The following is a 56,937-nucleotide window of genomic DNA, read 5'->3' as shown; positions in this document are numbered from 1 at the left end:
TACGCAAGCCCTATGCCATCCAGGCAGGCATCCCGCGCAGAAAACACATTATTGCAAATAAACTGCCCGCTTGGCTGGAACTTAACGTCTTTTCCATTCTGCCGGAAAAGCCATTTATAAAGCTTTCCGTAGGTTGGCAGCCTAACACCAATACAATTGTGCTCAGTCAGATTATTGGGCTTTTTGGGGGCCGGATGTTCCCTGAAGTAGCTGGGGGCTCCAATAACTACAAACTCAATGGCGGGGGAAACAGGCACGGACATCATACCCTGTGCAACCATCTCACCCAGCCTGATCCCTGCATCAAAGGATTCATCAACAATATCGACAAGTTTCATGTCAGTTGAAACTTCTATGGCAATATCAGGGTATTTTTTAAGAAATTTGGCTAGTTTTGGGCGTAGAAAATACGTCAGAGCTTCATCTGTGGCGGTAATTCTCAGTTCACCTCTCGGTGCGCTACGAAATTCATCCAGGCTGGCAATTTTATTTTCAATTTCGTCAAATAACGGCTGAATGTTGCTCAGCAGGTATTCCCCTGCACTTGTGGGAACAACCCGCCGGGTTGTTCTGGTCAGCAGTGTAACTCCCAGCCTTTCCTCCAGCAGCCGCATGGTGTGGCTTAAGGCCGAGGGCGTTACGCCGCGCCGTGCAGCAGCACGTGTAAAGCTTCTTTCCTGAGCAACCGCAAGAAAGGAAAGAAGTTCATTAAAATTCTCACGGGACATTCTAAAACCCTGACACTTGCGGTTGTCTTTTAACATACAACATATTTTTGCAGCGCATCAGGGTTTGGCCATGCAAAATGTTCTGTGCGGCAGAATACTGTTTTTACAGGCTCAGGCACGCGCCATTCGCACCCCGTCACGAAAGTTGATGCCAAGAAGTGCAAGGTTTACGGCTCCTGCCAGAAGTTCAAGTAATTGCACACCATAAAACAGTCCGTCGAATGTTTGTGCAGATGCGCGCAAGGCGAGGAAAAACGCGCAGGGAACCAGCACACAAAGACCATTGGCCCCAATGACCCGCATGCGCCTGAATTTGGCCAGTGCCAGCCCGCGCGGTGCCCCGCCTGCCATCTGGTAGCCAGAAAAACCAGTGAGTGCGAGGCAGGGAGCCAGAACCAGCAGCCCCCACAGAATGGCATGTTTGGTGATGATAATGGTTTGTGGGTCACCATGGAGTTCTGCAACAAGGGTGCTGCCCATAAAAGTGGCTATGCACAGAATGGCCAATCCCCCCGCCAGAGGGTGGATGTGGCGGAGAACCGTCTGCATGCTATCGTCCTTGCATGAATGAAGCTGAGAGATCAAATATAGATAGCAAGCCATATAAATGGCAGCCCCGGGAACAGTCCCTTGGTTATATGATCAATTGGGCCGCACGGCTTTTTGCGCGGGAGATGGATGATGCTCTGCGGCCGTTCGGGCTTATGTCGGGGCAGTTGCCGGTATTTTTTGCTCTGGCGGATGGCAAACCACTGGCACAGCGCGACCTGGCACAGCTTGCCGCAGTAGAGCAGTCCACCATGGCCAAGACCCTCGCCCGTATGGAACGGGATGGGCTGATCCAACGCACACCGGACCCGAATGACCGGCGCAGTGCGTTTATATCGTTATCGCCTTTGGCGGAAGAAAGACTGCCAGATATTGCGGCGGCCGTTGCGGCAATCAATGCCAGAAGTCACGCGGCTCTGGCGGGGGAAGACAGCGCACATCTGCTGGAACTGCTACGCCGCGTGATTAATGGGCTAACAGATGCCGCATGAGTCATGCGGGCAAGGGTAAAAGCAGCCCGCCCGGCGTTGATGCCTTAATTTTTTGTGGTGTATTGGCTCTGCCCCCGGGCTGCCTACGCAAAAGGCGGGGGCAGAGTGGTCTGACTTAAGTGGTCTTGTTGCTTTTTCTGTAGTGTGCACGGCGGGATTTGGCCCATGCCGTCATTAATGGCAGGCAAAGGCGCAGGAAGCCGGGCGACCAGAGGAAAAGACTGCAAAACAGCCTGTCAAAGCTGGATGGAAAGTTCTCAACATGTTTGCGCACATGGGGGGAAAGAATCCAGGCCGCAATGGCTTCTGGCTCCTGCGGGGCAGACATGAAGTTGAGGACCGACCCGCCACGCTCCATTTCCGTCGCCAGCATGGACGTATTGACGCTGCCGGGGAATACGGAGGACACCCGGATATGGCGTGGCTTGAGCTCCTGCTCCAGTGCCAGTGCAAAACCGCGCAGGCCAAATTTGGAGGCCGTATAGGCGCTGCTGCCCGCCAGAGGAAAAATGCCCGCCATGGAGTTGGCGTAAATAATGTGGGAGTCTTTTGCCATTATTGGCAGAATGGCATTGGTCAGCAGCATAACGCCGAGCAGATTGGTCTGGATCTGCTCAATAACCGGAGCATGCTCCAAGGTTGCCACGGACTGTGGGGAAATAACGCCGGCACAGAATATAAAGAGATCAACGCTGGCACTGGTCTGCCCGATTGTGCGGGCAGTTTCATTGATGGAGTGTGAATCGGTCAGGTCGCATGCCAGCATGCAGTCAACATAAGCTGTATCGGCTGCCGGAGCGTTCTGGCGTGACAGGCCAATGACCCGGTACCCACGCTGGCGCAACTGAAGGCACAAAGCACGCCCAATGCCGCCGGATGCACCGCTGACGACAGCTACTTTCTGAGGAGTTTCCTTGTTTTTTCTAAACAAAACAATTGCCTATCTCAACAATTCCCAATCCGACTTACATGCGGCAGGCCATGATGATGCCGCCAGCAATTGTGTTTTTCGTCTAACATACCTTATCAGCCTTGTCTTGCATGATCGCACGTCGCGCTAATCCAACATAGATTAGAATAACGCATGATTTATGCCCTCATAAGCGTGACAAAGTTAAGGCTAAAGGGCTTTTATCTTCAATACTGCAAAGCGTTCTGGCGCAAAGCGGAAATTATTTTTTAATTCTTTAACATTTAATCGCCATTGCGGCGGATGTCATCACCTACGCCTGAGCAGGGTTTGGAGGCATGACGAGTGCCAAAGGCGGAAGGCGGCTCCCGTGTTAGGGGAGGAGGGCGTGAGTAAGCACTATAAGAACACGCGCCCCCGTGGTGGAGGGCGCGCGTAACTGTGTAATCTGTATGGCTTAAAAGCCGATCACTGCGTCACCACCAAAGGTGAACATGCCGTTGTTGCGGCCACCGTTAAAGGGTGAGGTGCTGTTGAGCGCGCGGTCAAACCGGATTTCAGGACGCAGCTGGAAAACGCGGATATGGTGGCCCAGATCAGGGCGATAGGCAACGTTAAGCGACAGGTCGCCGTAGGTGGTGCCATGCCCGCTTGCGCCGGTCATGGTGGTGTAGGAGCGCCCTGCAATGGCATTCATGTAAGAGTTGTTGCCGGTAAAGGTTGCCACCATCGAGTTGTTGTTGTCGCGGTAGATTTCGCCACGATAGTTGAAGGTGAAGTCCTTGTTGATCTTGTAGCTGAGGAAGCTGACAAAGCTTTCGGCATCCGTGCCGGCAAACTGCCCGCGCGCACCAATACCGCGTATGCCCTCGTCATGCAGGTAGTTGAATTCGGCTGTCAGGCTTAGCTTGTCGTTAACCTGATAGGTCGCGTTAATATCGTTCCAGAAGCGCTGTGCGTGGTCTGCCTCGTAATGCCCGACACTCTGCCAGACATTCTCCGGCCCTACGCGGCTGAGTTCCACAATACGGAGTTTACCACCCAGCAGGTTGTTCAGGTTAAAGCCAAAATACCCGGCGGGACGGCTGTTGTTGTCCGATGCGCCAAAGGTGGTCTGGTTACCCGTATCAATCCCGAATGTTACGTCCAGAATAGGCGTAACATGCCAGTTGAACATGGCGCCCACATGCTGGAACGGCACGGAATATTCAGATGTATAGGCCAGCGTGTAGAATGCGCGGGAGGCGGGGTCCAGCCCTTCCACACCCATGGGGGCCTGTAGAATACCGGCCTGCATGTCCAGCCCGCCAGAGGTCAGCCAGGGCAGATGTACATCCACATGGGCCTGTGCGGGAATAAGCTGGTAGCGGGCCTTCCATTCCTGATCGGAGATGCCGACCAGATGGTAGTAACGGGCATCCGAGCCATAAAGACCTTCCAGCGTAAAGCCGACCTGATAGGTGTTTTTGCTGGGGTCGATAGCTTTGGAGAGGGTAAACTCCGCCTGATTCAACTGGACCTGGTTGGCATGGTCGGCCAGAAAGTCGCCAAAGTTGTAACCGGGGTTGGGGCGGGCCGGGTTGGCCATGATGCCGCCTTCAATCTGACCGATCAGGGTAACGTCCGACAGCCAGTGTGACAGGTCGGAACTACCACTGGAAAAAGCTGAAAAAGGGTGAACCTGCGCCTTTGCCGATTTAAGGGGAACAGCTGCCAGAACCGATGCGACACTTAGGGCAACGGCAAGACCTGTTTTTTTTCCGGACAGATTCATTACTCAGATTCCCGCACTTTAAGTATTATATTTATATGTGCTGCTAAGGTGATTGACTACTCCGATAGGTAACATTCCGGTTTCATAATGAAACTGGAAAAACGACAAGCGGGTATCACTCTTCCGTGATACCCGCTGACCATGCGGCAGTTTTATTTATCTTTTTTAAGAATAGACTGCCTGTGCACAACTTTGTGCCGCATGAATGGGTTTTTCATGCAAATTGTTCTGTAATTTCGGCAATGCGCGCACCAAATGCTGCGGCTGTGTCCAGCCCACCTTGGGGGATTTCGTCCACGCTGGCATCAGACGGGCTTTGGACGAGCAGGCCAGTGGAACCGCCCAGAGCGTTCAGGTCCGTGTTCTTGGCGGCTTTTGTGTTGGAAGGCAGCATGCCAAGGCTGATCCATATGCCGCCGTGCTGGCCTGCAAGGGTTTGCAGCCATGCCAGTGTCAGCCCTTTGTCCCCCACAGGGCTTGCGCTGTTGGTAAAGCCCGCAAACAGCTTGTTCTGCCAGCCGCGCATGAACCAGATTTTGGATGTGGCATCGGCGAATTTTTTAAACTGCCAGCTTGCGTTGCCCATATAGGTCGGTGCGCCAAAGACAATGGTTTTGGCTTCGGCCAGCTTGTCCCATGCGCTTTCGGGCAGCTCCCCATTGTCATCAATGGCAATCAGTTCGGCCTTGGCGCCGCGCGCAAGGTATTCGGCCACTTTGCGGGTGTGGCCATAACCTGAGTGATAAACAACAACAATTCCCGACATATCAGCAACTCCCTGTGGGTTGGGCCGGGCTGGAGCAGACCGGCTTTGAGCAAGCCGAGCATGGCGCAGTCCGCTATGGCTGATAAGTTGCTTTTGGGCAAAAGCATCTCACACTATGGGTGTGAGGCCTGCCGGGGTATAGCCCGGTAAAAACCCCGCCAGACACAGGCTGGCGGGGGAGAAGGTCAGATCTGTTCTATGGTGGAAAAGTCGAAACTTTCCCCCTTGGGGTTTTCCCCCAGCCTGATCACGGTGGCGGAAGGCATGACATAAGGTGGCACGGGCAGGTTGTAAGGAGCGGGAGCGCCTTTTTGCACCCGCCCTGCCAGATCAAACTTGGAGCCATGGCAGGGGCAGCCGTACCCGCCAGATGCCTCCGGCCCGGAACCCTGTGGAGGAGTGTAGGCAGGTACGCAGCCCAGATGCGTGCAGATGCCCACATAAACCCCGTATTCGGGCACAATGGAGCGGTGCCAGTTGCGGGCATAGCCGGGCTGCTGGTTGGCCGTGGAGTTGGCATCCTTGAGCAGGGCGCTCAATTCCGCGTTCTGCAGGCTTGCCAGTTCTTCTGGTGTGCGGCGGATAATAAAGATGGGCTTGCCCTGCCATACAGCCACTATCTGCTGGCCGGGGGCCAGATGGGCAATATCCACATCAACCGGCAGGTGTGCGGCGGCGCTGTCTTGCGGTTGCAGGCTTTCCACAAACGGAATGGCGCAGGCCGCAATGCCTGTGACCGTGCCAGCCGTGGTGACCATGCCCAGAAAGTCACGGCGGCCGGGGGCCTGTTCGGGAGCTGGGGTGGTGTCAGTCTCGCGTGTCATGGTTCTTGCGTGCTTTCTGTTCTTCACTGTGTTTTCAGGCGTTTCCAGATTTTGCGCTTCCATGCAATGGCCAGCACAAGCAGCACGGCCAGATAGGCCATAACGGCCTTGCCAATGCTGTGGCGGTCATTGCGGTGCGGATCGGATGCCCAGACCAGAAAAGTGGTTATATCGCGGGCCTGCTGTTCCACCGTGGCAGGGGTGCCATCGGGGTACTGGATCATGCCGTTCATGAGCGGAGGGGGCATGCCAATCATGTGGCCTGCGGCCCAGTCATTATAAAACTTGCCGGGGACCATGGGCGCATCGGCTGGCGGGGGCATGCGGTAGCCGGTCAGGAACGCGTACAGCCAGTCCGGCCCGCCCGGATGGGTCATGGCAAGGCGGGACTGATCAGGCGGGGCTACGCCGCCCATCATGGCCGCAGCCGCCGCATCGCTGGGGAAGGGGGAGTTCAGGTGGTCATCGGGCAGCCCCGGGCGCGTGGTGGGCTGGCCCATGGCGTCCGGTGTGCCAGGCTGCGGTTTGGCTTTTGCGGTTTCTTCAATCTGCTGGCGGGTCAGGCCAATGCCTGCCAGATCGTTATAGGTCAGGTTGCGCATGCCGTGGCATGTGGAACACACGCGCTGGAATACCAGAAAGCCACGTTGCAGGCTGGGCTGGTCATACTGGCCCAATGGCCCTTCAAAGCTCCATGTCTGATGGGGTGGTGCTTTGTCTGGTTCGTGTGCCAGTGCAACACCGGACAGGCCGAGCGCCAGCAGCAGGCCAGCGGCAGGACGGGAAAAAGAACCCTGCATTACTGATCTCCTTCCGCAGCGGCTATGGAGGTGGGGAGGGGGCGTGTTTTTTCCTTGCGTGAGGCAAGGGGGAGCAGCACCACAAAGTAGCTGAAGTAATAAATACCCGCCAGACGCGCCACAATCAGCCAGCCGCCCTGTGCGTGGTGCTTGCCTGCAACCGCCAGCAGAATAAATGCGGCTACCAGCCCGAACAGGCCAATACGGCAGAGTGGACGGAAGCGCATGGAACGCACGGGGGAGCGGTCCAGCCATGGCAGGGCAAACAGGATCAGCAGCGATGCAGCGGAAGCCAGCAGGCCACCAAATTTGGAGGGCACAGACTGGAGCAGGCCGTAAAATGGCAGAAAATACCATTCCGGCTCAATATCAGCCGGTGTGTGCATGGGGTCGGCGGGGGTGTAGTTGTCCGCCTCGATCAGCAGATTGGGCCAGAAGAACATGAGCGCGGCAAACACCATGGCGAACACAATAAGCCCAACCAGATCCTTGCTGATATAGTAGGGGTAGAACGGTACGGTGTCGCGCGGGGTGCGCGGTTCAATGCCCAGCGGGTTGTTGGAACCATTGACGTGCACAATGGTCACATGCAGCCCCACAACCCCAACGACCAGAAAAGCAAGCAGGAAGTGCAGCACAAAAAAGCGGTGCACAAAAACATCGCCCAGATGGTCGCCCCCGGCCATAATATGTTCAAGGCTCGGACCAATGCCCGGTACGGCACCCACGGCCTTGGTAATCACGTCCGCACCCCAGTAGGACATCTGGCCCCATGGAAGCATGTAACCGGCAAAGGCCGTGGCCATGACCATAACCAGCAGCACAAGCCCGCTCAGCCACAGCAGTTCACGCGGGGCTTTGTAGGAGCCGTAATACAACCCACGGAAAAGATGCACATAGAGTGCGGCCAAAAACAGGTTGGCCCCGGTCATATGCATGGCCCGCAGCAGCCACCCGCCGGCAAGCTGGCGGTCTATTGCCTCGACCGACAAAAAAGCCCCCGCATTGGTCGGGGTGTAGTTCATGGCCAGAAAAATGCCGGTCGCCAGCATAAGCAGCAGAACAACGGTCAGGATGGCCCCAAAATTCCACAGCCCGTTCAGGTTACGGGGCAGGCGGAAGTCTATGTATTCTGCCCGGAAGGCAGAAATAACAGGCAGGCGTGCTTCTACCCATCCGGCAAGGCCGGTCATGGCTGCGGGAGGGGGCGTGGTCTGGGGTGCCGGGTCTGGCTGGGTCATGGCTGGTCCATGGGGGTTAAAAAAACTCCAATATACAGTGCATATGCACCCGCAGGGCAGGCACTACAGGGTGCGTAAGCGTGCACCAACTGCTCCCGCAGGTTGCAAAAAGCGACCCGGCTGGTCCGTGTCCGGGGCCAAGGCTGCCTGTCCTCTCTCATAACAGTAACGGAATGTTAGGCAAGGGGGGCGGCTTTTGGGGCCGGTCCGGAGCAAACATTAAGCAGATGTGAAAAGTTTTATCCTTGCAACACACGGGGGTTGGGGCCATCATATTAACAGAGCGCCCGTTTTGTGCGGGTGTGACGTTCTCAGGGCAGGGTGTAATTCCCTACCGGCGGTAAAGGGGTGGTGCGCTACCCCAAGCCCGCGAGCGCCTGCTTCGGCAGGGTCAGCAGATCCGGTGTAACTCCGGAGCCGACGGTCATAGTCCGGATGAAAGAGAACGAGAAAGAGAGACTCGTTTTTTGTCCGTTAAGCCGAAGTCCGGCTTGCGTGCATAAAACGTGTAACCCTTTTTGACGCCCTGGGTCCGTCTGTCATGAGCAGGTATGGACTAAAAGAGACACCAGGGTGAACAGTATTTCTCAACCTTTCCCCCACACTATGCCAGAGCATGTTGGTGCGGCCTTTGATATGGCTGTGTCCGAAGCATGGCGTTTTGTCGGGCAGACCGCGCCAAACCCCGCCGTGGGGTGTGTGCTGCTGGATGCGCGGGGGGAAGTGCTGGTTATTGCCGCCCATCACAAGGCAGGTGCATTGCATGCCGAGCGTCTGGCTGTGGAGCAGGCGCACGCACTGGGTGTGGTGGAGCGGATTCATACCGCTGTGGTTACGCTGGAGCCGTGCAATCACACCGGCCGCACTCCGCCATGCACGGAAGCGCTTTTATCCACGCCCGTACAGACGGTGTGGATTGGCTGCGCGGACCCCAACCCCCATGTGCCCGGTGGCGGTGCTGCATATTTGCAGGCCAAAGGGCTGGATGTGCGGTGGTTGGCCCATGCCGCCAACGGTGCTGCCTGTCTGGCGCGTTGCAAGGCTCTGCTGGCCCCGTTTGCATGGCGCATGGTGCATGGGCGGCCGTGGATTACGGTTAAACAGGCGGTTAATGCACAGGGCAACATGGTGCCCCCGGTTGGCAGCACAACATTTACAACCCGGCAATCGCTCGAGTTTGCCCACGCGTTGCGGCGCGTAACCGATGGTATTGTAACAGGCACAGGCACAATACAGGCCGACCTGCCCGCCTTTACCGTGCGGCATGTGCCAGACCACGCCAACAGGCGGCGGGTGCTGGTGGTGTGTGGTGCGCCCAACAAGGTGCCCGCACACTGGCAGGAGCAGGCACAGGCACGCTTTGATGTTCTGTTCTGCCCCGACTGCGCCGATCTGCCCGCAGTGCTGGCCAGCACGCCCGCCTTGTGGGTCATGGTCGAGGCTGGTCCCACCCTGCTGCGTGCGATCAGCGCGCAGGGGTTGTGGGATGACTGGCTGCATATCCGGCAGGATGCGCAGGGCTGCGACCACTTTTCTGTTTCAACCCGACACGACATCTCCCCCCTTTCCCTTTTTCCGCAATGGGCGCGATGCACGCAGGAGCAGGCATGTTTTCCGGTATTATAGAATCTCTCGGTCAGGTCCTTGCAGTCGAGCAGGGTGCGCGCTCCCTTATGCTGGAAGTGCAGACCGGCCTGACCGACGTGGCCGAGGGCGAGAGCATTGCCGTCAACGGTGTCTGCCTGACAGCCGTGGCCCCGGCGCAGAATATGCCCGTACGCTTTTTTGTCAGCAGTGAAACACTGGACCGCACCATGCTGGGCTCCCTTGCGGCCGGGTCCCGGGTTAATCTGGAGCGTGCGGTAACGCCGTCCACCCGCCTATCCGGCCATATTGTGCAGGGGCATGTGGATGGGCTGGGCAGTTTTGTCGGGGCTACACCGTCGGGCGATGCCCGGCGCGTGGAGTTTGATATTCCCGCCGAGCTGCGCCGCTACATGGTGGAAAAAGGCTCGGTCGCGCTGGACGGGATCAGCCTGACTCTGAACGAAGTGGGGCCGGTGCAGGACGGTAAGTTCCGCATCGCCCTCATGATCATTCCGCACACATGGGACCACACCACACTGGGTACGCTCAGGGTGGGGGATGCCGTGAATGTGGAAGTGGATATCATTGCAAAATATGTGGAGGCACAATGTCAGGCAAAATGACACAGGGGCAGACCGCACCGCTCCAGCCTTCCGAGCGTCTGCTGCGTGCGCTGGATGCCGTGCGGGCGGGCCGCATGGTTGTGATGGTGGATGATGAGGACCGCGAAAACGAGGGCGACCTTGTTATGGCGGCACAATTCATGACCCCGCAGGCCATGAACTTCATGATCACCCATGCCCGTGGGCTGGTCTGCCTGCCCCTGACCGCCGAGCGCGTAGAGCAGCTTGAACTGCCCATGATGGTGCGGCAGAGCGACAACACCGCGCAGTATGGCACGGCGTTTACCGTGTCGATCGAGGCGCGTGAGGGGGTCAGTACCGGTATTTCCGCCGCCGATCGTGCCCAGACCGTGCTGGTTGCCACGGCAGATGAGGCTACGCCGGCAGATATTGCCTCTCCGGGGCATATCTTCCCCCTGCGGGCCGAACCCGGTGGCGTGCTGGCGCGTATTGGCCATACCGAAGGCTCGATTGACCTGCTGCGCCTTGCCGGGCTCAAGCCCGCTGCCGTGATCTGCGAAATTCTGAACGAGGACGGCACAATGGCCCGCCGCCCTCAGCTGGATGTGTTTGCCCGGCAGCATGACATGCCCATTATTTCCATTGCCGAACTGGTGGCATGGATTGGCGCGCATGGTCTGGCACCGCTGGAGCCACAGCCCGCACAGGCCGCAGCCCCTGCGGCGGAAGACGTTGTGCCCGATCTGGCCAAGGCCGCCCTGCCTAGCGTGTATGGTGGGAATGAGCTGGTTATCCACGCCTTCCGGGACGAAAAAGGTGTGGAGCATGTCGCGCTGGTCAAGGGGGATGTCCGCCCCAACGGCCCGGTGCCGCTGGTGCGCCTGCATTCCGAATGTGTGACCGGCGATGCGCTCGGCTCCCTGCGGTGCGATTGCGGGTCCCAGCTTCAGGCAGCGTTGCAGGCCATCGGGCAGGCCGAGTGCGGGGTGCTGGTTTACGTGCGTGGGCATGAAGGGCGCGGCATTGGCCTTGTAAACAAGATACGCGCCTACGAATTGCAAGATGCCGGGCTGGATACGGTTGAAGCCAACCACAGGCTCGGCTTTGCAACCGATGCGCGCGACTGGCGTGCAGCGGCAGGCATACTGCGCAGCCTTGGTGTGGGCCAGCTCGACCTGCTGACCAACAACCCCGAGAAGGTCCGGGCACTGGAAAGCCGGGGCTTTGTGGTGCGTAAAAGACTGGGGCTGGAAATTCCGGCCAACATGTTCAACCGTGCCTACCTGCATGCGAAACGCAAACGCATGGGCCACCACCTGAACTGCGATGCACCGTCCCCCGTTGTGCACAAGGTTCCTGCCTGAGCTGTCTGTATTCAAGACGCAGTGATTCAAAAGGATAATACGACTTATGGGTACACGTTCCCCCGTTACTCTGCCTGACCTCAAGGCCCTTTCCCCCGCACCCCGTCTGGCACTGGTTGTCAGCCGGTTTAATGAGACGGTGACAGGTGGCCTGCGGGATGGCGCCATTGCATGGCTGGGCGAACACGGCATTGCCGTGGCTGAAGGCGATGTGTTTGCAGCCCCCGGCGCGTTTGAAATGCCGCTGCTGGCACAGGCACTGGCCAAGACCGGGCGGTATGAAGGGGTGATCTGCCTTGGCTGTGTGGTCAAGGGCGATACCGCGCATTTTGAATTTATCAGCCTTGGGGCCACTCTGGGCATTGTGCAGGCCAGCCTTGCAACCGAGGTGCCGGTGGCATTTGGTATTCTCACAACCTACACTGAAGAACAGGCAACTGTGCGTTCTGCGGATGATGTGCATAATAAAGGGCGTGAAGCCGCCGCCGCCTGTGTGGAATCTCTTGCCCTCCTGCGTCAGATCAGGGAGGGATAAAAGGAGCGGCATGCCGGAGTAAGCGCCAGCTCTGGCATGAAATGGGGAGACTGCATGAAGCGCATCACTCTTGTGGCCGGCATTCTGGGGCTTGGCCTGACATTATGGATGCTCTCGCGCTTTGGCGCGCAGGCCATTTTTGCGCTTGTCATGACTGGCGGCTGGGGAATCCTTGCCGCCATTGTCTTTCATGCCGTTCAGGTGTCTCTCTCCGCTCAGGCATGGCGCATTATTGCGCGCCGTGACCTGCCGCCCCATCTGCCCCTGCGTGATTTTTTCATGCTCCGCTGTGTGCGTGAGGGGGTAAACAACCTGCTTCCCGTGGCGCAGGTTGGTGGGGAGGTGGTGGCCAGCCGCCTGTTATCCCGGCGGGGGCTGGGTTTGCGCCGCGCGGCAGCGGCGACAATCTGTGACCTTACGATTGAACTGCTCAGTCAGGTTCTGTTTACGGTAGCGGGGCTGCTTTTGCTGCTTGTTCTGGTCCAGCGCTCGGCTGTGACCGACAGGCTGCTTGAAAGTGCCCTTGTTCTTGCCGTTATTGGCATAGCCGTATTTGCCAGCCAGTGGCTTGGTGCCGTTGCTCTGGTGGAAAAACTGCTAGAGCGGATTGCCGCCCATCTGGGTTGGGGCGGGGTTGAGGGTATTCGCGGGATTCATCAGGAAGTGCTGGGCCTGTACAAGACCCGCAACAATGCCGTGAGCAGCCTGATCCTCCAGTTTGCTGCATGGGCGCTGGGGGCGGTGGAGGTCTGCCTGATCCTGCATTTTATGGGCCATGACTGCTCTTTGGCGACCGGCTTTGTTATTGAAGGTGTGGGGGAAGCCGCTAAATCCGCAGGGTTTGCCGTGCCCGGAGCACTGGGTGTGTCGGAAGGGGGCTATATGGTGGTCGGCGGGCTGTTTGGTATTGCCCCCCCCGTTGCCATTGCGCTCTCGCTGATCAAGCGCCTGCGTGAAATTGCCTGGGGCGTGCCTGCACTGGTGCTGTGGCAATGGCTGGAGCACACATGGTCGGACCACCGGAATGGCCCGGAAAAATCCCATTTTCCGCATTCCGGGCGGTAAAAGAAGAGTGGCTTGCGTAGATAGTCACTTGCATCGTGCGAAGCGGTTAGGCAAACCAAGGCGGTTTTGTGCCTGACGCCATGACTTTTCTAGGATCCTGTCGTTTATCATGCTCTTTGCACCCATAGGTCGTTTTATCACCCTTTGTGCGCGCCATGCGTGGCTGGTCGTGGCACTCTTTTGCGTGCTGTCAGGCGCTGGCGTTTATGCGGGCATGACCCAGCTTGGCGTGACCACGGATACGAGCAAAATGCTCTCCCCCCGTTTGCAGTGGAAGCAGCGCTCGGATGAAATGGCCCGCCTGTTCCCGCAAAAAGAGAATCTTCTGGTCGCGGTGGTGGAAGCCGACCTGCCAGAAGAAGGGCAGGAAACCGCACGCAAACTGGCCGAAGCGCTGGCAGCGGATCACAAACACTTTGCCTTTGCCAACCGGCCGGATGCCAACCCGTACCTTGAGCGCAACGGGCTTATGTTTCTGGAGCCCAAACCGCTTGCGGGCATCCTGAACGACACGATTGCCGCGCAGCCTTTCCTGTCCGCCCTTGCGCAGGACCCTTCCGCCCGTGGGCTTTTTGGTGCGCTCTCCCTGATTGCAGAAGGGGTCAAGACCGGACAGGCCAATCTGGCCGGTTTTCAGACACCGTTGACCGGCTTTGCCAATACGCTGGAAAAAGCGGTGGATGGTCAGGCATCTCCTCTCTCGTGGCAGCGTCTGCTCGGGGGGCAGTTGTCTGACCTCGCCGGGCGCTACCAGTTTGTCATGACCCAGCCCATTCTGGACTATGGCTCCTTCCAGCCCGGGGGCGAGGCCACGGACGCCATGCGTGCCGTAATCAAGGACCTAGAGTTCGTGCGCAGCGGCCACGCCAAGGTCCACCTGACCGGGCAGGTCCAGCTGGATGATGAAGAGTTCGCAACCGTGGCCGAGGGCATGGTGGCCGGGCTTGTGGGCTCTTTGCTGCTGGTAACGCTGTGGCTTACGCTTGCCGTGCGCTCCTGGCGTGTGGTGCTGCCTATTGTGGTTACGCTGGTTGTGGGGCTGCTGCTGACCACGGGCTTTGCCGCCGTGGCGGTTGGCACGCTTAACCTGATCTCGGTCGCATTCGCCATTCTGTTTGTGGGGATTGCGGTGGATTTTGCTATCCAGTTTTCTGTCCGTTTCCGTGCACAGATCCCCACCGCTACCGGCAAGGAAGGCATGTACGAAGCCCTGCGCATGACAGGGGAGGAAACGGGGCATCAGATTCTGGTTGCCTCTCTTGCGACCTCCGCAGGCTTTCTGGCGTTTACGCCCACCGCTTTTCTGGGTGTGGCCCAGTTGGGGCTTATTGCGGGTATTGGCATGCTGGTGGCTTTTGTCTGCACCACCACCTTGCTGCCTGCGCTGCTTTGCATCTGCCACCCTCCGCTTAACTGCCCCAGCATGGGGTATGTGTGGATGAAGCCGGTGGACACCAAAATCCGCCAGCATCGCAAATGGCTGCTGGCCTTTTTTGGTGTGGTGGCCGTTATCGGGTTGGCGCTGGTGCCGGCCCTGCAGTTTGATGGCGACCCGCTGCACACCAAAAACCCCAATTCCGAAGGGATGCGCGCCCTCAGCCTGCTGATTGATAACCCGCAGACATCCCCCTACAGCGCGGAACTGCTGGTGAAGTCTCTGGATGACGCCGCAAAACAGGCTGATCGTCTGGATGAACTGCCTGATGTGCATGATGTCATGTGGCTCGGCTCATATGTGCCTACGCAGCAGCCTGAAAAACTGGCCCTTATTCAGGATGCCGCGTCCCTGCTGCTGCCAACGCTGATTGTGCCAAACCCCAAACCTGCGCCAGATGCCGCCGCCCTGCGTGCAGCAGCGGCCAGTACTGCCAAAGCTCTGGCCGAAGTGCAGGACAAGCTGCCTGCCAACGACCCGCTGCGCAGGATTCAGGCAGCTCTGGCCCGTCTGGCGACAGCCCCCGATGCCACGGTGGAGGCCGCCAATACTGCTCTGGTACGGTTTTTGCCACCGGAGCTGGATCAGTTGCGGACCATGCTGCAGGCTGGGCCTGTTACCATGCATGATGTGCCCCCAAGCATTGCGAACGACTATCTGCTCCCCGATGGTCGCGCTCTTGTGGAAGTACACCCCAAAGGGGTGATGAGCAGCTCAGGCGCATTGCGCAAGTTTGTCGGGTCCTTGCAGAAGGTTGAGCCCGATATGGCCGGTACGGCGGTGGATATTGTGGAAAGCGCGCGCTCCATTGTGCGTGCGTTCGAACAGGCCGCCGGGGCCGCCGTGGTCATGATCGCCATTATCCTCATGATCGCTCTGCGCCGGATCAAGGATATGGCGCTTGTGCTGGCCCCGCTGCTGCTGTCTGCGCTGATGACGGTTATTCTGGTCGTGTTGCTTCCAGAAACGCTTAACTTCGCCAACATTATTGCATTGCCGTTGCTGCTTGGTGTGGGTGTATCCTTCAACATCTATTTTGTCATGAACTGGCGCGATGGGGTTAAATTCCCGCTGGCATCCCCCACCGCACGAGCCGTGCTGTTTTCTGCCCTGACCACGGGCACGGCCTTTGGCTCGCTTGCCCTCTCGCACCACCCGGGCACGGCCAGCATGGGGCGCTTGCTGCTGCTCTCTCTGGCCTGCACGCTTCTGGGGACTTTGGTGTTTGTGCCAGCTCTGCTCCCCAAACGCGCTATTGATAAGGAGTGAGCCGGAGGCATTTCGGCCACATATGGCAGTTGCCCCTAGGGCATAAAAAAACCTCCCCGTAACTGGGGAGGTTTTTTATGGGCTTATTCACACTCTCTGCCCCACGGGTTGGAACCCGGTGGGGCAGGGGGAGATAAGTATTCAGTCCTTGGACCATTCCGGGTGGTGCGGCATTTCAATGTCGCGGCCCTTGAGCATCATGTCCCAGTAAACATGGGGGAACACGGTGGTTTTGAGGAACCATGCAAACCGGCTGGGCTTGCGCTGGTCGTAGGGGAAGCTCGGAGCAGGTTTGCCACCGTACAGGAACTCGGCCAGCACGATCTTGCCGTAAGCCACGGTCAGCGGGCATGCGCCGTACCCGTCATATTGCCCGCTCAGTGGGCGACCATCCAGAGAAGCCAGAACGTTGCGGACGACCACAGGGGTCTGTGCACGTGCGGCTGCCATGGTTTTGGCGTTGGAGGTGTTCATGACATCCCCAATACCAAAGATGGTGGGGTATTTGGCGTGCTGGAGTGTTGTGGCGTTCACATCCAGCCAGCCGGCAGCATCGGCCAGCGGGCTTTTTTTAACGAAGTCAGGCGCGCTCTGGGGCGGGGTGACGTGGAGCATGTCAAACTCCCGCACCACTTTTGTCACCTTGCCATCGGGGCCGGTAACCGCAAAGGTTGCCTTGCGCTCGGGGCCGTTCACGGCAATCAGATTATGTTTGTATTGCAGGTTAATGCCGTAATAATCCACCGCCTGCTGCAGCGCGGGGCGGAAATAGGCCACGCCAAACAGCGCATCGCCCGCAAGGCAGAAGTCCACGTTGGTGCGGTTCAGTGTGCCCTGCTTGCGCCAGTGATCTGCGGCCAGATAGGCAATTTTCTGCGGAGCGCCAGCGCATTTGATCGGCATGGGGGGCTGGGTGAACAGGGCGGTGCCCCCGGCAAGGGACTGGATGCAGGTCCAAGTATATTCCACCGTGTCTTTGGAATAGTTGGAGCATACGCCATTGCGGCCCAGTGTTTCGCTCAGGCCTTCAATCTTGTCCCAGTCAAGCTGCAGGCCGGGGCAGACAACCAGACGGCCATAGGCAACGGTGCGGCCATCGGCCAGGGTCAGGGTGTTGCTCTCGGGCTCAAAGGTGCTTACGGCAGCACGCAGCCATGTGCAGCCTTTGGGAATAAGCCCGCCTTCCTGCTCCAGCGTGTCGCGCAGCTTCATGACCCCGGCACCAACCAGTGTCCAGCCGGGCTGGTAGGCGTGGGTTGTCGCTGGGTCAATAATGGCCACGTCCAGTGTGGGGCGCTCACGCAGCAGCTTGGCTGCAACGGCAATGCCAGCGGACCCGCCGCCAACAATAACAATGGTGTGCCGGAGATCGGCTTCCGTGCTGGGTGCTGTCTGGGTCATGGCATGGTGTTCCTTCTGGTCTGCCTTGAACTATGCGTGACACTATTCCAAACACTGACAATTAAATAAAGTATTTAATTGTCAGTGTGCCATGTGCTGGCGGAAGGTCAGTCCTTAAGCCAGACCTCAACCGGGCCATTCAGCTTCATGGTCAGGGCGTTGCCACGGCGGTCCACGGTTTTGCCAACGGCAACGCGTACCCAGCCTTCGCTCACGCAGTATTCTTCAACATTGGTTTTTTCCACGCCTTTGAACCGCACGCCAACGCCGCGCTCAAGCAGGGCTTCGTTATAGAACTCGCTGTTGGGGTTGACGGAAAGACGGTCAGGCATTGCATCGGACATAATGGACACTTCCTTGGTAAAACGGTTGTTCAAACGGTGTTTTAAAAGCTTTTGAGCAGAAAGGCCATGCAATGCCCGCCGTGTTATGGCGCAGTATTGGGGCGGGTGCCTGCCCAGCCAGCCAGTTTGCGCTGGAGCCATGTTGCGGCTCTGCGGGCAAAAGCTGCCAGCCGGTGCATGAGCAGATACACAACAGGGGTGGAATACAGGGTAAGCAACTGGCTGGTTGCCAGCCCGCCCAGAATGGCAACGCCAAGGGGCAGGCGCAGTTCCGCCCCATAGCCGCGCCCTATAATCATGGGTATGGCGGCAAAGGCTGCGGCCATGGTGGTCATGAGAATGGGGCGGAAGCGGGTCAGGCAGGCTGTTTTTATGGCCTCATGCGGGGGCAGGTTCTGGGTCCGCTCGGCATGCAGGGCAAAGTCGATCATTAAGATGGCATTTTTTTTAACAATGCCTACGAGCATGATCACCGCAATCATGCTGATGAGCGAGAACGGTTGCCCGCACAGCCAGAGCGTAAGCACAGCCCCAAAGGCGGCCGAAGGCAGGGTGGAAAGAATGGTCAGGGGCTGAATGTAGCTTTCGTACAGAATACCCAGTGTGATGTACATGGTGGCAATGGCGGCAACAAACACCAGAGCTTCGTTGACCAGGTCCTTGTGCAGATCGCCCGCTTCGCCTGAAAAATCACCTTTCAGGCTTTCGGGGGCATGCAGGTTGCGCATGGTCTGGCGGATTTCGGCCTCTGCCTCGCTCAGCGAGTGGCCGGCAGCAAGGTCGAAGGAGAGCGCACCAGAGACAAAACCGTTTTCGTGGCTGACCTGTAGCGGTGTGGGGGCGCTGGCTATGCGTGCAACCGTGGGCAGGGGCACCATGGTTTCGGATGTTGCGGAAACGGCCGAACCGTTGGAAGCCCCGGCCCCGCCCCCTGCAAGCCTGTTGGCAATGGCGTTGCGGAAGGACTGTTCGGAAAGGCTGTCGCTGCGGGCGGCAGGGGCATCGGCAGGTTTGCGTACCCGAATGGTGTTGGAGGCCACAGCGCCCGATGCCGTGCCACCAGCGGTGGATACCCACAGGGTTTTCAGCATTTCCGGGTTATCACGGAACTGCTTCTGCACCTCCATGATCACGTAATAAGTGGTGAGCGGGGTGGAAATGCTGGATGCCGTACGCTGGCCATACGCATCGTACAGGGCATTGCCAATAAGCTGGGGAGTAATCTGGTAGCGGGCGGCATTGTCGCGGTTGATCAGCACATGCAGTGCCATGCCATGCCCCACCGTATGGCTGCTAACCCCGCTTAAAACCGCACTGTTGCGCAGGGCTTCGGTTACACGGGGCACCCACTGGTCAATATCGGCCTCGTTTTCGCTGCGGAAGACAAAGCTGTATGCGCCTTCATGCACGCGCTGGCCGCCGCCGTTAATATCACCCGCATTGGAAATGCTGGCCGTAAGCCCCGGTATGGTGCGCACAGCCTGCTGTATGGCATCGGCAATGGCTTCTGGCGTTTGCGTCCGCTGGTTTTTGGGTTTGAGCTGGGCATAGACCTCTGCTTCGTTCGCGGCATCTTCGCCCGTAAAGCCAATGACGCCCTCCACGCCCGGAGCAGCCTGCATGGCATCAAGCACCGTGCGGGTTTTGGCCGACATGGCGGAAAAGGAGGAGGTCTGGTCCACGCTCAGATACCCCTGCAAAAGAGCAATATCCTCCGCAGGCAGAACGGTTTTGGGGATAATGAAGATCAACCCGATGGTTGCCACAAAGCTGAGCGGGAGCGAGAGCAGCGTCAGCCACGGGTGGCGCAGGGCAACGTCCAGCGTGGAGCGGTAGAGCCGCATCATCCATGCCATGGCGTGGTCCGTGGCGTCGGCCAGCAGATGGGCGGCCCACACAAACGGGTTGGAAGAACGCTGTGCTGGAGCCTCTGGGCCGGGGGCCACGTCCAGAAACCGCGCGCACATCATGGGGGTGAGCGAGACCGCCAGAAAAAACGAGACCGAGACAGCAATGGTCAGGGTCATGGCGAATTCAAAAAATATCTTGCCGGCAATGCCTCCCATCAGCAGCAGGGGCAGAAACACCGCGATAAGGGAAATGGTGATGGACAGAATGGTAAAACCGATTTCCTGCGCACCTTGTAAGGTGGCCTGCATGCGGTCCATGCCCTCTTCCATGTGGCGGGCAATGTTTTCCACCACCACAATGGCATCATCCACCACAAAGCCGGTGGCAATGGTCAGCGCCATGAGTGAGAGCGTATCGAGTGAGAAGCCCAGCAGGTGCATGAAGGCCAGAGACCCCGCGAGCGAGACCGGCACCGTAACGGCGGGAATAAAGGTGGAGCGCCAGCTCCGCAAAAATGCCAGCACAACCAGAACTACCAGCAGGACGGAACCAAGCAGGGTTTCCTGCGTGTCCTCCAGAGCGCCACGGATGGATACGGAGCGGTCCGAGACCAGTGTAAACGCAACATCCGCAGGCAGGGCATTGCGCAGGAGGACAGCGCGCGCGCGAATGGCGTCGGTGACTTCAATAACATTTGTGCCCGGCTGTGCGCGGATAATGGCCAGCACGGCAGGCTGCTTGTTGTACCAGCCTGCTGTGCGTTCATTCTGCGGGCCGGAGCGCACTGTTGCCACGCTGCTCAGCCGCACGGGTCGGTTATTGCGGTAGCCAATTACCAGATCACGGTACTGTTCGGGGCTGTGGGCCTGATCATTGGTCTGGAGTGTTAGCCGCTGGCCCCCGGTTTCTATGAACCCTTTGGGCGTATTGGCGTTGGCTGATGCAAGGGCCGAGCGGACATCCTCAAACCCGATCCCGTACTGGTAGAGGAGCTGGGGGTTCACTTCCACACGGATGGCGGGCTTGTCCGAGCCCACAACATCGACCCAGCCAACCCCCTTAACCCCGGCCAGCATGGGCTTGAGGTGTGTCTCCCCCAGATCCCGCAGGGCCGTGGCGTTGCGTGTGGCCGATGTAAGGGCCGCAACCATGATCGGGCTATCCGATGGATTGGCTTTGTAATACTGGGGCTGGTCGAGCAGCGTGTGGGGCATGTCCGCCCTTGCCGCGCGCAGGGCGGCCTCCACGTCCCGCGCGGCACCATTGATGTCACGGTTATTGTCAAAGAACAGCAGGATAAATGCGCTGGAATCCGTTGTGTCCGAGCGCATGCTGCTTACGCCCGCAATCTGGCCAAGCCTGCGCTCCAGCGGGGTGGTTACCGCACTGGCCAACTGCTGGGGAGAACTGCCGGGCTGGGAGGCAATAACGTATATGACCGGAACGGAAATATTGGGCAGGTCCGCTACCGGCATGGCGCGGTAGGCAAAAAGACCCGCCACCATAAACGCAACCGCCATAAGGGTTGTGCCAACGGGGCGCATGATGAACAGCCGACTAAAAGACACCGGCAGGGCTCCTCTGGCTTTGCGGGGTAGTTAAGGTGTGTGTTGACCCGGTCGTGCTAGTTCTGCTGCGTGGGGGAGGCATCGGGTAAGTTGACATCAATCCGCCCCTTGCCATCACGCTCCGTTGCCACGGTGCCGGTGGCTTTGTGGACACTGATGTTGCCACTCCCCTGCACATGCAGGGCGGCAACACCCGTGGTGCCGCCAAAACTGGCATTGCCCTTGCCAGCGTTGTTGATGTCCAGCGCTTTGAGTGTTCCCGCAGGTGCGCTCAGGCTGGCTGTGCCGGCCAGATAGACGGCCAGAGCCGGAGCCTTGACCTGGCGGATGGTAATGGGGGCGGAGGTGGTGGAGCGCAGGCGCGCCGAGCCTGCCAGTGTGTCAATGCGGATAGGCCCTGAGGAGTCCGATGCCAGATCAATCGGTCCGGTCCGGCCCAGCTCAATCCCCCCCGAGCCGGACTGGATGGACATGGAGCCTTTACGACCGTCAATAACAATGCGGGTTGCCTGCGGGCTGTCTATGGCCAGCGGCATGGCCGATGGTGTGTGCAGTTCAAGGCTCTGCCCGCTGGCGCAGTCCGTCTGTGTCAGGGTGATGGTACCATCTGCCGCGGTGGAGCTTTGCAGGCCTGCGGGCCATGCCCCCGGAATGTCCACTCCGTCAGACAGGGTGTTGTCGGTTACAACATGCAGGGTGCTCAGGCAGGGAGCACTGACCTGTACGCGCTGGCCGGGTATGGTCCGCGCCTGTGCGCCCGCGCTCAGGCACAGGGCAAGGGCGCAGAACATGGCAGTACGGCAGGGCAGGGCAAAGGAATGGTACATGCCTGCGTTTGTGCCAGCATGGGGGGCGGGCGTCCATACTCTATCCTAATGCCGTGCGCCGTTCCCGCCTGTGCCGCCCATAAGGGCATCATGCAGCCTGTCCAGTGCTTCGGTCAGGGAATCATGGGCACGTTTGCCCTTGCTGCCAACAATGGTGACTGTGGTGGTCATGCCTGCGGCAAGCTGGGTGCCGGGGGGGATGCTGTCGATCTGCACACGGACGGGAATACGCTGTGCCAGCCGCACCCAGGTATAGACCGGGTCCACCGATGGCAGGCCCTGTGTGGAAGGTGTTGCATTGGGGGTAGCAATCCCGCGGGTAATGCTGGTGATATGCCCCCACATGGGCTGGCGGTAGCCCATAAGGTCCAGCCGGGCGCGGTCACCAATATGGATGGAGCGGATTTTGGTTTCCTCAAAATATCCGTCCACCCAGTAGGAGGAAGCATCAATGACCTGAATGTTCGCCTTGCCTGCGGTGGCATAGTCCCCCACACGCATGATCAGGTTGTTGACGTAGCCGGTTACGGTGCTGCGCACATGGGTTCGGTCAAGGTTGATATTGGCCTGCGAAAGAGACGCCATGGCCGAGGCATACTGTGCCTTGGCAACTTCCGCCGTGGCCTGGAACACCTGTTTTTCCTCGCGGGAGGCTGCGGCGTCGGTCAGGTTGTTGCGCCTGTATTCCTGCGCGTTTTTGAGCACCATATCCGCCTGCCGCTCATTCACCAGAGCGGTAGCGGAGGCCACATCCACCTTAAAGTCAAAGGGATCAATGTCGTACAGAACATCGCCCGCATGGACAAACTGGTTGTCGCGCACCTTTATGTCTATGATCTGCCCCGAAACACGCGGCGCAATGTCGGCCACCTGCACGCGCACCTGCCCGTTACGGGTCCAGGGCGCTGCGGTGTAGTAATCCCACAGGACAAAGCAGACCACGGCTGCAATAGCCAGAATAATGCCGGTCGTAACAAATTGCAGAAGGCGGCGCGCACGTTCAAACACGGCGGAAAAGCCCTTTCACAAAAGGATGGTGTAAAGGCCGATAAGGCCGATCAGAATACCAAATTCGGCCAAGGGTAGGTTCCACACCACGCGGCGGGCGCGCACCTTGGCCAAAAGCGGGTTAAGCGCCAGCAGGGTGGCAATGGCCAGCCCCGCATGCACCACAAAGGAGGACACCAGCAGGCCGCCAATATCCAGAACAGGTTGGAGCTGCATGTTAGCGGGCCTTCCACTGCTGGTCCGGCACGGGCAGCAGGTCATACAGGTGCAGGGCGGAGCGGTTGTGTTCAAGCAGGCGGATTGCACCCACCATGGCAGAAACTGCAGCAAGGGCTGTGGCCATCTGCCCATGGGGCAGGCCAATGGCATGGTCGAGCAGAATGCGGGCTTTGTGCCGCATACGCACCAGAGCAGCATCCACGTTGTAGATAATGGTGGCGCGGTAGGCGGATTCCGCATCCAGCCGGATAGCGGGAATGGTGGCGGCGCGTTGCAGGTGGCGGCGTGCGCGGGCCAGCTCAAGGTTGAGGGTATCCAGGCTGGCAAGGCGGGCAAAAACACGTTGGCGTGCTTTGTTGGCGGGCAGGTAACGGTTCCATTCCAGAATACGGCACAGCCGGTCGTAGTGGCGGCTGATCAGGGCGGAGCCGGCCTGTTCACCATGCCCTTCAAACTGGAGCAGCAGATCATGCCCGATGGTAATGCCCACCCTGAACCGCCTGCGGGAGGCGGAGGGCGGTAGCAGCAGCACGAGCGAGATAAAGATCATGATCGCGGCAAACAGGTACAGCACATTGCGGTCAATAAAGGCGGATGGCTCGTAATTCTGCTGGTCAGCGACCCCAAGAATAACAAAAAAGAACACCCCGGCGTTAAACCCGACCGTGGCTGTTCTGGGATGCATGAGCAGCAGGCAGCCGCCAAAAATAACGGGAATGATGGCCATGGCCAGAAAAGGCATGTCCGCTCCGTGGGGGAGTATGCCAAAGTTCAGCACCGCGGCCACAATAATGGCCAGTGGCGTGCCCAGCAGTGCACCCATGCCAAAGCCGCGCACATTGTAGGTTGTGGCGGCAAGGGTCAGGATAATGGCCACCTGCGACAGTGCTGAATACGTTGCCGGAATATCGGAAATAATGCACAGCCCGGCAGCGACGGAAAATCCGATAAGCGTGCGCAGGCCGTTGAGCAGTGCGGCAATTACGTCATCATGCTGTTCAATTTTGAGCTCTGGGGCCTGTGTGCGTGCGCGCTGGCCGTGCTCAAACGCATCTATACCATCCACCGCCCAGCGTGCATCGGACAGCAGAGCCATGGAGCGTTCAATCAGCCAGGCCTCATCCAGCGTTGGGCCGAGGCTGAGTTCGTTTTTATGCGCCTCGCGCGCAAGGTCTTCCAGATCATGCACTGCCTGTGCGGGGGAATCGACTGGCGTACCATCACCAAAGGAATCACGGATGTGCTTGAGCACCGTGGCCGAAACCTCGCCCTTGCGCAGCACAAGGGCAATGGCCTGGCTGCACGAGAGCATTTCCAGCAGCGCCACCATGGCCGAATGTGCGCCTGCAAGCCGCAGCCGTGCATCGGGCAGTTCGGTCTTGGCGAAGGAGATCTGCGATGTCAGGGCAATAATTTCCCCCGCAAGGCCTGCGCAGGCCATGCTGTCGGGAATGCTGTGGCCTGCCAGTGCATCCTTGGCAATGCGGCGCACCATGTCCGATGTGCGGCGCAGGTTGGCGGTCAGTTTTTCAAATGCGGTGGGGGAGCCAAAAATGTCATTGATCGCGGCGGTGGAGGCAATGCCCACCACAATGCAGGACACGCGGTTAACCGTAACGTCAAAAATGCCTGCCGGGTTATCAATGCAGCTGATCCCCACAATGGCAACCGTATAGCCCGAGAGCATGGCCGCATAAGCCCGGAAGTCGCGCTCCAGTGTGCCCACAATGGTGCAGAGGGTTAGCCACAACGCCACACCACCCAGAAAAACCCCGCGTTCCTGATTAAAGCAGGCGGTCAGGAAAAGGGCGACAAACGCACCGATAATGGTGCCCGCCAGACGGTAAAGTGCCTTGGAAAGAACCTGCCCACGCAACGGCTGGGCCAGAATCATGACCGTAACCGCCGCCGTACCGGGGGAGGAAAGCTGGAGCCAGAATGCCGTGCTCAATGCCAGCACGGCAGACAGCCACGTACGCAGGCAGAACAGGAACCAGCCGGGAGAAAACACGGAGGGCGGGAGCTGGAGGAACCAGCCCTTCCACCCAGGTCTGTGCATGAAAGCTGTTTTCTCAGCGGTCATTTGGGTCTGCTTTTGTTGTGGCCACTGAGGAAGGATTGCACCCGAATCCGTATTGTCAGGCGCATATTAAAATAAAATATAATGTTTGAGGGAAGTTCTGCCCATAGTCTGGCATTGCGTTCAACGCGCAGCAGACCTGAAGCATAAGCCTGCAAACTATAATGGGGCTAATCAACTCTGGGTCAGGTGCGTACAGGGCTGTTTCCGACCGCAGGACTATGCTGGCCGTCATGCCATATTCTGTCTTGTCGAGCTATTGGTGGTGCAGGCACAACTGTGTGTATGAAAATTGTTCATACCTCCGACTGGCAGATAGGCCGGACCTTCAGCTTTGTGGATGATGATGCACTGGGTACGCTTCAGGCCGAGCGGCTGAATGTGATCGAGCGCATAGGCATGCTTGCTCGGGCGCAAGGGGCCGCCCATGTGCTGGTCGCAGGCGATGTGTATGAACACGAAACCCCCTCGGGGCATACTTTGCGCCAGCCTATGGAGCGCATGCGCCAGTTTGCGGATATAAGCTGGCACCTTATTCCCGGTAACCACGATGCCCATACCCCTCAGGGCGTATGGACCCGTCTGCAACGTGATAACGCAGTGCCTGCCAATGTTAAGCTCCACCTTGCCTCCGCACCGGTTGAGCTGGATGGCGCGCATAATGCCTGGCTGCTGCCTGCCGTTTTGCAGCGGCGGCACACCCTGTCGGATCTGACGGCTTACATGGATGATGCCCCCACCCCCGAAGGGGCTTTGCGCATAGGGGTTGCGCACGGCTCGGTCGTGGGGTTCGGGAATGAGGGAGAAGCCCAGAACAACCCCATAGCCATTGACCGGGCCGCCCGGGCGGGGCTCACCTATCTGGCGTTGGGGGACTGGCACGGTTTTAACAGGATCAATGACCGCACGGTGTACGCTGGCACGCCGGAGGTGGACCGGTTTGGCACCGGGGGTAATGGCGGGGGGGAATGCGTTGTGGTGGCGTTTGATGGCCCCACAGCTCCACCACGGCTGAGCACGCACAGAACAGGCCGCTTTACGTGGTGCAAGTTTGAAAACGTGGTGCTGACCAGCAGTGCGGACATCCACGCGTTGGAAAGCCGCGTGCGCGCCATAGCCCCCGAGCAGCCCCATACCATTCTGGCATGGCTGGAGGTTGGCGGTATGCTGGGGGTGGACGATCTGGCACTTTATGAAAGTCTGATCGACCACCGCCTGCGGAGTGCACTGGCCTGCCTGCGGCTGAGTGGTGCCCCCAGCCTTGCCGCCGGGGCGGATGATCTGGATATGCTTGGCACATCCGGGCCAGTGCGTGCGGCGGCCGCCGCCCTGCTGGAACAGGTGAATGCCGGTGGGGCCGAGGCCAGTGTTGCACAGGAGGCGCTGCAAAGGCTCTTCCTGCTCTGGGGTGAAGTGCGGAGGGCCACGCCATGATCCTGACAGACATCCAGATCGAGGCCGTGCGCCGTTTTGCCTCCCCCGTACGGGTCGAAGGGCTGGGCGCTGGGCTGAATATTCTGGCAGCCCCTAATGAGGCTGGTAAATCCACCGTGCTCAAGGCGCTGCGTACCGCGCTAACCCTGCGGCACACCTCCAAAGCCCAGCCGTTCAAGGACCTGCTGCCTTATGGTGGAGGTTCACCCCATATTGGCGTGGCCTTTACATGGAAAGGTCAGTCCTGCTGGCTGGAAAAAAAGTTTGGCAGCAGCAGCCTCGCCCGGCTGGATCTGGGCGCTGAACGGTTTGATGGGGAGGAGGCGGAGGAACGCCTGCAAGCCCTGTTCGAACTGGAAAAGGTCAGTAAGTCCGAAGCGGCAGGGCTGTGGAACGCCCTACTGGTGGAGCAGGGTGAAAGCTTTGCCCAGCCTGCGCTGCAAGGGGCCGGGCGTGCCAGCCTTCAGGCCTGTCTGCAACAGAACATTCAGGGCGTAACCGGCACGGCCGAGGCCAGCGCCATGCTGGCTCTGGTCAGCAAACGGCTGGCCCAGTACCAGACCGCAACGGGCAAAACCAGCCAGCGCATGCGCCAGATACAGGAGGAGGGCGAGCAGGCCCGTGCTCTGGTGGCCACCCTTCTGGCCCGCAAGGAAGCTTTGCAGGAGGATATAAGCGGGCTGGAGCAGACCCGGCGCACGCTGGCCCAGTACAACAACCCTGAACGGCGCAGGCAGGACGAGGCAAAACTCGTGGCTTTGCGGCAGACGCGCGACCAGTTGCGCGGGCTTGTGGCGCAGGAGCAGGCAGCGCAGGCGCAACTCAGTGCGGCCGAGCAGAGTGTGCAGTATATTCAGGCCGAGCAGGACCGCCGCCAGACCCGCCGGGCAGATATTGCCCGGCTGGAGCAGGTTCTGGCCGATGCCCAAAGCGGGCATACCCAGCTCAGCCTTGCTGCGGGGGAGGCGGACCAGAAACTGGCTCATGCACAGGCCAGCCATAAAGCCGCTTTAAGTCGGCACCAGCAGGCCCGTACCATGGTGTCGCGCGTTATGCACAAGGCTGCTCTGGCGCATAACCAGCAGGCCATAGCGCAGGAGCGTGCCGCGTTCGAGCGGGCGAACGCCGCCTGTGCAAGGTTGGAAAAAGCACAGGCGGCCTTGCGCATCATGCCTGTGGATGCGGCCTTTATGCGCCGTCTGGCCAAGGCCATGCAGGCGGTGCATCAGGCACAGGCCAGCATGCAGGCGCAGGCCACACGGTTTGAGGCAACCCTGCTCCCGGATGCAGCAGGCACGGTATGGCTGAATGGCAACCCCTGCCCAGTTGGCCCCCTGTCCCTGACCGATGTGAGTGAACTGGTGGTGGACGGTGTGGGTCGCTTTACCATAACCCCCTCAACCCAGCAGAGTGACGCGCTGCATGCAGCCCTTGCTACAGCCCAAAGCGCGCTGGACAGTCTGTTGCAAGAGGTCGGTTGCCACAGTGTGGAGCAGGCTGAAAGCCAGCACGAGGCCCGCAGGCAGGCCGAGCGGGAAGTGGAGCAGGCCAGTGCCGAATGTATGGCGCTTTTATGTGTGCTCAAGCCCAACGATATTACCGCAGCTCTGGGCGCCCTGCGGCAGAAGCTGAACGAACGGGAAGCCCTTTTTGCCAAGGAGCAGGCCGCTCAGGCGGATTGCCCCGAAGATGAAGGCACTCCGCCGGATGTAGAGCAGGCCCGTGCGCAGGAGCAGGATGCACTTATGGCGGTGGAAGCCGCCCGCGCGCAGGAGCAGGAGGTGCTTACCCTGCACCGCATGGCCCATACCCGGCTGGAGCAGGCTCTTGCCCAGTTTGCACAGCAGCAGCTGGCGCTCCAGCGCGACCGGCGTGAACTGGACGTATGGGTTGAGCGCGAACCCGACCCGGCTTTGCAGACCCGCGCCACAAGCAGTGAGCAGGACAGGCAGCGCGCACAGGCCGAACTGGCCCGGATTGCCCATATACGCCAGCAGGAGGAACCGCTGAGCGTGGTGGAGCAGGGTATTCTCCGCCGCGAACAGGCTATGGAACACCTGCGCGAGCAGATTACGCGCCTGTCCGTGGACCAGACGGAGCGTGAAACACGGATCCGTCAGGCAGAAGGGGATGGGCTGGATGAACAGCTTGCCAGTGCGGAACGCCACGCAGCACAGGCGCAGGGGGAGCTGGAGGCATGGGAGCGCGAGCGCGCAGCCCTTGCGTTGCTGGAGGCTACGCTGCTTCAGGCCGAAACCACACAGACCGAGCGGTATCTGGCCCCGCTGGTGCAGGCCATGCAGCCCGCTTTTTCTGCCCTGTTCCGTGGGGCAACACTGGAGGTGGATACGCAGTTCGCCCTGACCGGCCTGACGCGCCAGCGCGCGGAGGAGGTAAAGGACCTGTCGGATGGCACAAGGGAACAGATAGCCGTGCTGGTCAGGCTCGGGTTTGCAGAATTGCTGCACAAACGCGGGGCCCCAGCCATTCTGGTGCTGGATGACGCGCTGAGTTTTTCAGACTCCCAGCGGCTGGAAACCCTGTTTGATGTGTTGTCCGATGCCGCAACGCGTTTGCAGGTCATACTACTGACCTGCCACGCGGAGCAGTTTACCCCCCTGCAGGGCAGGATGCTCAGCCTGCGCCCGATGGAGCGGTTTGTGGTTCCGAACTGATTACAGAACCGCGTTGAACTGAAGCCCCATAACGGCCGCATCGTGGAATACGGTGCTGCCACCGGGGCGGTTGATGTACTGGAAGTCCGGCTGCAGTGAAATACCGGGCGCTACGTGCGCGTTATAGAACACTTCATAAATGTTCTCGTGCGACTGAATGCCCCATACGGTACCCCACTGGTTGGAGGGGAAGGGCACACCGGCCATGCTTGCGGCTTCCTGCTGCAAGGTAGAGGCGCGGCTCATCAGCTCCCACTGGTACATGGCCCCCACACTATCCATCGGGCGGCCCCATTTGGCCCCGGTTTCCACCATACCAGCCCAGATATGGTGGGACATGGCGGTTGTGTGCCCATCGGCCCACATCCAGCCAGCCAGAGCGATCAGGCCGTTGGTTGGGCCATCCCCATTGCGGACCAGCATCTGGTCGGCCATGACCCATGCGCTGGCACGGCCTGCGCGGTAGCGTTTGGGCATGCCGGTTTCAATCCAGGCATTGCCGTGTATGTCATCGCGCAGGTCGGGGTAGCTGGAATTGTCATAGCCAAAACCGGCCTTGTAGTGCCCGTTCAGGTGGTCTTTGCCAAATTTGGGCAGCCAGCCCACTTCCACGGGGGAGGAGAACTTGCCCAGACCGTCCTGCGCCCATGCCCAGCCGGAAATACCGCCGTTAAACGCATGGGGGGAAACAGCAAACAGCCCACCCATAATATAGGTATCGCTTGTGGGCATCACGCGTGCCACAAACCCAAGGTTACCCGATGGCCAGTCACGCGCGCCTTCGGTGTATTTGGTGGGAGCGGGGTTACCGCACATGGCCACGTTCATGTACATACAGAACAGGGGGGAGGCGGCAAAAAAGCTGCCCGGCGGGATCCAGCCAGCACTGATGTCCACATGGTTATGGAAAAACGAATGCTCGGCATACAGGTAAACAAGGTGGGCCACCACGTTACCACGCGCGCCATAAATCTGCTGCACGCCGCCAATGGAGTCACCGATGTAATCCGTGCTCAGGTTCCGCCCATGGCCGTTCACAACCATCATGTGGGTCCAGAGGTTCTTGAACAGGTCCGTATTGGTCAGCTTGCCCCAGTCCACGTCCAGTTCAACACCAACCTGCCCCGCATTGGTCACGCCCTGCTTGCGACCCCCACGGAAGTTGCCTGCCAGTTCCTCATGCACATCGGCCAGAATGTGGATACCGTGGTTGAGCAGCCATGGCTGCGCACCGCCCCAGTCACCAAAAAAATGGTCCTTGCCATAGGGGGCAGAAAACAGGGGGCCGGGGTCTTCGACCAGATTGGCCTCGTTATCAACTTCCAGACTGGGTAAAAGACCAATAGAACTGTTGCCACCGGGCAGGAGTTGCGCCCGCGCGGGAAGGGCCGTGGCCAGAAGGGGGAAAAGGAAGGCAAAAAGCCAGAACGTGCGAAAAGGAAAAAAAATACGTTTGGTCATGATCCCAATTTTGTTGTCTTTGGATTGGTCTTGCGCGTGAGCGAAAAGATCAATCATGGTTTATCGGGGTGTAACAACCCCAATCCCTAAATGTTTTTTAGGGCCGATGCAGGCAAAAGGTTGCCTTTGAGGGCTTATTTTCTGCCCCAGACAGCTATTATTCATTCCCCTGATGCGTTTTTGCATCATACTTGCGGAGATATAACAGTCAGCCATGTCCAAGATAGATACGAACCGACCGTTTTTGCCTGTGCGTATTGCTGTTATGACTGTTTCGGATTCGCGCACACTGGAGACGGACACCTCCGGCGCAGCCCTTGTGGCGCGGGTTGAGGCCGCAGGGCACACCGTAGCAGCACGCACCATTGTTTCCGATGATGCGGACCTGATCGCAGCGCAGCTGAGCGCCTGGATTGCAGACCCGCTGGTGGATGTGGTCATCACCAATGGTGGCACCGGTGTAACCGGCCGGGATGTGACACCAGAAGCGTTCGAGCGCGTTATGGAAAAGCGCATAGAAGGCTTTGGCGAGCTGTTCCGTATGCTGTCTTACCAGAAAATCGGCACATCCACCATTCAGTCACGCGCTGTGGCAGGTGTTGCAGGCGGGACCTACCTGTTTGCGCTCCCCGGCTCCACGGGTGCGGTCAAGGATGGATGGGACGATATTCTGGTGTTCCAGCTCGATAGCCGCCACCGTCCGTGTAATTTTGTGGAACTGATGCCCCGCCTGCGCGAAGGGCTGAAGGAGACCTCTCACCATGACTGATGATGTAAAACTGCTGATGCTGGCAGGGGACTACGTAGAGGACTATGAGATTATGGTCCCGTATCAGGCCCTCTCCATGCTGGGATATACAGTGGATGTGGTCTGCCCGGACAAAAAAGCGGGAGACAAGGTTCTGACCGCCATCCATGATTTTGAAGGGGCGCAGACCTACAGCGAAAAACCCGGCCATGCCTTTACGCTGACCGCGGATTTTGCTGCGATCGACACGGATGATTATCTGGGTCTTATCGTTCCCGGTGGCAGAGCGCCTGAGTATCTGCGGCTTAACCCAAGGGTGCTTGAGATTGTGCGCGCTTTTGCGGACCGGCCTCTGGCGGCTATCTGCCACGGTGCACAGTTGCTGGCAGCGGCTGGGGTTATCAAGGGGCGCAAGGTTTCGGCCTACCCGGCATGCAAGCCGGAAGTGGAACTGGCTGGCGGCATTTATGCCGATATTGCCGTAACAGATGCCGTAACGGATGGTGAGCTGGTCAGTGCTCCCGCATGGCCTGCCCACCCGGCATGGCTTGCGCAGTTCCTGAAGGTGCTAGGCGCAAATATCAGCATTTAAGCCATGCCGCGCATGACCTGACCTGAGTTATGGGAGTGCGCTGGTCTGGCCTGCGCAGGCCCCCGGCCCCGTATGGGGTGCCGGGGGTGCTGGCAGTTTAGTAGCCGTTGACGGCGGGGCGGTTGAGGATTGCCATCAGCTCACGCCGGGTATCGGAATTGTCACGGAACACGCCCAGCATGGTGCTGGTGACCATGGACACGCCGGGCTTGTGCACGCCGCGTGTTGTCATGCACTCATGTGCGGATTCAATAATCACGGCCACGCCTTGAGGCTCAAGCACGTCATTAATGGTGTTGGCGATCTGGGCGGTCATGCGCTCCTGAATCTGGAGGCGGCGGGCATAGGCGTCCACCACGCGGGCCAGTTTGGAAATACCGACAACCCGCTGGCGCGGCAGGTAGGCAACATGGGCCCGGCCAACAATAGGGGCCAGATGGTGCTCGCAGTGGCTTTCAAAGCGAATGTCACGGAGCAGAACAATCTCGTCATACCCATCGACTTCGGAAAAAGTCCGGCGGAGCAGGTTGGCCGGGTCAATGGCATAGCCTGAAAAAAAGTCGGTATAGGCACGGGCAACACGGGCGGGTGTGTCCAGCAGACCCTCACGCGTTGGGTCATCGCCAGCCCAGCGCAGCAGGGTGCGTACTGCCTGTTCGGCTTCCTGTTGGGTGGGGCGGTCTGTGTTGTGCTCAGGCACGCTCATGCCGGTCTCCTGCTTTGGTTATTGGAGCTGGTGGTTCTGGAAAGGGCTATCCAGGCTGAAGGCGGGAATGGTCACGTCAAACCGGGTGCGGTCCGTGGTGGCTTGCAACAGGTAGGACCCGCGCATGAACCCCCCGGGCGTGGAAAGGGACGCGCCAGATGTATATTCGTAAAGCGTACCGGGCTGGATAATGGGCTGCTCCCCTACAACACCCTGCCCATGCACATGCTCCGTGCGGCCGGATGTGTCGGTAATATGCCATGTCCGCTCAAGCAGTTGCACCGGTCTGTTGCTGTCGTTGCCAATGCGGATACGGTACACCCAGCAGTAACTGTGCTCATCCGGCTCGGACTGGTCAGACAGCCAGAAGACCTGCACCAGCACACGAATGCCATCGGTCACGGCTTCGTACACAGGGAGGGGGGAGAACAGTTCGTTCAGAGCTTCTTCCGGGGATTGTGGAAGGGGGGCAACGGCCCAGTCGGCCATGGGTCTCCATGCTCCTGCAAAATGGAAAGAGGTTCGGCCCTGATCAGCCGTTCCGTGTGCTAGGTCCGCATTGGGTGCGAGAGCGTGCCAGTATCATGAACATGGGGGTTGTGCAAAGCTGCATCCAGTAAGGGGGATGCAGGCCATGCCCCTCTGGTGCCCCTTTGGCCATGGCCCTTGCCCCTAGGTGGATGGGGGCAGGCCATGGCCGGGCAGGCGTGTGTCGTGCTTACAGCGCCTTGAGTGCGGCAACGCCGCGCGCCAGATCGTCTATCAGGTCCGCGCTGTCTTCAAGGCCGACGGAAAAGCGGATGGCGCCATCCGTAATGCCAAGGGCTGCGCGTTCTTCGGGGCTGATCTTGGAGTGCGTGGTGGTGGCCGGGTGGGTCACCAGCGAGCGGGAATCCCCCAGATTGTTGGAAATGGCGATCAGTTGCAGAGCGTTCATGAACGCAAAGGCTTCTTTTTGCCCGCCTTCCACTGCAAAGGCGACAAGTGTGCCGTTGCCGCTCATCTGGCGCTGGGCCAGTTCGTATTGCGGGTGGTCCTTGCGGCCGGGGTAGCGCACCATCTTGATCCCCGGAGCCGATGCCAGATAATCCGCCACTGCGGCGGCATTGCGGGCCATGGCTTCCACACGCAGGGACAGGGTTTCCAGCCCCTTGAGCATGACCCATGCGTTAAAGGGGGAAAGTGCATTGCCGGTGTTGCGCGTAAAGGGCTGGAGGGTTTCGGTTATCCAGTCCTTGCGGCCCAGCACGGCACCACCCAGCACACGGCCCTGACCATCAATGTGCTTGGTACAGGAATAAACCACCACATCCGCGCCCAGTTCGAGCGGTTTCTGGAAGATGGGGGAGGCAAACACATTGTCCACAACCACAATTGCACCCGCTTTGTGGGCACGCTCGGAAATGGCTGCAATGTCGAGAATATCGAGCATGGGGTTGGAGGGGCTTTCCAGCAGCACCGCATCCGTGGGGACAGACAGGGCCTCATCCCATTCCGCCAGATTGCCGCCATCCACAAACACGGTTTCCACGCCGTAGCGGGGCAGCAGGTGGTTTACAATCCAGTGGCAGGAGCCAAACAGCGCGCGGGAGGCCACAACACGCCCGCCCGCCGTAACGTGGGAGAGCAGGGCGGAGGAAACAGCCCCCATGCCCGTTGCCGTGGTTACGCAGGCTTCTGCCCCTTCCAGATCCGCCAGACGGGCTTCTAGTGCAGCGGTGGTGGGGTTGCCAAAACGGCTGTACTGGTAGTGCGTAACCTCACCCGTAAAGGTTTTGGCAGCCTGTTCGGCGTTGTCATACACAAAGCCGGAAGTCAGGAAGAGGGCTTCGCTGGTTTCACCATATTCGGTGCGCTCCAGACCGGCATGGAGCTGGCGTGTGGCAGGGCGCCACGCCTTGGAAGGGGATGTCTGGTTATCACTCATGGGACTTGTATCCGGTTCTTTCGTGTCTGATCCACACCTTGGGGCAGGCGCAGGGCATGCGTCCATCCGTGGGGGTGCATCTCTCAAATTGACCGTGGAAACCATGACGTCGGGTTATGCGCGCCGTCAAAGCCTCTTTAGCGCGTTTCTTTTACCTCGCCGCAAGCCGGCCTAACAAATCACGAGGGAAGGTTTCGTGCAGAAACATTCTGCCTTCTGGTTAGTCCCGCTCCTTATCATTCGTCAAGAATGTATTTTAGCGTTTTTCCGTCATATTCCACAAATCAGAGCTGTGGTTTTGGCTAGAGCAGGGCTTGCAGCAGGGGAATAAACGGCAGATCGGCCTCAGGCATGGCGTAGCTGCGCAGATCAGCCGGGGCTACCCACGCCAGTTTCTGCCCCTCACGCGCGGTGGGGGTGCCATGCCAGCGGCGGCAGATATATAGCGGCATCAGCAGGTCAAAGCCGGGGTAGGCGTGCGAGGCAAATGTAAAGGGTGCCAGGCATGCGCGCGACATATCCAGCCCCAGTTCCTCATGCAGTTCGCGCACAAGAGCGGCCTCTGGTGTTTCTCCCGCTTCCACCTTGCCGCCGGGGAACTCCCATAGACCGGCCATGCTTTTGCCCTCCGGCCTGCGGGCGAGCAGAATACGGCCCTGTGCATCTATTAACGCGGCGGCGGAAACCAGCACCAGCTTGCGCTGTGTGGTGGTGGGGGCTGTGCTCATGTCCAGATCAGTCCGGTTGGCTTCCATCATGGCAACAGGCAGTTCCGTGCCACGGGCGGTAAACATCTGCCGGTCAGTGCCACAATGGCGGAAGCCTGCGTGTTCAAGAACGCGGATGGAGGCAGGGTTATCCTGTGCTGCCGTTGCGCGCAGGGCGGTAATATCCAGATGCGCCAGTGCCCAACGCGTCATGCGGGTGGCGGCATGGGTGGCAATGCCCTGCCCCCAGTAGGGGCGGCCAACCCAGTAGCCCAGAATACCCACACGCCCTACCTGCGGCATGGTGTGAATGCGCACCCCAATGCAGCCCATAAAAGCCCCGTCGGGTGCGGTTATGGCAAAATGATAGCCTTCGCCACTGGCCTGCATCTGGCAGGTGGAGGCGATCCAGCTATCCGCCAGATCCCGGGGGTAGGGGAAGGGCAGGCGGCTGAGCATGCGCACCACCTCCCAGTCATTGACCAGGTGGTGCAGGGTTGTTGCATCATCAGGGTGGAGCGGGCGCAGGCGGCATGGACCCGCATCCAGTAACAGTGGTCCGGTATCAGGCATGAGACTCGCTGGCAGGGGGAATGCCACATTCAACCAGCAAAGCCCGGAGCGCGTTAATTACGGGGAAGACCTCCACATTGTGGTCCCCGCCCAGTTCGCGCCATGCGTTCTGCTCTAGTTCAACAATCTCGCGGTCTTCGGCAAAAATCCGCTCGGTAAACGCAACAAGCAACGGCCATGCCATATCCAGAATACCGGGGATTTTGGGGCGTTTGACCGAGAGCAGGCCAAAGGTCCGGTTGGTCAGTTCATCAGCACTCTGGGGGGTGTACACAATCCACAGGTCCATTACCGGGTCTTCATCCCCGGTCTGGATGCGCAGGGTCTGGTAGGGGTATTCCGTGCGGATGGTCATGACATCGCGGTGCTGGAATTTTTCCGACACGTCACGCCGCTCGCCAAAAATCAGGGCTTCGCCAAAGGGCTGTTTGCCCCCTGTGCGCGCAAAGCTGTAGCGGGCTTCCACCAGACCGGGCTCGCGCTTCTGGCCCAAAAAGCGGGGCTTCATCTGGCCCATCTGTTTGGAGTGCATGAACTGGTGGTTCATATCCATCAGGTTTTCATGCATGAAGCTGTAGTGGCAGCCAACGGTGCGGCCAAAATAGCGGGTTTTGTAGGCGGGGCTATCCGCCCTTGCCAACTGCGGGGCCAAGGGCACGCTATCGGCTTTTTCCGGGTCGCCGGGAAAAACAAAGATCATGCCGTTCTGTTCGCGGCAGGGGTAGGTACGTACCCCGTTGGGCAGCTTGCCCTTGCCCAGATAAGGTACGTCAATGCACCGGCCGGAGCGGCCATAGGCCCAGCCGTGGTAGCAGCATTTGACCGAACTGCCCGCAACAACCCCTTTGCTGAGCGGCACCTGCCGGTGGGCGCAGCGGTCTTCCAGCGCAAAAATGGGGCCGTCCACCGGGCGCACCAGAGCTATGGGCTGGCCAGCGTAACGCGTGCCTATGGTTTTTCCGGGTTTGAGTTCGCGCGACCATGCAACCGGGTACCAGTAGTCCGGGTTGGAGCGTACCCTGCGTATGTCCGTTGTGTTCGGGCGTGTTTCGGCCCCAAAGGACGTATCATCAGAATTGGGCGGTACTGTCTGGTTCATGTCGCCTCGAATCAGGGGAACCCCCACGGCATCGGGCCGATGCCGCCATTTGCGAACGCTATCTCAACTCATACCCATGTGGGATGCAAGACCATTGGGGCCGGTTGCGCAAATTAATGCGCCGCCAGTTCGGCTGTCAGGGCCTCTATGAACTGGTATGCCACACGGCCCGAGCGGCTGCCACGGGTAATGGCCCATTCATTGGCGCGGGCCAGCAGCACATCGGCGGAAATGGGCAGGTTGCGCGCCTGAGCATAGGTCTGGACCATATCGGTATAGGTATCCTGCTCGCAGGCATGGAAGCCAAGCCACAGGCCAAACCGGTCGGAGAGGGAGACTTTTTCTTCCGTGGCTTCGGAGGGATTGATGGCGGTTGAGCGCTCGTTTTCTATCATGTCGCGCGGCATCAGGTGGCGGCGGTTGGATGTGGCATAGAACAGAACATTCTCCGGCCGCCCGGCAATGCCGCCATCCAGCACGGATTTGAGGGCTTTGTAATCCCGGTCTTCTTTTTCAAACGACAGGTCATCACAGAACAGAATGAAGCGGCGGTGGTTCTCACGCAGCAGGCTGAGCAGCAGGGGCAGGCTTGTCAGGTCCTCACGCTGGATTTCTATGAGTGCTACCAGCCCCTTGCCCGGCGTGCAGGGTTTGCCGTCCACCTGGTTGACCAGCGCATGCGCCCCCTTGACCAGCGAGGACTTGCCCATACCGCGCGCCCCCCACAGCATGGCGTTGTTGGCGGGCAGGCCGTGGGCAAAATGGCGCGTGTTTTCCAGCAGAATGCGCCGTTGCAGGTCTATGCCCTGCAACAGGTCCACGCGAACATGGGCTACATGGGGGATGGGCAGCAGCCGCCCGCGTTCTGGCAGCCAGACAAAAGCATCCGCCGTATCCACCCCTTCCAGCGTTGCGGGGGGAGGGGAAAGGCGCTCCAGAGCCGCGGCAATACGGTCCAATGCTGGCAGCAGGGTCTGGTCCATCGGCTTTTATTCCTTATTAAAGGTCTTTCTGGCGGTCTTTCGTCAGCATGGGAGCTTGACGCGGGAGGATTGAAAATTATGGTCACTTCTTCTGTTTTCGCAACCAGCCATTGTTGAAGGTCTGTACCCTTATGTCCAATTTTCTTATCCCCGCTGCTTACGCCCAGACAGCCGGAGGCTCTGGCGGTGCTTCGGGCATTATGTCCTTTTTGCCGTTCGTGGCTGTTTTTGCCATCATGTACTTTCTGCTCATCCGCCCCCAGCAGCAGCGCCAGAAGCAGCTTAAATCCGAGCTTAAGGCCCTGCGCCGTGGCGACCGGATTGTAACAGCCGGTGGTGTGATCGGTGTTGTGCAGCGCACCAAGGAAGAGTCGAACGAAGTGGAAGTGGAAATCGCACCCAACGTGCGCGTTATGGTCATGCGCGAAACCATTTCCACCGTGCTGACCAGCACAGCCAAACCCGCCAACGACTAAGCCCCAGCCGGGGCTGGTTAGCGTTACAGGAACGAGACGGGGTCTATATCCACCTCAACGCGCACGTGCCTGTCCAGTGGAACCAGCCCCAGCCAGCGGTGCAGAATAGGTTGCACCGCAATGCTGCGCCATGTGCGGAGCAGCAACCGGCGGCGGTGCCGCCCGCGCAGGATGGCAAGCGGGGCCGGAGCTGGCCCCAGTACCTGAATACCCTCCCCATACGGGGCGGTGCGGCCAAAGCGGGCAGCGGCATCATCCGCCGCCTGAGGTGTGTCCGCGCTGATGATCAACGCCGCCAGCCGCCCATAAGGCGGCCAGAAGCCGGGGCGGCGCTGTTCGGCCTCCTGCTCCATGAACTGGTCAAAATCGCCCGAAAGCAGGGCCTGCATAACCGGGTGTTCGGGCGTGTAGCTTTGCAGCACCACGCGCCCCGGTGCGCTGGCGCGGCCCGCGCGGCCTGCAACCTGATGCAAAAGCTGGATCGTGCGTTCCCCGGCCCGCAGGTCCGCCCCCCCAAGCCCCAGATCGGCATCCACAATGCCAACCAGTGTCAGATGGGGGAAGTGCCAGCCCTTGGCTACAATCTGGGTGCCAATAATCAGGTCCACTTCACGGCGGGCAATTTTGGCAACTGCTTCTGCGGTGGCGGCAGGCCCCCCAAGCGTATCGCTCGACATGACAAGAATACGCGCATCGGGGAAGCTCTGGCGGGCCTCCTCGGTTATGCGCTCAATCCCCGGGCCAATGGCGGTCAGGCTGTGTTCGGTTTTGCAGTTCGGGCATACGGGGGGCATGGGCTCCGTATGGTCGCAGTAGTGGCAGCTCAGCACCTGCCGGTTGCGGTGTTCCACCAGCCATGCGGTGCAGTGCGGGCATTCCATGCGGTGGCCACAGGTGCGGCACAGCGTAAGGGGTGCGTACCCCCGGCGGTTAAGGAACAGCATGGCCTGCTCCTCCCGCCCTAATGTGGCGGCGATGTCTTCCACCAGTCTGGGGGAGAGGAACAGCCCGCGTTCAGGCGGGGCCTCCCGCATGTCCAGCAGGTGGGTTTGCGGCAGGGATGCGCCGCCGTGGCGGGTGGGCAGCACAAGGCGCTGGTAGCGCCCGGCCTGTGCATTGGCCAGAGTTTCCAGGCTGGGGGTGGCGGATACCACCACAGCGGCAAACCCCGCCAGCCTTGCACGCACCACGGCCATGTCCCGCGCGTTGTAGATTACGCCTTCTTCCTGCTTGAACAGGGATTCGTGCTCCTCATCCACAATAATCAGGCCGAGGTTGCAAAAAGGCAGGAACAGCGCTGAGCGTGCGCCCACAACCACCGTGGCGGACCCATCGGCCGCTCCCAGCCAGGTCTGGCGGCGGGCCTTCTGCCCGATTTCGGAGTGCCAGACAGCGGGGCGCACGCCAAAGCGGCGGGTAAACCGGTCCATCCACTGGGCGGACAAGGCAATTTCGGGCAGGAGCACAAGGGCCTGTTGCCCCTGTTCCAGACAGGCGGCTATGGCTTCTAGGTAGATTTCGGTCTTGCCCGAGCCTGTTACCCCTTCAAGCAGGGTTACGGAAAATTTTTTGTCCTGCACGCTGTGGCGCAGGGCTGTAGCGGCTTCTTTTTGCGCTCCTTCCAGCACAGGCGGGTGGTGCAGCGGGTCGGGCTGGGCAAAGGGACTGGCAGGTTCAAGCAGGACCGGGCGGAGTGCTCCTGCATCTGCCAGCCCTTTAACCACACCGGCACTGACCTCTGCCGCACTGGCAATATCGGTTGTGGTGCGGGGGCGGCCATCCGCCATAAGGGCCAGCACCTTCTGCCGCGCTGGGGTTAGGCGCAGTTCTTCCGGTGGGGTGGGGGGAGCGATCCAGCCCATGGCGGGGGCAGGCGTGGCCCCTTTCATGTGCAGGCGCAGGGTCATGGCCAGTACCATGCCGGGGGGGGAGAGCGTATAGGCGGCCACCCAGTCCACAAACCGGCGGAGTTCGGCATTAAGCGGAGGCAGCTCCAGCCGTTCGGCTACGGCACGCAGGCGGTTATCAGCCACTGTTTTGGCGGGCGTAGGGTGGGCAAGGTCTGGTGGCAGGGTGGTGTGTGTGTCCCAGACCACGCCGGTCTGGCGGCGGTTGCCCAAGGGTACGCTCACAATATCGCCCGGCTTGAGCGCCATGCTGGCAGGGGCTTTGTAGTCAAAGGGGCCAGTAAACGGCATGGGCAGCAGGACAGGCACGCGCAGCCCTCCCGTTCTGGGCTGGTCCGCGCCGGAGGCATGCGTAGAAGAAGGGGGAGGAGCCACTGCCATGCCCTTATGTTTAAGCGCGCAGCAGCGCAAAGAACAGGGGTTGTCTGTTGGGCTTTTTGCCCGAACGTAGGATAGAAGGAAGCAGAAGGCAGGAGGCACATAGGCATGACGGCCGAAGACGCAGTGCAAAAATTTCTGGCATGGATGGCGGTGGAAAAACGGGCCTCCCTTTTGACCATAGATGCCTATCGGGGGGATCTGGCCCGTTTTCTGGCTTTTATGACCACACATCTGGGTGGCCCACCGGCCATGAGCGGGCTTGCCAGCATAACCCTGCGCGACCTCCGGGCATGGCTTGCGCATGAGGTGGCACAGGCGCAGGAGCAGGCCAGCCGCCCCCATGCGCGCCGGAGTACGCCAGACCAGGCTGCCCGCACCCGAGCACGCCGGGTTTCTGCTCTGCGGTCATTTTTTAAATATCTGGCACGCAGGGAAGGGGTGGAGAATCCGGCGGTCTCGCTGTTACGCCTGCCCCGTACCAAAAAAACACTGCCCCGCCCTCTGGCGCGCGAAGATGCACTGGCCGCCCCGGATGATATTGCCAGTATGGCTCACACCCCCATGGAGGAGCAGCGGAACGCCACCCTGTTCCTGCTGCTATATGGCTGTGGACTACGGATTTCTGAAGCGCTGAACCTGAATATTGCTGACCTGCACACCATGGAAGGCAGTGGCGTCCTGCGTATTCACGGCAAAGGGGGCAAGGAGCGACTGGTGCCCGTGCTCCCTGCCGTGTGCAAGGCGCTGGAAGCATGGCGTAAACGCCACCCCGCCCCCGCGCCGGACAGCCCGTTATTTGTCGGGGTTCGTGGGGGGCGCCTGCAACCTGCTATTGCCCAGAAGGCCATGCGGGAATGGCGGGTCAGCAACGGGCTGCCCGAGCACGTAACCCCCCATGCCCTGCGCCATTCCTTTGCCACCCATTTAATGGAAGGGGGGGCAGACCTGCGCGTTATTCAGGAACTGCTGGGCCATGCCAGCCTGTCCACAACACAACGTTACACACTGGCGGATGAGGCACGGTTGCTGGATGTCTGGACGCGTGCGCATCCACGTGCGCAAATGGAGCATAACGCCCATAAAAAAGAAGGTTGAGGGTTATGATCACCACAGCACACCGCACCCCGTGGCCGGAAATAGAACCCTACGCGCAGGGGTATCTGGATACCGGGGAGGGGCATCAGGTTTACTGGGAGCAGTGTGGTAACCCCGATGGTATTCCGGTTGTGTTCCTGCATGGTGGGCCCGGTGGTGGGTGTTCGGCAGCGCAACGCCAGATGTTTGACCCGGCCCGCTACCGCATTGTGCTGTTTGACCAGCGCGGGTGTGGGCGCTCGCGCCCGCATGCCTCGCTTGAGGCCAATACAACATGGCATCTGGTGGCCGATATTGAACGCCTGCGGACCCTGTTCGGGCTGGAAAAATGGGCTGTTTTTGGCGGATCATGGGGGTCCACGCTGGCTCTGGCCTACGCCCAGACCCACCCTGAACGCGTGAGTGCTCTTATGCTGCGCGGCATTTTTACCCTGCGTAAGGCCGAACTGCTCTGGTATTATCAGGAAGGAGCATCCTGGCTGTTCCCCGATAAGTGGGAGGATTTTGTGGCCCCAATCCCCCCCGAAGAGCGGGGAGACATGATGGGCGCTTACCGCAAACGCCTGATTTCGGACAATGTTGAGGAACGGCTGGCCGCCGCGCGGGCGTGGAGCCTGTGGGAAGGGCGAACCCTGACCCTGCTCCCCTGCCCGGAAATGGAACACCAGCATGATGAGGCCGATTATGCACTGGCTTTCTCACGCATAGAAAACCATTACTTTGTTCACGGTGGCTGGCTTGAGGAAGGTCAGCTTATCGCCAATGTGGCGCGTATCCGCCATATTCCCACCGTGATCGTGCAGGGGCGGTACGATATGGCAACCCCGGTGCGCACGGCATGGGACCTGCATAGGGCATGGCCCGAGGCGGATTTTCAGCTGGTCGATGCCGCAGGCCACGCCCTGTTTGAACCCGGTATTCTTACCGCCCTGCTCAACGCCACGGACCGTTTTGCACAGGAACTGGCATGACACATCGGCACGGCAGGCAGAAGACCCCGCGGGGGTGGCGGTACTGTGCCACCGCTGCGGCTGTTGTTGTGGGTATGGGAGCAGGGGCTCATGCCGCCAGTGCCCAGTCCTGCCATAAGCTGATGGCGCGTGTGGCCTTGCGCAATGATCTGGGTTTTTTGAATAGTCCGGTCAGCCTGAACGGCCACGCCGCACGCATGATTGTGGATACAGGCTCGGAAGGGAGCCTGCTCTCGCCCGAGGCCGCAGCTTTGTTTGATACGCAACTGGACCGCTCCATGCATACCATGGTGCATGGCACGGGTGGGGCTGGGCGTATTGTGCCCAATGCGGTGGTGCGGTCCTTTAAAATGGGCGGGCTGGAGTTTGGCCCGGTCTCCATCCCCGTGGATGCACTGCCTGCTGTGCCGCGCACGGAACCCGCGGTGGAAGGGCTGGTGGGGGGGGACCTGCTCTCACGCTATGATGTGGAGTTTGATGTAGCACAGGGCACGCTCTCTTTCTGGTCCGCAAGCACGCCCGGCTGTTCCGGGCCGGAGGGGTGGCGCTACATCTACCGTGCGGTTCCGTTGCAGAATGCGGGGGAGCGGGTTATTGCCCGCGTGGAACTGGATGGCCATGCCCTGCAGGCGCTGGTGGATAGTGGGGCGCGCTCGTGCATTGTCTCAACCCAGGCGGCGGAGCGTATGGGCGTAAGCCAGCACACGCTGGCTACCGACCCCGGCGGGCTGACAACCGGCGTGGATGGCCACCAGCAAACCTACCACTGGCATAAATTTGGCATGATGCAGATTGGACAGGAGCAGGAAAAATCTCCCGTGCTCACAGTTGCTCCGGTGCAGGACACGGTAGATATGCTGCTGGGTGCGGACTGGTTTGCCGCCCATAAGGTATGGATTTCATACCGCACGCATATGCTCTACGTCATGCCCGTAACAGGGCGTACCCGCTAGAGCGCCGGTCTGGCGCGTTGATCATCAGGGGCTTTGGGCGGGCAGGCTGTTATAGGCCGCCGTCAGTGTTGGGGGGATTTCTTCCCCAACACTGAACGGGGTTTGGGGGCGTTATTCGCCCTTGAGACGCTTGTTGCAGACGCTGTAATAACCGCCGCCTTTTTCAATCCACTTCAGCCCGCCATTGGCGTTGCTGGCCTTATTGGCGTTGTACTGGTCAAGGCAGGTCTGCATACGGGCCTTGCCAGCGCTGAGCTTGGCGTATTGCGGCGCAACTGCGCTAGGCAGGGTTGCGTTGGAAGGGGCGACTTCCGTGGCGGCTACGCTTTTGGCAGGTTTGGGCGCTTCAGCACTGGCAGGTGTTGCCGGTGTGGCGGCTTTGGGGGCGGCGCTTGCCGGAGTGGTGGCAACATCGCACGAACTGGCCTTGAATTCCTTGAAGGACTGACCCTTGAGCGTGTTGGCGGTTTTGGCCTCCTTGAACTTCTCGTGGCACTCCTTCACCGTCATGGCGTGGGCGCTGGGGAGGGAAAGGGCTGTGGCACAGCCAAGCAGCAAAGCGGCCAGTCCGGTGCGGGCTACAACAGTCATGAATAGACCTCATGCAAGGAGGATAATAGCGCGGCAGCCCCATGCTGCCAGCGTTCCATCAGTATCATGAAAAATCATGCGCAAGAAATGCAAGCCTTAAGGCTTTTTGTGCGTAGCAGAAAATTAATATCAAAATGTGCTGGTGCTGGTGCTGGTGCTGGTGCTGGTGCTGGTGCTGGTGCTGGGTAGCCCGTGTTTGGCGTACTTGCCCGACCAGAGTGCGTGTTTAGTCCTCAAACCGGGCAGAGCGGGTGCGCTTTATGCTGGCGCGGTGGGCTTTGCCGTCCAGCCTGCGCTGGCGTGCGGCCCGACCCGGGCGCGTGGCTACCCTGAAGGCAGGGCGGTGGGCGGCCTCGCGGATCAGGGCTACCAGCCGTTCTATGGCATCCTCACGGTTGCGTATCTGTGTTCTGAAGCGCCGGGCGGTTATGACAATAACGCCCTCCCGTGTCGCGCGGGTCCCAGCCAGTTCCAGCAGCCGCACACGGATCCGCTCGGGGAGAGAAGGGGAGCGTGCGGCATCAAAACGTAATTGCGCAGCCGTTGCGACCTTGTTCACGTTCTGCCCACCGGGGCCGGATGCCAGAATATAACTGACCTCCAGTTCGGATTCAGGCAGGGAAAGTGCGGGAAGGATCGGAATGGCCATAAGCGGGGCATAGCATGGTTTGCCTGCCGGTGTGTGCCCTGCACCCATAAAAAAAGCCCCCATGCCAGAGCATGGAGGCTTTTTGCCCAAAAGGCGGAGAGGTTAACGGATCAGTTGTTAATCCGCTCACCATGCAGGGACATATCCAGCCCTTCCAGTTCCTGATCCGCGGTGACGCGCAGACCCATGACCAGATCAATGGCCTTGAGGATGATGAAGGAGGCAAAAGCACACCAGACAATGGTCACCAGCACCGCTTCGCTCTGGACAACAAGCTGGTGCAGCGAGCCAACAATACCCGAGGGGTTGGCATCGGTTGCGGAAAGCGGGCCATAGGCCAGCACGCCGGTCAGCAGCGCACCAACAATGCCGCCCACACCATGCACGCCAAAGGCATCCAGGCTGTCGTCATACCCCATCATGTGCTTGAGGGAGGTTGCACCCCAGTAGCAGACAACACCCGTGATCAGGCCGATAACCAGTGCGCTGCCCGGCAGCACAAAGCCAGCTGCGGGGGTAATGGCAACCAGACCGCCAACAGCACCGGAGATTACGCCCAGAACAGTCGGTTTGCCCGAACGCAGCCACTCCGCCAGCATCCACGATACGCCAGCACCAGCGGCGGCAATCTGGGTTGCAGCCATGGCCATGCCTGCACGGCCGTTGGCACCAACAGCGGAACCTGCGTTAAAGCCAAACCAGCCAACCCACAGCAGGGCAGCACCAATGACAGCGTAGGTCAGGTTGAAGGGGGAAAGATCGTCCTGCCCGTAACCCTTGCGGCGACCAAGCACCAGAGCGCAGACCAGACCGGCAACACCGGCGTTGATATGGACAACCGTGCCACCTGCAAAGTCAGCCGTACCAAGGCCAGCCAGCCAGCCGATCGGGCTCCAGACCCAGTGCGCAATGGGGGCATACACCACCAGAGACCACAGGATGGAGAACACGCACATGGCGCTGAACTTCATGCGTTCTGCGTAAGCGCCGGAGATCAGCGCGGGGGTGATAATGGCAAAGGTCATCTGGAACATCATGAAGATGCTCTCAGGAATGGTCATGGTGGTGGCGTTGGGGCTATCCGCACCCAGTGTAAAGCCAACATCCGCACCATTATGGATATGCGCGCCAATACCGTTGAGCAGCACGCGGGAGAAGCCACCAATCCACGGAGACCCGGTTGTAAAGGCGAGGGAATACCCCGCGACCATCCATACGATGGACATGATGCAACACAGGGCAAAGGACTGCATGAGCGTTGCCAGCACGTTTTTCTTACGCACCATGCCGGCATAGAACAGGGCAAGACCGGGGATGGTCATCATAAGCACCAGTGCGGTGCTGGTGAGCATCCATGCCGTATCCCCCGTGTCTATGGGTGGGGGGGCGTCTGCGGCATAAGCCTGGGAGCAGCCAAGGGCTGCTACAAGACAGGCCGACAGAACAGCCGTGGTCTTGCGAATAACTGGACCTCTCGCCGGATTGACAGCTTGGAAGGGTCGCGCTGACATGATGATGCGTTCTCCTTAAAATACGCAGCCATTGACGCTCGCCAGATTCGTGTAAGGAGCGATGGGCCTAATCTTATTGTATCTATTCCGGAATGACCGGGGTGGCAATCCAGTTTGATACCGAATTGTTTCACAATCTGATTTGTGGCTGAAAAAAGCCACAAAAAAAGAGGTCGCTGCTGCGGCCAGCTCAAATAAAAAAAGGCGTGCAAACCATAATGGTCTGCACGCCCTTATACCTGTTCTGGGGGATAATGGAGGCACTGGACGGACCAGTACCTCCAAAACCCTTAAAAACCGGTTTGGGTAACTTAGAAGTCCATGCCACCCATGCCGCCCATGTCAGGACCGCCAGCAGGGGCTGCCTTCTTTTCGGGGCGTTCAGCAACCATGGCTTCCGTGGTGATCAGCAGGCCAGCAACAGAGGCTGCATCCTGCAGAGCGGTACGGACAACCTTGGCCGGGTCAATGATACCGGCTTCAACCAGGTTCTTGTATTCGCCAGCCTGTGCGTCGAACCCGAAGTTGTAGTCAGCGTTTTCGAGCACCTTGTTGGCGACAACCGCACCATCTTCACCCGCGTTGAGGGCGATCTGGCGCAGGGGAGCCTGCAGGGCGCTGAGGATGATGTTGCCACCAACGCGCTGGTCGTCGTTGTGGTAGTGCAGGTTGGCAAGAGCCTTGGTTGCGCGGGCCAGAGCCGTACCACCACCGGGAACAATGCCTTCTTCAACTGCTGCGCGGGTTGCGTGCAGGGCGTCGTCCACGCGGTCCTTGCGTTCCTTCACTTCGATTTCCGTGGAGCCGCCAACGCGGATCACGGCAACACCGCCAGCCAGTTTGGCCAGACGTTCCTGCAGCTTTTCACGGTCGTAGTCAGAGGAGGTTTCCTCGATCTGCGCACGGATCTGCTTGACGCGGCCCTTGATGTCGTCGCCGTTGCCAGCACCGTCAACAATGGTCGTGTTTTCTTTGTCGATGTGAACCTTCTTGGCGGTGCCAAGCATGTTCAGCGTAACCGTTTCGAGCTTGATGCCGAGGTCTTCGCTGATAACCTGACCACCGGTCAGGATCGCGATGTCTTCCAGCATGGCCTTGCGGCGGTCACCGAAGCCAGGAGCCTTGACAGCAGCAATCTTGAGGCCACCGCGCAGCTTGTTGACAACCAGGGTTGCCAGCGCTTCGCCATCAACATCTTCCGCAATGATCAGCAGCGGACGGCCGGACTGAACAACAGATTCCAGCAGCGGCAGGATCGGCTGAAGAGAAGAGAGCTTCTTTTCGTGGATCAGGATGTAGGGGTTTTCCAGATCGGCCGTCATCTTTTCCGGGTTCGTCACGAAGTACGGAGAGATGTAGCCACGGTCGAACTGCATGCCTTCAACCACGTCCAGTTCGGTCTGGAAGTGCTTGGCTTCTTCAACGGTGATAACGCCTTCGGAGCCAACTTTCTGCATGGCTTCGGAGATCATCTTGCCGATTTCGGATTCACCGTTGGCAGAGATGGTGCCGACCTGAGCGGTTTCCGCCGGGGTGGTAACTTTTTTGGCGTTCTTCTTCAGCTCTTCAACAACCACGGCAACGGCTTTGTCCACACCGCGCTTGAGGTCCATCGGGTTCATGCCAGCGGCAACGGCCTTCAGGCCTTCGCGCACAATGGCCTGAGCCAGAACGGTTGCAGTGGTCGTGCCGTCACCAGCAACGTCATTGGTCTTGGATGCTACTTCACGCAGCATCTGTGCACCCATGTTTTCGAACTTGTCAGCCAGTTCGATTTCCTTGGCGACGGAAACGCCGTCCTTGGTGATGCGGGGTGCGCCGAAGCTCTTGTCCAGAACAACGTTACGGCCTTTGGGGCCGAGTGTTACCTTTACGGCGTCAGCCAGAATGTCCACGCCGCGCAGCATACGCTGGCGTGCGTCTGCACCAAACTTTACGTCTTTGGCAGCCATTGAATTTCTCCTGTGAAGATCTTTTGTAAGTTTACGGTCGGATCAGTGCGGATCAGGCTGCAACAATGCCCAGAATGTCGCTTTCCTTCATGATCAGCAGCTCTTCGCCGTCGATCTTCACTTCCGTGCCGGACCACTTGCCGAACAGAACGCGGTCACCGGCCTTGACATCAAGCGCCACAATCTGCCCCTGCTCGTTGCGCGCACCCGCGCCAACAGCAACCACTTCGCCTTCCATAGGCTTTTCTTTGGCCGTGTCGGGGATGATGATGCCACCGGCGGTCTTCTGTTCGCCTTCAAGGCGCCGTACAACTACCCGGTCGTGTAAGGGACGAAACTTCGTCATTATGGATCACTCCACATTCATTTGCTGTGATGGCGCCCTTTGTCAGAAAGCAGCGCCACCCGTTTGAACCGCGCGTAACATAACGCCGCGTCGCGTTAGCACTCCACCATCAGGAGTGCCAAGGCAGAAAGTAGGTACGCCCCAGAGGGGAGTCAAGGAATGGGGTAAAGTTTCTTTTTGTTTTAACGTCATTCCAGACAAGGAGATTGAACATGGGACAGATACGCACATTGGAAGCCGCCGATGGCCACCAGTTTAGCGCGTGGGAGACCGAGCGCGGCACACACCCCTACGCTCTGGTGGTGTTGCAGGAAATTTTTGGCGTAAACCACCACATCCGCACGGTATGCGAGCGGTTTGCCCAGGCGGGTTTTCACGTTATTGCCCCCGCGTTGTTTGACCGGGCAGAACGTGGCGTGGAACTGGAATACACAACAGATGGCGTGCAGAAGGGCCTTGCTCTGCGTGCGCAGATACCCACCGCCAAAACCCTGCTGGACGTACAGGCCGCAGCCCGTGCGCTGAAGGCCCGCAAGGTCGGGGTGATCGGGTATTGCTGGGGTGGCACTCTGGCGTGGGATGCGGCAACGGGCACGGATGATTTTGCCGCGGCCGTAAGCTGGTACGGCGGGGGCATAGCCGCCCATAGGGCGGAGACTCCACGCTGCCCCGTGCAATTACATTTTGGTGAGCGGGATACGAGTATTCCCCATGCCGACATAGCCGCCATCCGGGCTGCTCAGCCCAACGTTGAACTTTATGTTTATGACGATGCAGAACACGGTTTTGGCTGTGAGGAGCGCGCATCTTACAATGCGCAGGCCTTTGTACAGGCACAGGAACGCAGCCTTGCCTTCCTCAAAAGTACGCTCAATCCGTAAGGTGTCCGGGCAAAAGGAATTGGGGCGCGGGTTGAATTGTGATTGACAAGCGCCCCCGGTCGTGGGGGAGAATGTCATCTCTCCTCGCGGCACGTCGTGTGCAGGAGGAGTAACTGGCCGAAATAAGGATGACTTCGCTCATGTCGACAGGTACCGTTAAATGGTTCAACGCCACCAAAGGGTTTGGTTTTATTGCCCCCGATGATGGAGGGAAAGACGTGTTTGTGCATATTACCGCTGTACAGGCAGCCGGTCTGCGCGCGTTGAATGATGGACAGAAACTGTCCTACGACATGGTGGAGGAACGCGGCAAGCAGGCGGCCACCAACCTTAAGCCGCTCTAATCAGGCGGTCTGGGGCGGGCTGGTCAGTTTTGTCCGGCCTGCTCCGCCAGAAAAGCGGTGATCTGGCGTGCCGTTTGTGCAAGGCCACACCGCTCGACGGCAACCCCGTTGGGGAAGGCGCTTAAAAGTCTTGTGGGTGTGCGCCGGTCCAGCAGGACAAACACCCCACGGTCTGACTGCCGGCGAATCAGCCGCCCAAAGGCCTGCCGTAGCCTAAGCCGGGCTATGCGGTCATCAAACCCTTTTGGGTCTCCACCAGACAAATGAATCCGCCGCTCACGGTGCAGAATATCTGGCCGGGGCCAAGGCACGCGCTCAAACACAACCAGACGCAGGGCATTGCCCGGAACGTCCACCCCATCCCGCATGGCATCCGTGCCGAGCAGGCAGGCATGTTCCTCGGTTCGGAAAATATCAACCAGCGTGTTGTTGTCCATGGCATCCACATGCTGGGCGTAAATGGGCAGGCCTTCTTCCTCCAGCGTGGGGGCTATGCGGTCATACACACCGCGCAGGCGGGAGATGGCGGTAAACAGCCCAAGCCCGCCGCCGCCAGAGGACTGGAAAAGGGTACGAAACGCTGCAGACAGGTCCACAAGGCTGTTATTGTCCACGTCCGTTACAATAAAGGCGCGGGTCTGGCGGGCATAATCAAACGGACTGGCCAGACTGGCCCGCAGGGCAGGGGAGGGGAAATGATTGGCCCCGGTGCGGGCTTCTGCTGCCTCCCACGCGGTTTCGGCCTCGTCACTCTCTGTTCCACCGCCTTGCTGGTCACGCAGGGTGGCGGAGGTCATGAGCATGCCTTGCGCGGGCATGGCCATAATGCCCGCAAAGGGAATGGTCGGGTCCAGCCAGTGGCGGTAAAGCCCCACGTCCTGTTCGTTCATGCGCTGCTTGTCGCGCCGTTCAAGGCGAATGAAGTGGATATGCGCAGGTGTGCTGCCCGGCTCTGGTGGCTGGTCCAGTGCGGTCAGCATGGTAATCCATGCATCCAGCCGGGATATGGCGCGGCGGCGCAGGGCGCGGGTCATGGCCTCTATGCGGCCACGGGTTGTGGTGTCCAGCGTGTCTGCATCTTCTTCCAGCCGGGCTTGCAGGCGTTTGCTCAGTGTGCGCAGGGGCTCTACAATCCGGCTGAGCGCGCGGGCCAGTTGCTGGCCTGCCTCGGCCATGTCGGGCACAAGCGGGTGCAGGTCGCATTCCATGGCCGTGTGGATGGACTGTTTGCCCCCCTCGGCCGCACGGGCCATGGCCTGCTGGCGCAACAGGCGCAAAAAGGCTTCTGTCGGGTTTTCCATAATCGGCTGGTCTGCCGGAGGTTCGGGCGGGAACAGGGTATTCAGTTCCATGGGCTCCGGGGGCGGGGGTGTGTTTGCCGCCTCTGGCGCCAGACGTGTGGACCAGCCCGGTGCCGGCAGGGCCGTGGCCGCCAGCAAGGCGGCATCCAGCGGGTTTTCAAGCTTGGGGTGGCCGACAACCAGATCATCCAGCCTGCGCTTGAGCCCCCTTGCGCGTGAGCGTCGGCCTTCCGCCCCCAGCAGCCAGCGCCGCAGTTCGGCCGTTTCCAGCCCCGAAAGCTCGGCGGAAAAAGCACTGTCTGCCGCATCGGCCAGATGGTGGCCTTCATCAAACACATAGCGTGTGGGAATGTTACCCTGTTCGCCTGCCTCGTCATCATCACTCATGCCTGCCTGAGCGTAGGCGGCCTGTGTCATGACCAGAGCGTGGTTGGCAATGACCAGTGCGGCATCGTGTGCACGGCGTATGGAGTGTTCAACAAAGCAGCGTTGATAATGCGCGCAGGCTCCGTGGATGCATTCCCCCCTGCGGTCAGCGACACCGGCAAGGTTGCCGTGGCCGAACAGGTCCCCAAACCAGCCGGGTAGGTCCCCGCCAAACAGGTCTCCGTCTGCCGTGGCCAGGGCCCAGCGTGCGAGCATGCACAGGGCAATGGTAATGCCAGCGGGGCGGGAGGCAGCGGAGTTGACGGCTTCCTCCATGTTCAGCAGGCACAGGTAGTTTTCACGCCCTTTGCGTAGCACTACCTTCTGGCGGTGTGTTGTGGGGTCGGGGTAGAGGCGTTTTGTTTCCTGCTCGATCTGGCGTTGCAGGTGGCGCGTATAGGTGCTGAGCCACACCGCACCGTCGTTCCGCTCTGCCCACAGGCTGGCCGGGGCTATGTAGCCCAGTGTTTTGCCGGTGCCTGTTCCGGCTTCGGCCAGCACAATGGCGGGGTCGCCGCGCATGGTGCGGGGGGCAAATGCCTCGGTTGAGACACTGGCAAAATCTGCCTGCCCGGACCGGACCTCAGCATCGCTCCCTAGAATGTTGACCAGCCGCTCCCGTGCTTCCGCCGGGCTGATGGGGTGGGAGGCAGGGGGAGGGCGTTGCGCGTTTTCCTCCCATTTGGGCAGGTGCCGCCATACACGCAGGGCATCTGCGGGCTGGGTGGCTTCTTCCGCCAGCCTGCCATTGTTGGTGAGCCGGCTGTGCAGGTCTATGGTTTCCGCCACAGTGCCGGTCCATATCCAGCCAGCCTGCCCCAGCCGGACCGTAAAGGCCGCCAGAAGTTCAATCTGCCCGCTTCTGGCCTGCCGTGCCAGTTCACCCAGCAGGATGGACAAAAGGTTGGGCAGCAGGTCTGCCTCTGCCCGGTCAATATTCTGCTCGTCCAGCCCAAGGGCCAGAGCAAGGCCGCGGGGAGTGGGGGCCACAGGGCGGGCGGGATACACGAATGTAAAAAGTTCCAGCAGGTCCAGCCAGGGGGAGGGCTGGCCTGTGGGGGGGAGGTCCAGCTTACGGGCCAGTGCCGGGGCATGCACCACCAGTGGGCACGGCATGGCGTGCAGTCGCTCGCGTACCTCGGCGGCACTCAGGCTGAGCAGTTCGCCATCTTCTGTCAGGAGCGAAAACCGCCCCTGATGGGGAACAAGGGCTGGGGCTTCGTGGGCAGAGGGGAAGGATGGCTGCATGGTTTACTTTACATGAGCTATTCTTGCGGCAAATGCCAGAGCCGAGCCGTAATGGTGTGGGTCAGGAACTCTTGCGCCGGAAAATGACCGAGTGGGCTGGCGTACGGCTTTTCATGGTTTTGTGCAGGGTAAAGCCGTAGCGTTCAAAAATCAGGCAGAGATTGCGGTGGTTGAAAAACTGCAAATGTTCGGGCGGGCAAATATCCGTCCAGGAAAGAAGGTCCTGTGGCACGGCAGGGTGCCCTATATCTGGGGCCGAAATATAGACAAAGCCATTGGGGCGGGTAATTGCGGCCAGTGTCCGCATAAACTCGTTTGGCCCGGCCACATGCTCCAGCACCTCGGAGCTGAATACAAAGTCAAACGTCAGGCCACGCTGGCGGAAGGTGGTTGAATCTTCGCAGTAGAATGTGGCTTGTGGGAAGTGGCGCTTGGCGTAGGCAATGCTGTTCTGGCTGATGTCCAGCCCCGCAGCGCGCGCACCCAGCCTGCTGAATGCCTCGGCCATAAAGCCGCCGCCACACCCAAAATCCAGAACATCCTTGCGCCAGACATAAGGCAGGAACTGGAGGCTCCGCCACAACGCACGCCAGCGGCGGCTGGAAGCCTTGGGATAAAAGTTGGCCGATGCACCGCGATACGTCGTTTCGTAAAACGCACGGAGTGTGGCGGCATTCGGGTAGGGATGCACGAACAGAAAATCACAGTCGGGGCAGCGGAACAGGTCGTAGCCATTTTTGCTGAATGCAAAAGCGGCCCCCTGTGCGCGGCAGAGTGGGCATTCTGTTGGGGTATGGGGGGATGCCAAACCGGCCTCTGGACCCGCCGAGATTGTGTGGGGAGGTAAATGCGTAGTCATGCAGTGTTACTCTCCCCAGCTCAGGCGTAGTCCGGAGGCTGGTCGGCGGGGTGTTATTCCGGGTTTTTCAGGCTGTCGGCAACAATGTCGAGCAGCTTGCCGTGCATGTTGCCATTGCCAGCAACAATCATCACATCGTCGGGCAGGTCATCCAGTTCCGTGCCGTCGGGGGCTGTAACCTGACCGCCCGCTTCACGCACGATCAGAATACCTGCGGCACAATCCCACGGCTTGATGCCGAATTCCCAATACCCTTCGTAACGGCCTGCCGCGACCCATGCGAGGTCCAGCGAAGCCGCGCCAAAGCGGCGCACGCCAGCCACGCGGGGCATAAGGTTGCCCAGCACGCGTGCAAAAGGCAGGCGCTGGCGGGCAGGCACCTTGGCAAAGGGAATGCCTGTGGCAAACAGGGATTCGGGCATTTCCCGCCGGGCGGACACACGAATGCGCCGCTCGTTCAGGAATGCGCCACTCCCCTTTTCGGCCCAGAACATTTCACCCGCTGCGGGGTTGTAGATCAGGGCAGCGGCCAGCTCCACCTTGCCATCGGGCAGGCGGCGCTGGAGACCAATGGAAATGGCCCAGTGCGGAATGCCGTGCAGGAAGTTGGAGGTGCCGTCGAGCGGGTCAACAATCCAGCGCCATGTCCAGTTATCGCTACCCGATTCCCCGGATTCTTCCATAAGGAAGGCATAGCCCGGACGGGCCCGTTCCAGTTCTTCGCGCAGGGTCTGTTCTGCACGGAGGTCCGCCTGGGAAACAAAGTCACCCGGCCCCTTGATGCTTACCTGAAGCTGCTCGACTTCGTTAAAATCGCGCAGGAGACGCTTGGCCGCCTTCTGGGCTGCGGTTTGCATCACCATCATGACGGGGGAGAGACGCATGGCCACTGTAATTAAGTCCTGCTCTGGAGAGAAAAAAACTGAAAAAATCAGTCCTTGGCGCGTTCGACGTAAGACCCGTCTTCCGTGCGGACCACAATGCGTTCACCCGCTTCGATAAACGGCGGGACCATGGTTTTGACACCATTGGACAGCATGGCGGGCTTGTAGGAGGAGCTGGCAGTCTGGCCTTTGACAACCGGATCAGCTTCAACCACTTCCAGCGTAACATGCGGGGGCAGGTCAATGCCAACCGGGTCCCCTTCAACCAGATGCAGGTTGATGGTCATGTTGTCCTGAATGAAGGGAGCCTGATCACCCAGCAGATCGGTGGGGACAGAAAGCTGTTCAAAGGTTTCGGGGTCCATCAGAACCAGCAGTTCGCCATCTGTATAGGAATACAGATATTCGCGGTCTTCGGTCATCAGCCGTTCGACCGTATCAGCCGTGCGCCAGCGTTCGTTGGTTTTGTTGCCGGTCTTGAGGTCGCGCATTTCAACCTGAATGAACGCACCACCCTTACCCGGGGTAATAATCTGCTGTTTTAAGACCGTCCAGCGACGGCCATCATGCTCAATCACCTGACCGGCGCGGATCAGGTTTGCCTGCTGTTTCATACTTGGTTCCTGAGAGGAATGGCTATTCTGTTTGGGGCTTGTACAGTTCCAAGGCAGGAAGGGCAAGCGCTACGCGGTGAACTCCCCCGCTTTGTCCCGCTGGACAGAACCGTTGCATCCTGTTTATAAGGCTGCACCTGAACAGGTTAAGGAAGGGTGGCCGAGCGGTTTAAGGCACCGGTCTTGAAAACCGGCGTGCGTGAGAGCGTACCGTGGGTTCGAATCCCACCCCTTCCGCCATGACAGCAAATACCCGGTAGCTGTTTTGCTCTATCAGTGGTTCTTTTTTTCTTGTGGCGAATGCTAAAATTACTTCCAAAGATGGCTCCCGGGGGGGGCGTTTTTTATGGGAGTGGTAAAGCGCGATGAAAATCAAACAATCCTTGATTATTTTTGTTTTTCAATGAGTTAGATGAATTTCTCTAAACGGAAAAATGAGGTTTAGAGTTCTGTAATTTATGCGGTTAAACCTATTGAAAATTCAACATATACCAATTCAGTCCGAGCTGGTTCCTATAAAAACCAAAGAAAAATTATTTCTTACAAATAAAAAAGAAAAATCCCAAAAAACAGGATAGTATGGATGGCCATCCTTGATGCAAAAAGAGTAATTTTCTGTAGATGAAGAAATTATTTTGGTTAGTGAGATTGTTAGATCCCTAAGCAATGATTTGAATTTATGTGAGTTTATATTCTCTTTTGAAGGGCCTGACCCTTCGTCTCCAGCGTACATTAAAGATGACATGACCGTATGTAAAATTTCCTGTTTTTCTACGGAATGCATTTCATAAAAAGAGACATTGCTGTTTAGAGCCTTACATATAATATCTTCATTAGTGAGTGATTTTTTATGCTGTGACGTAAAAACTCCGAGAGATACAGAGTAATTGAGAGAATTTTCGTGTAATGTTTCTGCAATTTCATTAAGTAATTCTTGTTTCATTTTTAATTATCCAATTACATGAAGTGGTATTTTATAAAAAACGGCCACTTCAGGCTGGAGTGCGTTCTGTTACAAACCGCACGCCAAGCCCCATGAAGGTTATTCCGGCACAGCGGTCAATCCAGCGCCGATTCTTCAGAAAAATTGCTGAAACGCGATCAAGGCTCAAAAGCATTGCAACGCATGCGAACCAGGCAATCGCGATCATGAACATGGAGGCAACACAGGCTAACCCCAGATAGATGGGGGCATGTTGTGGCATTGAGGCGGCAAACAGGCTGGACGTAAAAATGGGTGCCTTTGGGTTAGCCAGATTGGTGAGCAGGCCAGCAAAAAAGCTGTTGGAGCGTTGTTCCGCATGCGGTGTGGTTGCGTCTGCAGTTGCTTCCTTTTTCCAGCTGTTGATCAACAGCTTTGCACCAATAGTTATCAGGTAAAGTCCGCCACCGATTTTAAGTGTGAGATACAGCCATGGGGCGG

51 protein-coding genes, 1 tRNA gene and 2 riboswitches (2 of these 54 running past the window's edge) are annotated in these 56,937 nt (G+C 59.2%); of the genes, 18 read left to right on the top strand and 34 right to left on the bottom strand.

The features are described from left to right. Window positions 1-728, bottom strand: the 5' portion of a protein-coding gene (locus HK20_RS02870) for a LysR family transcriptional regulator (RefSeq protein ID WP_086645562.1). The gene continues 163 nt to the left of window position 1, outside the view; the window shows 728 of its 891 coding nt (coding positions 1-728); it begins with the start codon at window positions 726-728; its stop codon lies beyond the left edge, outside the window. A 111-nt stretch (window positions 729-839) separates the two neighbouring features. Further along, window positions 840-1,277: a hypothetical protein gene (locus tag HK20_RS02865; protein ID WP_233129049.1), complete on the bottom strand. Its 438-nt coding sequence runs from the start codon at window positions 1,275-1,277 to the stop codon at window positions 840-842. A 125-nt stretch (window positions 1,278-1,402) separates the two neighbouring features. Here HK20_RS02865 and HK20_RS02860 point away from each other — a divergent pair, with 125 nt between their 5' ends. Beyond that, complete coding sequence (locus tag HK20_RS02860) at window positions 1,403-1,768, top strand: MarR family winged helix-turn-helix transcriptional regulator (protein ID WP_233129048.1); 366 nt, start codon at window positions 1,403-1,405, stop codon at window positions 1,766-1,768. A gap of 115 nt (window positions 1,769-1,883) precedes the next feature. On the opposite strand, the gene HK20_RS02855 is transcribed toward HK20_RS02860, so the two are convergent. From HK20_RS02855 to HK20_RS02830, 6 genes are all read right to left on the bottom strand, one after another. After that, window positions 1,884-2,699, bottom strand: coding sequence for an SDR family oxidoreductase (locus HK20_RS02855; protein ID WP_086645561.1), 816 nt, complete (start codon window positions 2,697-2,699; stop codon window positions 1,884-1,886). A 436-nt stretch (window positions 2,700-3,135) separates the two neighbouring features. Next, entirely contained in the window at window positions 3,136-4,452 is a 1,317-nt protein-coding gene (locus HK20_RS02850; RefSeq protein ID WP_086645560.1) for an outer membrane beta-barrel protein, read from the bottom strand. Between the two features lie 214 nt (window positions 4,453-4,666). Next, complete coding sequence (locus HK20_RS02845) at window positions 4,667-5,218, bottom strand: flavodoxin family protein (protein ID WP_086645559.1); 552 nt, start codon at window positions 5,216-5,218, stop codon at window positions 4,667-4,669. A 185-nt stretch (window positions 5,219-5,403) separates the two neighbouring features. Further along, window positions 5,404-6,042, bottom strand: a complete 639-nt coding sequence (petA, locus tag HK20_RS02840) for a ubiquinol-cytochrome c reductase iron-sulfur subunit (protein WP_086645558.1) — start codon at window positions 6,040-6,042, stop codon at window positions 5,404-5,406. A gap of 23 nt (window positions 6,043-6,065) precedes the next feature. Further along, the gene (locus HK20_RS02835) at window positions 6,066-6,842 is read right to left on the bottom strand and encodes a cytochrome c1 (RefSeq protein ID WP_086645557.1); all 777 of its coding nucleotides are present in this window, start codon (window positions 6,840-6,842) and stop codon (window positions 6,066-6,068) included. Continuing rightward, window positions 6,842-8,083 (bottom strand): cytochrome b N-terminal domain-containing protein, encoded by a 1,242-nt coding sequence (locus tag HK20_RS02830; RefSeq protein WP_086645556.1) that lies wholly within the window; start codon window positions 8,081-8,083, stop codon window positions 6,842-6,844. The genes HK20_RS02835 and HK20_RS02830 overlap by 1 nt, the downstream gene beginning before the upstream one ends. Before the next feature lie 303 nt (window positions 8,084-8,386). Continuing rightward, a riboswitch (FMN riboswitch) is annotated at window positions 8,387-8,534 on the top strand. 122 nt (window positions 8,535-8,656) lie between these two features. On the opposite strand from HK20_RS02830, the gene ribD reads away from it, so the two are divergent. The 6 genes from ribD to HK20_RS02800 all read left to right on the top strand — a co-directional run bounded on the left by ribD (window position 8,657) and on the right by HK20_RS02800 (window position 15,922). Further along, complete coding sequence (gene ribD / locus HK20_RS02825) at window positions 8,657-9,709, top strand: bifunctional diaminohydroxyphosphoribosylaminopyrimidine deaminase/5-amino-6-(5-phosphoribosylamino)uracil reductase RibD (RefSeq protein WP_369823006.1); 1,053 nt, start codon at window positions 8,657-8,659, stop codon at window positions 9,707-9,709. Then, window positions 9,691-10,293, top strand: a complete 603-nt coding sequence (locus HK20_RS02820) for a riboflavin synthase (RefSeq protein WP_086645554.1) — start codon at window positions 9,691-9,693, stop codon at window positions 10,291-10,293. The genes ribD and HK20_RS02820 overlap by 19 nt, the downstream gene beginning before the upstream one ends. Then, the gene (ribB, locus tag HK20_RS02815; RefSeq protein ID WP_233129046.1) at window positions 10,278-11,618 is read left to right on the top strand and encodes a 3,4-dihydroxy-2-butanone-4-phosphate synthase; all 1,341 of its coding nucleotides are present in this window, start codon (window positions 10,278-10,280) and stop codon (window positions 11,616-11,618) included. Before HK20_RS02820 ends, ribB begins: the two co-directional genes overlap by 16 nt. Before the next feature lie 46 nt (window positions 11,619-11,664). Continuing rightward, a complete protein-coding gene (gene ribH / locus HK20_RS02810) occupies window positions 11,665-12,153 on the top strand; it encodes a 6,7-dimethyl-8-ribityllumazine synthase (RefSeq protein ID WP_086645552.1) in 489 nt (162 codons plus the stop codon). A gap of 54 nt (window positions 12,154-12,207) precedes the next feature. Continuing rightward, window positions 12,208-13,218, top strand: a complete 1,011-nt coding sequence (locus tag HK20_RS02805; protein WP_086645551.1) for a lysylphosphatidylglycerol synthase domain-containing protein — start codon at window positions 12,208-12,210, stop codon at window positions 13,216-13,218. Between the two features lie 109 nt (window positions 13,219-13,327). Next, window positions 13,328-15,922: an MMPL family transporter gene (locus HK20_RS02800; protein WP_086645550.1), complete on the top strand. Its 2,595-nt coding sequence runs from the start codon at window positions 13,328-13,330 to the stop codon at window positions 15,920-15,922. A gap of 141 nt (window positions 15,923-16,063) precedes the next feature. On the opposite strand, the gene HK20_RS02795 is transcribed toward HK20_RS02800, so the two are convergent. From HK20_RS02795 to HK20_RS02765, 7 genes are all read right to left on the bottom strand, one after another. Further along, window positions 16,064-17,323: an FAD/NAD(P)-binding oxidoreductase gene (locus tag HK20_RS02795; RefSeq protein WP_086645549.1), complete on the bottom strand. Its 1,260-nt coding sequence runs from the start codon at window positions 17,321-17,323 to the stop codon at window positions 16,064-16,066. Window positions 17,324-17,430: 107 nt separating this feature from the next. Beyond that, a complete protein-coding gene (locus HK20_RS02790; RefSeq protein WP_025826566.1) occupies window positions 17,431-17,667 on the bottom strand; it encodes a DUF3297 family protein in 237 nt (78 codons plus the stop codon). Between the two features lie 83 nt (window positions 17,668-17,750). Then, the gene (locus tag HK20_RS02785; RefSeq protein WP_086645548.1) at window positions 17,751-21,086 is read right to left on the bottom strand and encodes an efflux RND transporter permease subunit; all 3,336 of its coding nucleotides are present in this window, start codon (window positions 21,084-21,086) and stop codon (window positions 17,751-17,753) included. A gap of 56 nt (window positions 21,087-21,142) precedes the next feature. After that, the gene (locus tag HK20_RS02780) at window positions 21,143-21,913 is read right to left on the bottom strand and encodes a DUF2807 domain-containing protein (protein WP_086645547.1); all 771 of its coding nucleotides are present in this window, start codon (window positions 21,911-21,913) and stop codon (window positions 21,143-21,145) included. A 45-nt stretch (window positions 21,914-21,958) separates the two neighbouring features. Further along, window positions 21,959-22,921, bottom strand: a complete 963-nt coding sequence (locus tag HK20_RS02775) for an HlyD family secretion protein (RefSeq protein ID WP_086645546.1) — start codon at window positions 22,919-22,921, stop codon at window positions 21,959-21,961. A 15-nt stretch (window positions 22,922-22,936) separates the two neighbouring features. Beyond that, window positions 22,937-23,137, bottom strand: coding sequence for a DUF1656 domain-containing protein (locus HK20_RS02770; protein ID WP_086645545.1), 201 nt, complete (start codon window positions 23,135-23,137; stop codon window positions 22,937-22,939). A 1-nt stretch (window position 23,138) separates the two neighbouring features. Further along, window positions 23,139-25,199, bottom strand: coding sequence for an FUSC family protein (locus HK20_RS02765; RefSeq protein WP_233129045.1), 2,061 nt, complete (start codon window positions 25,197-25,199; stop codon window positions 23,139-23,141). A gap of 306 nt (window positions 25,200-25,505) precedes the next feature. Between HK20_RS02765 and HK20_RS02760 the strand changes: the two genes are divergently transcribed. Continuing rightward, window positions 25,506-26,654 (top strand): DNA repair exonuclease, encoded by a 1,149-nt coding sequence (locus HK20_RS02760; protein ID WP_086645543.1) that lies wholly within the window; start codon window positions 25,506-25,508, stop codon window positions 26,652-26,654. Further along, the gene (locus HK20_RS02755; protein ID WP_086645542.1) at window positions 26,651-29,329 is read left to right on the top strand and encodes an AAA family ATPase; all 2,679 of its coding nucleotides are present in this window, start codon (window positions 26,651-26,653) and stop codon (window positions 29,327-29,329) included. Before HK20_RS02760 ends, HK20_RS02755 begins: the two co-directional genes overlap by 4 nt. On the opposite strand, the gene HK20_RS02750 is transcribed toward HK20_RS02755, so the two are convergent. Further along, window positions 29,330-30,790, bottom strand: coding sequence for a carbohydrate porin (locus tag HK20_RS02750; RefSeq protein WP_086645692.1), 1,461 nt, complete (start codon window positions 30,788-30,790; stop codon window positions 29,330-29,332). It abuts the gene before it with no gap. A 214-nt stretch (window positions 30,791-31,004) separates the two neighbouring features. On the opposite strand from HK20_RS02750, the gene moaB reads away from it, so the two are divergent. Together moaB and HK20_RS02740 are read left to right on the top strand one after the other, a co-directional pair. Further along, window positions 31,005-31,559 carry a molybdenum cofactor biosynthesis protein B gene (gene moaB, locus HK20_RS02745; RefSeq protein WP_086645541.1) on the top strand — a complete coding sequence of 185 codons (555 nt, stop codon included), beginning with the start codon at window positions 31,005-31,007 and terminating at the stop codon, window positions 31,557-31,559. After that, window positions 31,552-32,130: a DJ-1/PfpI family protein gene (locus tag HK20_RS02740; protein WP_086645540.1), complete on the top strand. Its 579-nt coding sequence runs from the start codon at window positions 31,552-31,554 to the stop codon at window positions 32,128-32,130. Before moaB ends, HK20_RS02740 begins: the two co-directional genes overlap by 8 nt. Before the next feature lie 97 nt (window positions 32,131-32,227). Here HK20_RS02740 and folE read toward each other — a convergent pair whose 3' ends face one another. The 6 genes from folE to HK20_RS02710 all read right to left on the bottom strand — a co-directional run bounded on the left by folE (window position 32,228) and on the right by HK20_RS02710 (window position 38,125). After that, window positions 32,228-32,836, bottom strand: a complete 609-nt coding sequence (gene folE / locus HK20_RS02735; RefSeq protein WP_086645539.1) for a GTP cyclohydrolase I FolE — start codon at window positions 32,834-32,836, stop codon at window positions 32,228-32,230. A gap of 18 nt (window positions 32,837-32,854) precedes the next feature. After that, window positions 32,855-33,325 carry a Co2+/Mg2+ efflux protein ApaG gene (gene apaG / locus HK20_RS02730; protein ID WP_086645538.1) on the bottom strand — a complete coding sequence of 157 codons (471 nt, stop codon included), beginning with the start codon at window positions 33,323-33,325 and terminating at the stop codon, window positions 32,855-32,857. Window positions 33,326-33,554: 229 nt separating this feature from the next. Further along, the gene (gene metZ, locus HK20_RS02725; RefSeq protein WP_086645537.1) at window positions 33,555-34,763 is read right to left on the bottom strand and encodes an O-succinylhomoserine sulfhydrylase; all 1,209 of its coding nucleotides are present in this window, start codon (window positions 34,761-34,763) and stop codon (window positions 33,555-33,557) included. 116 nt (window positions 34,764-34,879) lie between these two features. Continuing rightward, window positions 34,880-34,959, bottom strand: a riboswitch (SAM riboswitch). 106 nt (window positions 34,960-35,065) lie between these two features. Beyond that, window positions 35,066-36,043, bottom strand: a complete 978-nt coding sequence (gene mutT, locus HK20_RS13315; RefSeq protein WP_086645536.1) for an 8-oxo-dGTP diphosphatase MutT — start codon at window positions 36,041-36,043, stop codon at window positions 35,066-35,068. Continuing rightward, the gene (locus HK20_RS02715) at window positions 36,036-37,142 is read right to left on the bottom strand and encodes an aromatic ring-hydroxylating dioxygenase subunit alpha (RefSeq protein ID WP_179290153.1); all 1,107 of its coding nucleotides are present in this window, start codon (window positions 37,140-37,142) and stop codon (window positions 36,036-36,038) included. Before HK20_RS02715 ends, mutT begins: the two co-directional genes overlap by 8 nt. A gap of 113 nt (window positions 37,143-37,255) precedes the next feature. Continuing rightward, a complete protein-coding gene (locus HK20_RS02710; protein WP_086645535.1) occupies window positions 37,256-38,125 on the bottom strand; it encodes an ATP-binding protein in 870 nt (289 codons plus the stop codon). A gap of 131 nt (window positions 38,126-38,256) precedes the next feature. On the opposite strand from HK20_RS02710, the gene yajC reads away from it, so the two are divergent. After that, a complete protein-coding gene (gene yajC, locus HK20_RS02705) occupies window positions 38,257-38,601 on the top strand; it encodes a preprotein translocase subunit YajC (protein ID WP_086645534.1) in 345 nt (114 codons plus the stop codon). 23 nt (window positions 38,602-38,624) lie between these two features. On the opposite strand, the gene HK20_RS02700 is transcribed toward yajC, so the two are convergent. Continuing rightward, window positions 38,625-40,889, bottom strand: a complete 2,265-nt coding sequence (locus HK20_RS02700) for a primosomal protein N' (RefSeq protein WP_086645533.1) — start codon at window positions 40,887-40,889, stop codon at window positions 38,625-38,627. Window positions 40,890-40,994: 105 nt separating this feature from the next. On the opposite strand from HK20_RS02700, the gene HK20_RS02695 reads away from it, so the two are divergent. The 3 genes from HK20_RS02695 to HK20_RS02685 are packed head-to-tail and all read left to right on the top strand — an operon-like array spanning window position 40,995 to window position 43,908. Further along, complete coding sequence (locus HK20_RS02695; protein WP_086645532.1) at window positions 40,995-41,984, top strand: tyrosine recombinase XerC; 990 nt, start codon at window positions 40,995-40,997, stop codon at window positions 41,982-41,984. Window positions 41,985-41,989: 5 nt separating this feature from the next. After that, window positions 41,990-42,955, top strand: a complete 966-nt coding sequence (pip, locus tag HK20_RS02690; protein ID WP_086645531.1) for a prolyl aminopeptidase — start codon at window positions 41,990-41,992, stop codon at window positions 42,953-42,955. After that, on the top strand, window positions 42,952-43,908 hold the full coding sequence (locus HK20_RS02685; protein ID WP_233129044.1) for a retroviral-like aspartic protease family protein: 957 nt from the start codon (window positions 42,952-42,954) through the stop codon (window positions 43,906-43,908). The genes pip and HK20_RS02685 overlap by 4 nt, the downstream gene beginning before the upstream one ends. Window positions 43,909-44,019: 111 nt before the next feature. On the opposite strand, the gene HK20_RS02680 is transcribed toward HK20_RS02685, so the two are convergent. The 5 genes from HK20_RS02680 to groES all read right to left on the bottom strand — a co-directional run bounded on the left by HK20_RS02680 (window position 44,020) and on the right by groES (window position 48,957). Further along, window positions 44,020-44,499 (bottom strand): hypothetical protein, encoded by a 480-nt coding sequence (locus tag HK20_RS02680; RefSeq protein WP_086645530.1) that lies wholly within the window; start codon window positions 44,497-44,499, stop codon window positions 44,020-44,022. 226 nt (window positions 44,500-44,725) lie between these two features. Continuing rightward, entirely contained in the window at window positions 44,726-45,148 is a 423-nt protein-coding gene (gene arfB, locus HK20_RS02675; protein WP_086645689.1) for an alternative ribosome rescue aminoacyl-tRNA hydrolase ArfB, read from the bottom strand. 110 nt (window positions 45,149-45,258) lie between these two features. Beyond that, a complete protein-coding gene (locus HK20_RS02670) occupies window positions 45,259-46,659 on the bottom strand; it encodes an ammonium transporter (protein ID WP_143296442.1) in 1,401 nt (466 codons plus the stop codon). A gap of 311 nt (window positions 46,660-46,970) precedes the next feature. Then, the gene (gene groL, locus HK20_RS02665; RefSeq protein WP_086645529.1) at window positions 46,971-48,611 is read right to left on the bottom strand and encodes a chaperonin GroEL; all 1,641 of its coding nucleotides are present in this window, start codon (window positions 48,609-48,611) and stop codon (window positions 46,971-46,973) included. A gap of 52 nt (window positions 48,612-48,663) precedes the next feature. Further along, window positions 48,664-48,957, bottom strand: a complete 294-nt coding sequence (groES, locus tag HK20_RS02660) for a co-chaperone GroES (RefSeq protein WP_086645528.1) — start codon at window positions 48,955-48,957, stop codon at window positions 48,664-48,666. Between the two features lie 212 nt (window positions 48,958-49,169). Here groES and HK20_RS02655 point away from each other — a divergent pair, with 212 nt between their 5' ends. After that, window positions 49,170-49,838 carry a dienelactone hydrolase family protein gene (locus HK20_RS02655; protein ID WP_086645527.1) on the top strand — a complete coding sequence of 223 codons (669 nt, stop codon included), beginning with the start codon at window positions 49,170-49,172 and terminating at the stop codon, window positions 49,836-49,838. Between the two features lie 140 nt (window positions 49,839-49,978). Then, entirely contained in the window at window positions 49,979-50,182 is a 204-nt protein-coding gene (locus tag HK20_RS02650; protein ID WP_025827469.1) for a cold-shock protein, read from the top strand. A gap of 23 nt (window positions 50,183-50,205) precedes the next feature. Here HK20_RS02650 and HK20_RS02645 read toward each other — a convergent pair whose 3' ends face one another. From HK20_RS02645 to efp, 4 genes are all read right to left on the bottom strand, one after another. Continuing rightward, window positions 50,206-53,157: an ATP-dependent DNA helicase gene (locus tag HK20_RS02645; RefSeq protein WP_086645526.1), complete on the bottom strand. Its 2,952-nt coding sequence runs from the start codon at window positions 53,155-53,157 to the stop codon at window positions 50,206-50,208. Between the two features lie 61 nt (window positions 53,158-53,218). Beyond that, on the bottom strand, window positions 53,219-54,016 hold the full coding sequence (locus HK20_RS02640; protein WP_086645525.1) for a bifunctional 2-polyprenyl-6-hydroxyphenol methylase/3-demethylubiquinol 3-O-methyltransferase UbiG: 798 nt from the start codon (window positions 54,014-54,016) through the stop codon (window positions 53,219-53,221). Window positions 54,017-54,069: 53 nt separating this feature from the next. After that, window positions 54,070-54,900, bottom strand: a complete 831-nt coding sequence (locus tag HK20_RS02635; protein ID WP_086645524.1) for an inositol monophosphatase family protein — start codon at window positions 54,898-54,900, stop codon at window positions 54,070-54,072. 47 nt (window positions 54,901-54,947) lie between these two features. Beyond that, window positions 54,948-55,514 (bottom strand): elongation factor P, encoded by a 567-nt coding sequence (gene efp / locus HK20_RS02630; protein WP_048853086.1) that lies wholly within the window; start codon window positions 55,512-55,514, stop codon window positions 54,948-54,950. A 150-nt stretch (window positions 55,515-55,664) separates the two neighbouring features. Between efp and HK20_RS02625 the strand changes: the two genes are divergently transcribed. Next, window positions 55,665-55,754 (top strand) — tRNA-Ser (locus HK20_RS02625). A gap of 256 nt (window positions 55,755-56,010) precedes the next feature. Here HK20_RS02625 and HK20_RS12755 read toward each other — a convergent pair. Next, entirely contained in the window at window positions 56,011-56,457 is a 447-nt protein-coding gene (locus HK20_RS12755) for a hypothetical protein (RefSeq protein ID WP_143296441.1), read from the bottom strand. 49 nt (window positions 56,458-56,506) lie between these two features. Next, window positions 56,507-56,937, bottom strand: the 3' portion of a protein-coding gene (locus HK20_RS02620; protein ID WP_179290114.1) for a LysE family translocator. Its footprint extends 211 nt past the window's final position; 431 of the gene's 642 nt are visible here — the last part of the coding sequence; the start codon falls outside the window, past its right edge; the stop codon is at window positions 56,507-56,509.

Origin of the sequence: Acetobacter sp. DsW_54, from assembly GCF_002153575.1 — a bacterium.
Lineage (GTDB): Bacteria > Pseudomonadota > Alphaproteobacteria > Acetobacterales > Acetobacteraceae > Acetobacter > Acetobacter fabarum.
This window is presented reverse-complemented; position numbering and strand designations above follow the sequence as displayed.

Bases quoted from the DNA above. Each gene is read 5' to 3' on its own strand.
- HK20_RS02865 (WP_233129049.1), bottom strand. From the start codon at position 1,277: ATGCAGACGGTTCTCCGCCACATCCACCCTCTGGCGGGGGGATTGGCC.
- HK20_RS02860 (WP_233129048.1), top strand. From the start codon at position 1,403: ATGGATGATGCTCTGCGGCCGTTCGGGCTTATGTCGGGGCAGTTGCCG.
- HK20_RS02850 (WP_086645560.1), bottom strand. From the start codon at position 4,452: ATGAATCTGTCCGGAAAAAAAACAGGTCTTGCCGTTGCCCTAAGTGTC.
- HK20_RS02845 (WP_086645559.1), bottom strand. From the start codon at position 5,218: ATGTCGGGAATTGTTGTTGTTTATCACTCAGGTTATGGCCACACCCGC.
- petA (WP_086645558.1), bottom strand. From the start codon at position 6,042: ATGACACGCGAGACTGACACCACCCCAGCTCCCGAACAGGCCCCCGGC.
- HK20_RS02835 (WP_086645557.1), bottom strand. From the start codon at position 6,842: ATGCAGGGTTCTTTTTCCCGTCCTGCCGCTGGCCTGCTGCTGGCGCTC.
- HK20_RS02830 (WP_086645556.1), bottom strand. From the start codon at position 8,083: ATGACCCAGCCAGACCCGGCACCCCAGACCACGCCCCCTCCCGCAGCC.
- HK20_RS02820 (WP_086645554.1), top strand. From the start codon at position 9,691: ATGTTTTCCGGTATTATAGAATCTCTCGGTCAGGTCCTTGCAGTCGAG.
- ribB (WP_233129046.1), top strand. From the start codon at position 10,278: ATGTCAGGCAAAATGACACAGGGGCAGACCGCACCGCTCCAGCCTTCC.
- ribH (WP_086645552.1), top strand. From the start codon at position 11,665: ATGGGTACACGTTCCCCCGTTACTCTGCCTGACCTCAAGGCCCTTTCC.
- HK20_RS02805 (WP_086645551.1), top strand. From the start codon at position 12,208: ATGAAGCGCATCACTCTTGTGGCCGGCATTCTGGGGCTTGGCCTGACA.
- HK20_RS02800 (WP_086645550.1), top strand. From the start codon at position 13,328: ATGCTCTTTGCACCCATAGGTCGTTTTATCACCCTTTGTGCGCGCCAT.
- HK20_RS02795 (WP_086645549.1), bottom strand. From the start codon at position 17,323: ATGACCCAGACAGCACCCAGCACGGAAGCCGATCTCCGGCACACCATT.
- HK20_RS02790 (WP_025826566.1), bottom strand. From the start codon at position 17,667: ATGTCCGATGCAATGCCTGACCGTCTTTCCGTCAACCCCAACAGCGAG.
- HK20_RS02780 (WP_086645547.1), bottom strand. From the start codon at position 21,913: ATGTACCATTCCTTTGCCCTGCCCTGCCGTACTGCCATGTTCTGCGCC.
- HK20_RS02770 (WP_086645545.1), bottom strand. From the start codon at position 23,137: ATGCAGCTCCAACCTGTTCTGGATATTGGCGGCCTGCTGGTGTCCTCC.
- HK20_RS02765 (WP_233129045.1), bottom strand. From the start codon at position 25,199: ATGCACAGACCTGGGTGGAAGGGCTGGTTCCTCCAGCTCCCGCCCTCC.
- HK20_RS02760 (WP_086645543.1), top strand. From the start codon at position 25,506: ATGAAAATTGTTCATACCTCCGACTGGCAGATAGGCCGGACCTTCAGC.
- HK20_RS02755 (WP_086645542.1), top strand. From the start codon at position 26,651: ATGATCCTGACAGACATCCAGATCGAGGCCGTGCGCCGTTTTGCCTCC.
- HK20_RS02750 (WP_086645692.1), bottom strand. From the start codon at position 30,790: ATGACCAAACGTATTTTTTTTCCTTTTCGCACGTTCTGGCTTTTTGCC.
- moaB (WP_086645541.1), top strand. From the start codon at position 31,005: ATGTCCAAGATAGATACGAACCGACCGTTTTTGCCTGTGCGTATTGCT.
- HK20_RS02740 (WP_086645540.1), top strand. From the start codon at position 31,552: ATGACTGATGATGTAAAACTGCTGATGCTGGCAGGGGACTACGTAGAG.
- folE (WP_086645539.1), bottom strand. From the start codon at position 32,836: ATGAGCGTGCCTGAGCACAACACAGACCGCCCCACCCAACAGGAAGCC.
- apaG (WP_086645538.1), bottom strand. From the start codon at position 33,325: ATGGCCGACTGGGCCGTTGCCCCCCTTCCACAATCCCCGGAAGAAGCT.
- metZ (WP_086645537.1), bottom strand. From the start codon at position 34,763: ATGAGTGATAACCAGACATCCCCTTCCAAGGCGTGGCGCCCTGCCACA.
- mutT (WP_086645536.1), bottom strand. From the start codon at position 36,043: ATGCCTGATACCGGACCACTGTTACTGGATGCGGGTCCATGCCGCCTG.
- HK20_RS02715 (WP_179290153.1), bottom strand. From the start codon at position 37,142: ATGAACCAGACAGTACCGCCCAATTCTGATGATACGTCCTTTGGGGCC.
- HK20_RS02710 (WP_086645535.1), bottom strand. From the start codon at position 38,125: ATGGACCAGACCCTGCTGCCAGCATTGGACCGTATTGCCGCGGCTCTG.
- yajC (WP_086645534.1), top strand. From the start codon at position 38,257: ATGTCCAATTTTCTTATCCCCGCTGCTTACGCCCAGACAGCCGGAGGC.
- HK20_RS02700 (WP_086645533.1), bottom strand. From the start codon at position 40,889: ATGGCAGTGGCTCCTCCCCCTTCTTCTACGCATGCCTCCGGCGCGGAC.
- HK20_RS02695 (WP_086645532.1), top strand. From the start codon at position 40,995: ATGACGGCCGAAGACGCAGTGCAAAAATTTCTGGCATGGATGGCGGTG.
- pip (WP_086645531.1), top strand. From the start codon at position 41,990: ATGATCACCACAGCACACCGCACCCCGTGGCCGGAAATAGAACCCTAC.
- HK20_RS02685 (WP_233129044.1), top strand. From the start codon at position 42,952: ATGACACATCGGCACGGCAGGCAGAAGACCCCGCGGGGGTGGCGGTAC.
- HK20_RS02680 (WP_086645530.1), bottom strand. From the start codon at position 44,499: ATGACTGTTGTAGCCCGCACCGGACTGGCCGCTTTGCTGCTTGGCTGT.
- arfB (WP_086645689.1), bottom strand. From the start codon at position 45,148: ATGGCCATTCCGATCCTTCCCGCACTTTCCCTGCCTGAATCCGAACTG.
- HK20_RS02670 (WP_143296442.1), bottom strand. From the start codon at position 46,659: ATGTCAGCGCGACCCTTCCAAGCTGTCAATCCGGCGAGAGGTCCAGTT.
- groL (WP_086645529.1), bottom strand. From the start codon at position 48,611: ATGGCTGCCAAAGACGTAAAGTTTGGTGCAGACGCACGCCAGCGTATG.
- groES (WP_086645528.1), bottom strand. From the start codon at position 48,957: ATGACGAAGTTTCGTCCCTTACACGACCGGGTAGTTGTACGGCGCCTT.
- HK20_RS02655 (WP_086645527.1), top strand. From the start codon at position 49,170: ATGGGACAGATACGCACATTGGAAGCCGCCGATGGCCACCAGTTTAGC.
- HK20_RS02650 (WP_025827469.1), top strand. From the start codon at position 49,979: ATGTCGACAGGTACCGTTAAATGGTTCAACGCCACCAAAGGGTTTGGT.
- HK20_RS02645 (WP_086645526.1), bottom strand. From the start codon at position 53,157: ATGCAGCCATCCTTCCCCTCTGCCCACGAAGCCCCAGCCCTTGTTCCC.
- HK20_RS02640 (WP_086645525.1), bottom strand. From the start codon at position 54,016: ATGACTACGCATTTACCTCCCCACACAATCTCGGCGGGTCCAGAGGCC.
- HK20_RS02635 (WP_086645524.1), bottom strand. From the start codon at position 54,900: ATGCGTCTCTCCCCCGTCATGATGGTGATGCAAACCGCAGCCCAGAAG.
- efp (WP_048853086.1), bottom strand. From the start codon at position 55,514: ATGAAACAGCAGGCAAACCTGATCCGCGCCGGTCAGGTGATTGAGCAT.
- HK20_RS12755 (WP_143296441.1), bottom strand. From the start codon at position 56,457: ATGAAACAAGAATTACTTAATGAAATTGCAGAAACATTACACGAAAAT.